This window comes from Mycobacterium sp. DHQP2018-32-09 (assembly GCF_058148405.1).
In genome coordinates, this window is sequence record NZ_JBYVYK010000007.1 from 1 (window position 1) to 55,253 (window position 55,253).

56 protein-coding genes and 1 pseudogene (1 of these 57 running past the window's edge) are annotated in these 55,253 nt (G+C 70.9%); 36 read left to right on the forward strand and 21 right to left on the reverse strand.

The genetic code is table 11. The features are described 5' to 3' along the window. The 4 genes from AC30CM_RS05125 to AC30CM_RS05140 form a co-directional block, all read left to right on the forward strand. Positions 1–1,014: 4-alpha-glucanotransferase (locus tag AC30CM_RS05125; protein ID WP_490115750.1), on the forward strand; the 1,014-nt coding region annotated here is incomplete at its 5' end. Positions 1,015–1,047: 33 nt separating this feature from the next. Next, a complete protein-coding gene (locus AC30CM_RS05130) occupies positions 1,048–1,497 on the forward strand; it encodes an ATP-binding protein (protein WP_490115751.1) in 450 nt (149 codons plus the stop codon). 40 nt (positions 1,498–1,537) lie between these two features. Further along, positions 1,538–2,161: a flavin reductase family protein gene (locus tag AC30CM_RS05135; RefSeq protein ID WP_490115752.1), complete on the forward strand. Its 624-nt coding sequence runs from the start codon at positions 1,538–1,540 to the stop codon at positions 2,159–2,161. After that, positions 2,158–2,682, forward strand: a complete 525-nt coding sequence (locus AC30CM_RS05140) for a hypothetical protein (RefSeq protein ID WP_490115753.1) — start codon at positions 2,158–2,160, stop codon at positions 2,680–2,682. The genes AC30CM_RS05135 and AC30CM_RS05140 overlap by 4 nt, the downstream gene beginning before the upstream one ends. Positions 2,683–2,688: 6 nt before the next feature. Here the strand turns inward: AC30CM_RS05140 and AC30CM_RS05145 are convergent, their stop codons facing one another. After that, entirely contained in the window at positions 2,689–3,105 is a 417-nt protein-coding gene (locus tag AC30CM_RS05145; protein ID WP_490115754.1) for a pyridoxamine 5'-phosphate oxidase family protein, read from the reverse strand. After that, on the reverse strand, positions 3,102–3,938 hold the full coding sequence (locus AC30CM_RS05150; RefSeq protein ID WP_490115755.1) for an NAD(P)H-binding protein: 837 nt from the start codon (positions 3,936–3,938) through the stop codon (positions 3,102–3,104). The genes AC30CM_RS05145 and AC30CM_RS05150 overlap by 4 nt, the downstream gene beginning before the upstream one ends. A gap of 81 nt (positions 3,939–4,019) precedes the next feature. Between AC30CM_RS05150 and AC30CM_RS05155 the strand changes: the two genes are divergently transcribed. The 6 genes from AC30CM_RS05155 (at position 4,020) to AC30CM_RS05180 (ending at position 10,186) form a co-directional block, all read left to right on the forward strand. Continuing rightward, positions 4,020–4,961: an AraC family transcriptional regulator gene (locus tag AC30CM_RS05155; protein ID WP_490115756.1), complete on the forward strand. Its 942-nt coding sequence runs from the start codon at positions 4,020–4,022 to the stop codon at positions 4,959–4,961. Positions 4,962–5,119: 158 nt separating this feature from the next. After that, positions 5,120–6,589, forward strand: a complete 1,470-nt coding sequence (locus AC30CM_RS05160) for an APC family permease (RefSeq protein WP_490115757.1) — start codon at positions 5,120–5,122, stop codon at positions 6,587–6,589. After that, the gene (locus AC30CM_RS05165) at positions 6,576–7,592 is read left to right on the forward strand and encodes a carbohydrate kinase family protein (RefSeq protein WP_490115758.1); all 1,017 of its coding nucleotides are present in this window, start codon (positions 6,576–6,578) and stop codon (positions 7,590–7,592) included. The genes AC30CM_RS05160 and AC30CM_RS05165 overlap by 14 nt, the downstream gene beginning before the upstream one ends. Next, positions 7,589–8,854 (forward strand): aminotransferase class III-fold pyridoxal phosphate-dependent enzyme, encoded by a 1,266-nt coding sequence (locus tag AC30CM_RS05170; RefSeq protein WP_490115759.1) that lies wholly within the window; start codon positions 7,589–7,591, stop codon positions 8,852–8,854. Before AC30CM_RS05165 ends, AC30CM_RS05170 begins: the two co-directional genes overlap by 4 nt. Beyond that, positions 8,851–9,489: a class II aldolase/adducin family protein gene (locus tag AC30CM_RS05175; RefSeq protein ID WP_490115760.1), complete on the forward strand. Its 639-nt coding sequence runs from the start codon at positions 8,851–8,853 to the stop codon at positions 9,487–9,489. The genes AC30CM_RS05170 and AC30CM_RS05175 overlap by 4 nt, the downstream gene beginning before the upstream one ends. 4 nt (positions 9,490–9,493) lie before the next feature. After that, positions 9,494–10,186 (forward strand): TetR/AcrR family transcriptional regulator, encoded by a 693-nt coding sequence (locus AC30CM_RS05180; RefSeq protein ID WP_490115761.1) that lies wholly within the window; start codon positions 9,494–9,496, stop codon positions 10,184–10,186. Here the strand turns inward: AC30CM_RS05180 and AC30CM_RS05185 are convergent. Next, complete coding sequence (locus AC30CM_RS05185; RefSeq protein WP_490115762.1) at positions 10,086–10,637, reverse strand: TetR/AcrR family transcriptional regulator; 552 nt, start codon at positions 10,635–10,637, stop codon at positions 10,086–10,088. The two genes, AC30CM_RS05180 and AC30CM_RS05185, sit on opposite strands and share 101 nt — an antisense overlap. An 89-nt stretch (positions 10,638–10,726) precedes the next feature. Between AC30CM_RS05185 and AC30CM_RS05190 the strand changes: the two genes are divergently transcribed. Beyond that, entirely contained in the window at positions 10,727–11,608 is an 882-nt protein-coding gene (locus AC30CM_RS05190) for an SDR family NAD(P)-dependent oxidoreductase (RefSeq protein WP_490115763.1), read from the forward strand. A gap of 27 nt (positions 11,609–11,635) precedes the next feature. Next, the gene (locus tag AC30CM_RS05195) at positions 11,636–12,508 is read left to right on the forward strand and encodes an alpha/beta fold hydrolase (protein WP_490115764.1); all 873 of its coding nucleotides are present in this window, start codon (positions 11,636–11,638) and stop codon (positions 12,506–12,508) included. A 5-nt stretch (positions 12,509–12,513) separates the two neighbouring features. On the opposite strand, the gene AC30CM_RS05200 is transcribed toward AC30CM_RS05195, so the two are convergent. Together AC30CM_RS05200 and AC30CM_RS05205 are read right to left on the reverse strand one after the other, a co-directional pair. After that, positions 12,514–13,281: an SDR family oxidoreductase gene (locus AC30CM_RS05200; protein WP_490115765.1), complete on the reverse strand. Its 768-nt coding sequence runs from the start codon at positions 13,279–13,281 to the stop codon at positions 12,514–12,516. Between the two features lie 96 nt (positions 13,282–13,377). Further along, a complete protein-coding gene (locus AC30CM_RS05205) occupies positions 13,378–14,250 on the reverse strand; it encodes an SDR family NAD(P)-dependent oxidoreductase (RefSeq protein WP_490115766.1) in 873 nt (290 codons plus the stop codon). A 51-nt stretch (positions 14,251–14,301) separates the two neighbouring features. Here AC30CM_RS05205 and AC30CM_RS05210 point away from each other — a divergent pair, with 51 nt between their 5' ends. The 7 genes from AC30CM_RS05210 (at position 14,302) to AC30CM_RS05240 (ending at position 22,239) form a co-directional block, all read left to right on the forward strand. After that, entirely contained in the window at positions 14,302–14,958 is a 657-nt protein-coding gene (locus AC30CM_RS05210) for a TetR/AcrR family transcriptional regulator (protein WP_490115767.1), read from the forward strand. 216 nt (positions 14,959–15,174) lie between these two features. Beyond that, entirely contained in the window at positions 15,175–16,479 is a 1,305-nt protein-coding gene (locus AC30CM_RS05215) for a S1C family serine protease (protein WP_490115768.1), read from the forward strand. A gap of 175 nt (positions 16,480–16,654) precedes the next feature. Beyond that, on the forward strand, positions 16,655–17,992 hold the full coding sequence (locus AC30CM_RS05220) for an alpha-glucosidase/alpha-galactosidase (protein ID WP_490115769.1): 1,338 nt from the start codon (positions 16,655–16,657) through the stop codon (positions 17,990–17,992). A gap of 15 nt (positions 17,993–18,007) precedes the next feature. Then, on the forward strand, positions 18,008–19,288 hold the full coding sequence (locus AC30CM_RS05225; protein ID WP_490115770.1) for an ABC transporter substrate-binding protein: 1,281 nt from the start codon (positions 18,008–18,010) through the stop codon (positions 19,286–19,288). An 8-nt stretch (positions 19,289–19,296) separates the two neighbouring features. Further along, positions 19,297–20,172, forward strand: a complete 876-nt coding sequence (locus AC30CM_RS05230) for a carbohydrate ABC transporter permease (protein ID WP_490115771.1) — start codon at positions 19,297–19,299, stop codon at positions 20,170–20,172. Next, positions 20,169–21,098 (forward strand): carbohydrate ABC transporter permease, encoded by a 930-nt coding sequence (locus tag AC30CM_RS05235; protein ID WP_490115772.1) that lies wholly within the window; start codon positions 20,169–20,171, stop codon positions 21,096–21,098. The genes AC30CM_RS05230 and AC30CM_RS05235 overlap by 4 nt, the downstream gene beginning before the upstream one ends. 4 nt (positions 21,099–21,102) lie before the next feature. Next, a complete protein-coding gene (locus AC30CM_RS05240; protein ID WP_490115773.1) occupies positions 21,103–22,239 on the forward strand; it encodes an ABC transporter ATP-binding protein in 1,137 nt (378 codons plus the stop codon). On the opposite strand, the gene AC30CM_RS05245 is transcribed toward AC30CM_RS05240, so the two are convergent. Then, positions 22,181–23,071, reverse strand: a complete 891-nt coding sequence (locus tag AC30CM_RS05245; RefSeq protein ID WP_490115774.1) for a DUF732 domain-containing protein — start codon at positions 23,069–23,071, stop codon at positions 22,181–22,183. The two genes, AC30CM_RS05240 and AC30CM_RS05245, sit on opposite strands and share 59 nt — an antisense overlap. A 100-nt stretch (positions 23,072–23,171) precedes the next feature. Here AC30CM_RS05245 and AC30CM_RS05250 point away from each other — a divergent pair, with 100 nt between their 5' ends. Both AC30CM_RS05250 and AC30CM_RS05255 read left to right on the forward strand, forming a co-directional pair. After that, positions 23,172–23,744: a COG4315 family predicted lipoprotein gene (locus AC30CM_RS05250; protein ID WP_490115775.1), complete on the forward strand. Its 573-nt coding sequence runs from the start codon at positions 23,172–23,174 to the stop codon at positions 23,742–23,744. Between the two features lie 70 nt (positions 23,745–23,814). Continuing rightward, positions 23,815–24,114, forward strand: coding sequence for a DUF732 domain-containing protein (locus tag AC30CM_RS05255; protein ID WP_490115776.1), 300 nt, complete (start codon positions 23,815–23,817; stop codon positions 24,112–24,114). 4 nt (positions 24,115–24,118) lie between these two features. Here AC30CM_RS05255 and AC30CM_RS05260 read toward each other — a convergent pair whose 3' ends face one another. The 5 genes from AC30CM_RS05260 to AC30CM_RS05280 all read right to left on the reverse strand — a co-directional run bounded on the left by AC30CM_RS05260 (position 24,119) and on the right by AC30CM_RS05280 (position 31,096). After that, a complete protein-coding gene (locus AC30CM_RS05260) occupies positions 24,119–24,481 on the reverse strand; it encodes an STAS domain-containing protein (protein WP_490115777.1) in 363 nt (120 codons plus the stop codon). Positions 24,482–24,489: 8 nt separating this feature from the next. Continuing rightward, complete coding sequence (locus AC30CM_RS05265; protein WP_490115778.1) at positions 24,490–25,575, reverse strand: cobalamin B12-binding domain-containing protein; 1,086 nt, start codon at positions 25,573–25,575, stop codon at positions 24,490–24,492. Then, positions 25,572–27,218 (reverse strand): PP2C family protein-serine/threonine phosphatase, encoded by a 1,647-nt coding sequence (locus AC30CM_RS05270; RefSeq protein ID WP_490115871.1) that lies wholly within the window; start codon positions 27,216–27,218, stop codon positions 25,572–25,574. The genes AC30CM_RS05265 and AC30CM_RS05270 overlap by 4 nt, the downstream gene beginning before the upstream one ends. A gap of 179 nt (positions 27,219–27,397) precedes the next feature. After that, positions 27,398–29,578 (reverse strand): MDR family MFS transporter, encoded by a 2,181-nt coding sequence (locus AC30CM_RS05275; protein WP_490115779.1) that lies wholly within the window; start codon positions 29,576–29,578, stop codon positions 27,398–27,400. A 51-nt stretch (positions 29,579–29,629) separates the two neighbouring features. Beyond that, on the reverse strand, positions 29,630–31,096 hold the full coding sequence (locus tag AC30CM_RS05280) for a GGDEF domain-containing protein (protein WP_490115780.1): 1,467 nt from the start codon (positions 31,094–31,096) through the stop codon (positions 29,630–29,632). Between the two features lie 219 nt (positions 31,097–31,315). On the opposite strand from AC30CM_RS05280, the gene AC30CM_RS05285 reads away from it, so the two are divergent. The 4 genes from AC30CM_RS05285 to AC30CM_RS05300 all read left to right on the forward strand — a co-directional run bounded on the left by AC30CM_RS05285 (position 31,316) and on the right by AC30CM_RS05300 (position 34,946). Beyond that, positions 31,316–32,461: a cellulase family glycosylhydrolase gene (locus AC30CM_RS05285; RefSeq protein ID WP_490115781.1), complete on the forward strand. Its 1,146-nt coding sequence runs from the start codon at positions 31,316–31,318 to the stop codon at positions 32,459–32,461. Between the two features lie 51 nt (positions 32,462–32,512). Further along, positions 32,513–32,728: a DUF3072 domain-containing protein gene (locus AC30CM_RS05290; RefSeq protein WP_490115782.1), complete on the forward strand. Its 216-nt coding sequence runs from the start codon at positions 32,513–32,515 to the stop codon at positions 32,726–32,728. A 152-nt stretch (positions 32,729–32,880) separates the two neighbouring features. Beyond that, on the forward strand, positions 32,881–34,512 hold the full coding sequence (locus AC30CM_RS05295) for a metallophosphoesterase (RefSeq protein WP_490115872.1): 1,632 nt from the start codon (positions 32,881–32,883) through the stop codon (positions 34,510–34,512). 74 nt (positions 34,513–34,586) lie between these two features. After that, positions 34,587–34,946: a VOC family protein gene (locus tag AC30CM_RS05300; protein WP_490115783.1), complete on the forward strand. Its 360-nt coding sequence runs from the start codon at positions 34,587–34,589 to the stop codon at positions 34,944–34,946. 8 nt (positions 34,947–34,954) lie between these two features. Here AC30CM_RS05300 and AC30CM_RS05305 read toward each other — a convergent pair whose 3' ends face one another. Further along, entirely contained in the window at positions 34,955–35,752 is a 798-nt protein-coding gene (locus AC30CM_RS05305) for a DUF6498-containing protein (RefSeq protein WP_490115784.1), read from the reverse strand. 100 nt (positions 35,753–35,852) lie between these two features. Between AC30CM_RS05305 and AC30CM_RS05310 the strand changes: the two genes are divergently transcribed. Together AC30CM_RS05310 and AC30CM_RS05315 are read left to right on the forward strand one after the other, a co-directional pair. Further along, on the forward strand, positions 35,853–36,131 hold the full coding sequence (locus tag AC30CM_RS05310) for a hypothetical protein (protein WP_490115785.1): 279 nt from the start codon (positions 35,853–35,855) through the stop codon (positions 36,129–36,131). Positions 36,132–36,497: 366 nt separating this feature from the next. Next, complete coding sequence (locus AC30CM_RS05315; protein ID WP_490115873.1) at positions 36,498–37,634, forward strand: glycoside hydrolase 5 family protein; 1,137 nt, start codon at positions 36,498–36,500, stop codon at positions 37,632–37,634. 4 nt (positions 37,635–37,638) lie between these two features. Here AC30CM_RS05315 and AC30CM_RS05320 read toward each other — a convergent pair whose 3' ends face one another. After that, positions 37,639–38,379 (reverse strand): cutinase family protein, encoded by a 741-nt coding sequence (locus AC30CM_RS05320; RefSeq protein WP_490115874.1) that lies wholly within the window; start codon positions 38,377–38,379, stop codon positions 37,639–37,641. A gap of 323 nt (positions 38,380–38,702) precedes the next feature. Between AC30CM_RS05320 and AC30CM_RS05325 the strand changes: the two are divergent. After that, positions 38,703–40,005, forward strand: a pseudogene (locus AC30CM_RS05325) (aspartate aminotransferase family protein). 4 nt (positions 40,006–40,009) lie between these two features. Here AC30CM_RS05325 and AC30CM_RS05330 read toward each other — a convergent pair. After that, the gene (locus tag AC30CM_RS05330) at positions 40,010–42,553 is read right to left on the reverse strand and encodes a DEAD/DEAH box helicase (RefSeq protein ID WP_490115786.1); all 2,544 of its coding nucleotides are present in this window, start codon (positions 42,551–42,553) and stop codon (positions 40,010–40,012) included. 107 nt (positions 42,554–42,660) lie between these two features. On the opposite strand from AC30CM_RS05330, the gene AC30CM_RS05335 reads away from it, so the two are divergent. Further along, positions 42,661–42,816: a hypothetical protein gene (locus AC30CM_RS05335; RefSeq protein WP_490115787.1), complete on the forward strand. Its 156-nt coding sequence runs from the start codon at positions 42,661–42,663 to the stop codon at positions 42,814–42,816. Here the strand turns inward: AC30CM_RS05335 and AC30CM_RS05340 are convergent. Beyond that, on the reverse strand, positions 42,806–43,747 hold the full coding sequence (locus tag AC30CM_RS05340) for an NAD(P)/FAD-dependent oxidoreductase (protein ID WP_490115788.1): 942 nt from the start codon (positions 43,745–43,747) through the stop codon (positions 42,806–42,808). The two genes, AC30CM_RS05335 and AC30CM_RS05340, sit on opposite strands and share 11 nt — an antisense overlap. A 112-nt stretch (positions 43,748–43,859) precedes the next feature. Between AC30CM_RS05340 and AC30CM_RS05345 the strand changes: the two genes are divergently transcribed. Together AC30CM_RS05345 and AC30CM_RS05350 are read left to right on the forward strand one after the other, a co-directional pair. After that, positions 43,860–44,579 carry an NUDIX hydrolase gene (locus tag AC30CM_RS05345; RefSeq protein ID WP_490115789.1) on the forward strand — a complete coding sequence of 240 codons (720 nt, stop codon included), beginning with the start codon at positions 43,860–43,862 and terminating at the stop codon, positions 44,577–44,579. A 46-nt stretch (positions 44,580–44,625) separates the two neighbouring features. Continuing rightward, the gene (locus AC30CM_RS05350) at positions 44,626–45,486 is read left to right on the forward strand and encodes a cutinase family protein (RefSeq protein ID WP_490115790.1); all 861 of its coding nucleotides are present in this window, start codon (positions 44,626–44,628) and stop codon (positions 45,484–45,486) included. A gap of 62 nt (positions 45,487–45,548) precedes the next feature. Here AC30CM_RS05350 and AC30CM_RS05355 read toward each other — a convergent pair whose 3' ends face one another. Beyond that, positions 45,549–45,971: a PPOX class F420-dependent oxidoreductase gene (locus AC30CM_RS05355; protein WP_490115791.1), complete on the reverse strand. Its 423-nt coding sequence runs from the start codon at positions 45,969–45,971 to the stop codon at positions 45,549–45,551. Between the two features lie 99 nt (positions 45,972–46,070). Here AC30CM_RS05355 and AC30CM_RS05360 point away from each other — a divergent pair, with 99 nt between their 5' ends. Then, the gene (locus tag AC30CM_RS05360) at positions 46,071–46,757 is read left to right on the forward strand and encodes a GAF and ANTAR domain-containing protein (protein ID WP_490115792.1); all 687 of its coding nucleotides are present in this window, start codon (positions 46,071–46,073) and stop codon (positions 46,755–46,757) included. 9 nt (positions 46,758–46,766) lie between these two features. Here the strand turns inward: AC30CM_RS05360 and AC30CM_RS05365 are convergent, their stop codons facing one another. Next, positions 46,767–47,393, reverse strand: coding sequence for a TetR/AcrR family transcriptional regulator (locus tag AC30CM_RS05365; RefSeq protein WP_490115793.1), 627 nt, complete (start codon positions 47,391–47,393; stop codon positions 46,767–46,769). Next, entirely contained in the window at positions 47,386–48,366 is a 981-nt protein-coding gene (locus AC30CM_RS05370) for an alpha/beta hydrolase family protein (RefSeq protein ID WP_490115794.1), read from the reverse strand. The genes AC30CM_RS05365 and AC30CM_RS05370 overlap by 8 nt, the downstream gene beginning before the upstream one ends. Positions 48,367–48,425: 59 nt before the next feature. Between AC30CM_RS05370 and AC30CM_RS05375 the strand changes: the two genes are divergently transcribed. From AC30CM_RS05375 to AC30CM_RS05385, 3 genes are read left to right on the forward strand one after another with little or no spacing between them, the layout of a single operon-like run. After that, positions 48,426–49,349: an AEC family transporter gene (locus tag AC30CM_RS05375; RefSeq protein ID WP_490115795.1), complete on the forward strand. Its 924-nt coding sequence runs from the start codon at positions 48,426–48,428 to the stop codon at positions 49,347–49,349. A gap of 43 nt (positions 49,350–49,392) precedes the next feature. Further along, entirely contained in the window at positions 49,393–50,097 is a 705-nt protein-coding gene (locus tag AC30CM_RS05380; RefSeq protein WP_490115796.1) for a cutinase family protein, read from the forward strand. A 32-nt stretch (positions 50,098–50,129) separates the two neighbouring features. Beyond that, positions 50,130–50,882: an alpha/beta hydrolase family protein gene (locus AC30CM_RS05385; RefSeq protein WP_490115797.1), complete on the forward strand. Its 753-nt coding sequence runs from the start codon at positions 50,130–50,132 to the stop codon at positions 50,880–50,882. 4 nt (positions 50,883–50,886) lie between these two features. Here the strand turns inward: AC30CM_RS05385 and AC30CM_RS05390 are convergent, their stop codons facing one another. The 3 genes from AC30CM_RS05390 to AC30CM_RS05400 are packed head-to-tail and all read right to left on the reverse strand — an operon-like array spanning position 50,887 to position 54,217. Next, positions 50,887–52,263, reverse strand: coding sequence for a glycosyltransferase (locus AC30CM_RS05390; RefSeq protein ID WP_490115798.1), 1,377 nt, complete (start codon positions 52,261–52,263; stop codon positions 50,887–50,889). Then, the gene (locus AC30CM_RS05395) at positions 52,260–53,282 is read right to left on the reverse strand and encodes a glycosyltransferase (protein ID WP_490115799.1); all 1,023 of its coding nucleotides are present in this window, start codon (positions 53,280–53,282) and stop codon (positions 52,260–52,262) included. The genes AC30CM_RS05390 and AC30CM_RS05395 overlap by 4 nt, the downstream gene beginning before the upstream one ends. Continuing rightward, on the reverse strand, positions 53,279–54,217 hold the full coding sequence (locus AC30CM_RS05400; RefSeq protein WP_490115800.1) for a WcbI family polysaccharide biosynthesis putative acetyltransferase: 939 nt from the start codon (positions 54,215–54,217) through the stop codon (positions 53,279–53,281). The genes AC30CM_RS05395 and AC30CM_RS05400 overlap by 4 nt, the downstream gene beginning before the upstream one ends. 103 nt (positions 54,218–54,320) lie before the next feature. Between AC30CM_RS05400 and AC30CM_RS05405 the strand changes: the two genes are divergently transcribed. Then, on the forward strand, positions 54,321–55,253 hold the 5' portion of the coding sequence (locus AC30CM_RS05405; protein ID WP_490115801.1) for a glycosyltransferase family protein. Its footprint extends 123 nt past the window's final position; only the first 933 of its 1,056 coding nucleotides appear in the window; it begins with the start codon at positions 54,321–54,323; the stop codon falls past the right edge of the window.

The following is a 55,253-nucleotide window of genomic DNA, read 5'->3' on the forward strand; positions in this document are numbered from 1 at the left end:
CGCGACGCGGGCATGGCGCTGGGGGTGCTGCACGACCTCGCGGTGGGCGTCGACGCCGAGGGCGCCGACGCGTGGGCGCTGGCCGACGTGCTGGCCACCGGCGTGAGCGTCGGTGCCCCACCTGACAACTTCACGCCCCGCGGCCAGGACTGGGGCCTGCCGCCGTGGCGGCCCGACCGCTTGGCGCAGACGGGGTACGCCGCCCTGCGCGACATGCTGCGCGCGGTGCTCGACCACGCCGACGGGCTGCGCATCGACCACGTGGCCGGGCTGTGGCGGCTGTGGTGGATCCCGCCGGGCGACGGCCCGGACCGCGGGACCTACGTGCACTACGACGCCGAGACGATGCTGGCGGTGCTGGCCCTGGAAGCGCACCGCGCCGGGGCCATCGTGGTGGGCGAGGACCTGGGCACCGTGGAACCCGAGGTGACGACCGCGCTGGCCGACAACGAGATGCTGGGGTGCGCGGTCGGCTGGTTCACCAGGGACGAGTCGGCGCCCGGCGAGCCGCTGCTGCCGCCTCAGCGGTGGCCGTCCCGGGCCGCGGCGAGCCTGTCGACGCACGACCTGCCCACCGCGGGCGGGTTCCTGCGCGGGGAGCACGTGCGGGCCCGGGCCGAGTTGGGGTTGCTCGACGACGTCGCCGGCGAGCAGGCGAACGCCGACCGGGAGCGTGCGGAGTGGGTGGCCCTGCTGCGCGCCGAGGGGCTGTTGGACGACACCGACGGCACCGACGACAACGACGGCGCCGACGCCGAGGTCGACGACGCTCGGATCATCGTCGCGATGCACCGGCTGCTGGCGGTCACGCCGAGCCGACTGAAGTTGGTGTCGCCCTACGACGTGACCGGGGAACTGCGGCAGCCGAACCTGCCGGGCACCGTGGACGAGTACCCCAACTGGCGCCTTCCGTTGGCGCTCACGCTGGAGGAGTTGCGGGCCGACCCGCGGGTGGCCGAGATCACGGCGCTGTACCGGGAGGGTGGCGAATTCACGCGATCGCCACGGGGATGACTAGTTATGGCCGCGGATGGGAAGACCACCCCCATGCCTCTCACGCTGCAGAAGCCAGTGGCCCCCGCACCGGGTGCCCTCACGGGCACGTCGCGTGCGGACGCGTCCGGGGCCGCCGCCCTCACCGGCATGGTCCGAGGCTGGATGGGCGACGTGGTGCACGTCGACGCCGAGCGGGGTGCGGACATCGAACTGGCGACCTACGAAGCCCTGTCCAACTGCGCCGAGCATGCCTACCGCGACGGCGGCACGAACGCGACGATGCAGGTTCACGCCACCTATGACGTGCGCCGCGACACCGTGCGCGTCTGCGTGACCGACCACGGCCGCTGGGTGGATCCCGCGACGCAGCCCGACGACCTGGCGCGCGGGCGCGGCGTACGGCTGATGCACGCCGTCGCCGACGACGTCAGCATCATGGGGTCGACGTCGGGAACCACCGTGGCCATGAGCTTCTCGGACTGCGTCCGCCGGTCGGCGTAGCCTTCTCTCGACGCCACGGGGGCGACGGGAAGAGGTAACGATGGCCGGTGACGACGCCCACTTCTATCGCCCACGAGAGGGCACGGGGCTGCCGCACGACCCGTTCAACGCCATCGTGGGGCCGCGGCCCATCGGGTGGATCTCCAGCCATGACGCCGACGGCGCCCGCAACCTGGCGCCCTACAGCTTCTTCAACGGCTTCAACTACCACCCGCCGATCATCGGTTTCGCCTCCGTGGGGTGGAAGGACACCGTCGCCAACATCGCGGCCACCGGCAACTTCGTGTGGAACCTGGCCACGCGCGATCTCGCCGAGCGCATGAACGCGACGTCGGCCTCCCTGCCCGCGGACCAGGACGAGTTCGACCGCGGCGGCCTGACGGCCGTGCCCGCCACCGTCGTCACCGCCGCGCGGGTGCTCGAGAGCCCGGTGAACTTCGAATGCCGACTGACCCAGCTCGTCCGGCTGCAGGACGCCGACGGTTCGGAGATCGACACGTGGATGGTGTTCGGGGAGGTGGTGGCCGTGCACATCGACCGTCGCTGGTTGGTCGACGGGGTGTACGACACCGCGGGGCCCCGGCCGATCCTGCGCGGCGGGGGACCGGCGAACTACTCGGAGATCGCGCCCGACGGCGTGTTCCAGATGGAGCGGCCGGCATGAGGGCGCGGACTCTGGCCGTGGGTGCGGCACTGTCGATGGCCACGGGCCTGGCGGCCGCCGCCGTGCCTGCGGCGGCAGAGCCCGCGACCTTGGCGCTGCCGGGCTGTTACGGCGTGGGCTCGCCGCCGGTGGAGCGGCCCGGCGACATCGTCTTCCAGACGTGCGCCGACGGCGGCAAGGAGCTGACCAACCTGGTGTGGAGCGCGTGGGGCCCCGGAGGCGCCGACGGCACGGGCACCTACGGCTACCGCGTGTGCGAACCCAACTGCGCCGCCGGACGTACCGTCACGGTGCCGGTGGTGGTGCACGCCGACGAGCCCGAACCGGCGGCGCCCGGCTCGAAGTGTCCGGCAGGGACGTCGTTCTACGCCAACCTGGTGCTGGCGTACCCCGACGGCCCGCCGGGCCGCGACGGCGGACCCACGAACACGCGGTTCCGCGGCATGCCGGCCACGCTGTACAGCACAGTGGGCGGCGACGGCTCGAACACCTGGCTGGGCAACGTGTTCTGCGCCGGGTAGATCCGCTCACATCGCGTAGCGCCGCACCGACTCGGGGTGGATGACCACGCGGACGTAGGGCTGCGCCAGCAGCGCGTCGCGGTCGGCTCGTCGTGCCGGGTCGCTCAGATCCCAGTAGCGGGCGGCCAGGCGTTCGGCGAGCGCTGCGGCGCCGTCGGGTTCGACGGTGACGGGGCCGGTCACCGCCACCCAGCGTTCGCGTTCCCCGATGGGGGCGGCGACGACGAGCGAGGCGCGCGGATCGCTGTGCAGCCGTCGCATCTTGGGACTGTCGGGCGGCGTGAACAGCGCCAGGGTGTCCTGCGCGGTGAGTTCGAACCACACCGGTCGAGGTTGCGGCGGGCGCGGCCCGTCGGCCGCGGTGAAGAAACCGTGCAGGGGACGCTCGAGCAACTCGCGATCCCGAGGGGTCAGTCCGGTCATCGCCGCCACGCTCCCCGGGCTGCCGCCCGCACCACGTAGTCCTCGAACGGCGTCGGCGGTCTGCCCAACACGGTCTGGACGCCGTCGGCCGGTGCGGCGATCAGGCCGTCGCGCATCAGGGCGAACATGTCGGCCACGTGGCGTGCGTCGTCCGCGGATACGCCGCCTGCGACCAGTGCCGCAACGTAGTCGTCGCTGCCGATCTCCTCGTAGGTGAGGCGACGGTCGGCTGCACGACCGATCAACTCGGTGGCCTCGGCGAAGCTGAGGGCGCGGGGGCCGCTCAACTCGTAGACGCGCCCCGCGTGCCCGTCGGGGCGCAGCAGCGTCTCGGCGGCCACGTCGGCGACGTCCTCGACGTCGATGAACGGCTCGCCGACGGGTCCCGCGGGCAGTGCGAGCGTACCGGCCGTCAACGGCGCCTGAAACAGGTCCTCGTCGAAGTTCTGGTCGAAGTTGTTGGGCCGCAATATCGTCCACTCCATGTCGGAGTTGCGGACGGCGTCCTCGGCGTCGCGCATGTCCAGCCCGAACGTGGAGTCGCCGTAATCGTCGGCGCCCCGGCCGGACAGCAGCACCACCCGGCGCGCGCCGGCGGCGTGCGCGCGGACCACGAAGTCGTGCATCGGACCGGGCTGCGGTGGCGCCACGGCGTACACGGCGACGGCTCCGGTGAGGGCGGCGTCCCAACCCGTCGGGTCGGACCAGTCGAAGGGGACGGCGCTGGACCGCGATGCCGCGCGCACGGGGACGCCGCGAACTCGGAGGCGAGCCGCGACACGGCGGCCGGTCTTGCCGGATGCCGCGAGGACGAGGATGGGGTCGGTGGTCATGTCGTCCAGTCAAGCGGCAACGATCGGACGATTCCATGGGTAATGCGCCGCAATCCCTGTCCAATCGTCTACGGTCGGGGCGTGGTAGACGTGTTCGGTGACCTCTTCCGCGGCGTGCGGGCGCACGGCTCGCTGTTCGGCAGTTCGACGCTGACGCCGCCGTGGGCGCTGCACTTCGTCGACGGCGCGCCGTTGACGTTGTGCACCGTGCTCGACGGCGAGGGGTGGATCGTGCCGGAGCACGGCGAACCCGCCCGACTGCGCGACCGGGACACGGTGGTGGTGCGCGGCCCGTCGACGTTCACGTTCGTCGACCGGCTGGACACCCCGGCGGCGCCGGTGGCGTGCGGGGAGCACTGCGCCGTACCGGAATCGGGCGGGACGCGGCACCGGCGCGGGTGGCTCGACGTCGGCGGCGACGGCGCGGCGACCCTCATCGTCGGCGCGTATCCCGTCAGCGGCGCCATCAGCGCTCGGCTGCTGGACGCGCTGCCGGTGGTGTTGCGCGTCGACGCAGGCGGCACGGGTGACCCGGTGCTCGACCACGTGGCCGCCGAGCTGGCCCACGACGTGCCCGGGCAACAGGTGGTGCTCGACCGGCTGCTCGACTGGATGCTGGTGTGCACCATCCGCGAGTGGTTCGACCGGCCGGGTGGGGCGCCGCCGGCCTGGTGGTCGGCGCTGCGCGATCCGGTCGTCGGCGACGCCCTGCAGCTGGTACACGCGGAGCCGGCGACGGCGTGGACGGTGACGACGCTGGCGTCGCGGGCGGGGGTGTCGCGATCGACGCTGGCCAAGCGCTTCTCCGAACTCGTCGGCGAGCCACCTCTGACCTACCTGACCAACTGGCGCATGACGGTGGCGGCGGATCTGCTGATCGACGACCCGTCGGCCACCATCGCCGACGTCGCCGCGGCGGTGGGCTATGCCGAGCCGTTCGGGTTCAGCGCGGCGTTCAAGCGCGTGCGCGGGATGAACCCCAGCGAGTTCCGGCGCGCCGCAGGGCAGGTTAGGGGGAGGTAACGCCGCGTTACGGCCGGGAAAGGATCGCGCGGCCGCCTTGTTTTAGGTCGGACGTCCGACTACTGTCCCAAGGCAGTGCGATCCGGATCACAGTCGAACGGTTCGCCCGGCTGCGCCATCACACCCGCCTTCCTGCGAGAAACCCCGGGAGACAAGCGATGTCAAGACCAACACCGAATGCGGCCACCGGAGTGACCGCGCCGCCCCACGACGCGTCGCCCGCCACCGGGTACAAGGCCAACCTCGGCACCGGCCGGGTGGCGCTGCTGGTCATCGCCTGCGCCGCGCCGCTGGGATCGGTCATCGGCAACACGCCCATCGGCTTCACCCTGGGCAACGGGGCGGGCCTGCCGGTGGTCTTCCTGGTCGCCGGCCTGGTCCTGGGCTGCTTCGCCGCGGGATACGTCGCCATCAACCGTGCGGTTCCCGGCGGTGGCGGCTTCGCGCGCTACGTCCGCGCCGGCTTCGGCCCGGGCGCCGGATTGGGCGCAGCGTATGCCACCACGCTGGCCTACGGTGCGGGCACCATCGGGATCACCGCTGCAGCAGGCTATTTCGCCGACGTGATCGCCCAAGCGCACGGCCTCGACCTCCCGTGGTGGGTGTACTCCGTGGTGGCCATGGTCATCGTGGGTCTACTCGGCAGGCACGCCGCCGACCTCAGTGCCACCGTGCTGCTGGTGATGATCGTGGCGGAGTTCGCCATGCTCGTCGTGCTCGACGTCCTGATCCTGGCGCGCTCGGGTCTCTCGGCGTTGCCGCTGGACGTCTTCTCGACCGACCAGGTGTTCTCGGGCAGCATCGGGCCCGCGCTGATGATCGCCTTCACGTCGTTCATCGGCATCGAATCCGCCGTCATCTACGCCAACGAGGCGCGCAATCCCGGCACGACCGTCCCCCGGGCGATCTACCTCTGCGTGGGTGCGATCTCGGTGTTCTACTTCCTCACCATCTGGCTGATCATCGGCTCCGTCGGCGTCGACCAGATCGTGCCGCGCACGGAGGTCGCCCAGGGTGACCTGCTCTTCGTGCTCTCGGGCGACTACGGCGGCGGCTGGCTGACGGCGCTCATGCAGATCTTCTTCCTCACCAGCGTGCTGGCCTCGCTGGTGGCCCTGCACAACGCCACCACCCGCTACCTCCAGACGATGGGCACGCAGGGCACCATGCCGAAGTTCCTCGGGACGCTGCATCGCCGCTACCAGGGACCCGCGCGGGCCAGCGAGGCACTGACCCTGCTCACCGCCGTCCTGGTGGCAGCCTTCGCGATCCTGGGTGCCGACCCCTACCTCGGCATCTACACCAGCCTCGGCGGGTTGTTCACCGTGGGCATCGTCGCGATGCAGGGCGCGGTCGCGGTGACCGTCGTGGTGTTCTTCCGCAAGCGCCACGACGGCCGCCTGTGGAAGACGTTGGTGGCACCGGCGATCGGCGCCCTCGGGCTCCTGACGGCGACCGGCCTGATCATCGCCAACTACTCCGTGCTCACCGGCACCGAGGACACGCTGCCGAACCTGCTGCCGTGGCTGATCCCACTCGCCTTCGTCGTGGGGTTCGCCGTCTACCGGAGTCGCCGCGACGTGGTGGTCGACTTCGACCCCGTGCCCGAACCCAGTGAGCGAGCCTGACGTGCTGGGCCGCGTAGCGGTGATCGGACCGCACATCGTCGACGTCCTGGGGCGCCCGGTGACCGAGATCCCGGCCGGGCAGGGCAGTGCCGTCCTCGACGAGATCCGCGTGACGGTCGCGGGTACCGGAGGCGGAGCGGCCGTCGACCTGGCCAAACTCGGTTGCGAGGTCACCTCGTGCGGTGCCGTCGGCGACGACGTGCTGGGTCAGCTGCTGCTCACGCAACTGCGGTCACAGGGCGTGGACACCTCGGGGCTGGTGGTACGCCCCGGCGGCATCACGTCGGCGACCATCCTGCCGATCCGCCCCAACGGGGAGCGGCCCGCGTTGCACGTGCCGGGCGCGACACCGTCCATGACCCCCGAGGAATTGGACGCCGAGACACTGCTGGCGGCCGACGCGGTGCTGCTCGGCGGTCCGGAGACCATGCCGAACCTGTTGTCGCCCAGCGGGATCGCCATGCTGGCCGACGTCCACGCAGCGGGTACGCCCATCTTCGTCGACCTGCTCTACCCCACTCACCCCGACCTGCTCGCGACGCTGAAACCGTTGCTGCCGTTGGTCTCCTGGTTCCTGCCCAACGACGAGCAGCTGTGCGGTCTGGCCGGGCGCGGCGACGTCGAGGAGAGCGCCCGCCTGCTGCTGTCGCACGGCGTCGGCGCGGTGGCGGCGACGGTCGGCGCCCAGGGTGCTCTGCTGGTGCGTCCCGACGCCGACACGGTGGCGATCCCCGCGCTGACCACCACGGTCGTCGACACCACCGGGTGTGGGGACTCGTTCAACGCGGGCATGATCACGGGGCTGCTGCTGGGCTGCGACCCTGAGGACGCCGCGCTGCTCGGCTGCGCCTGCGGTGCCCTGGTGGCCTCCGGTCTGGGGTCGGACGCGGGCATCGTCGACCTTCGCGGCGTACTGGACACGGTGGCCCACGGTCACCCCGACGCCGCCGCCCGCATCCGTGCCCGCGTCACCGCCAACGCCACATCGAGGAGATCATCGTGACCACCACCCACACCAGCGTCGGCAACGCCACCGATCGGCGGCAGCGCCGCATCGACACCGAACTGCGGGATCGCGCCCGTGCCGTCGTACCGGGCGGCATGTACGGGCATCTCGACATGGGTGCGCTGCCCGGCATTCCGCAGTACGTCGCGCGCGCTCGCGGTGCGCGGCTGTGGGACGTGGACGGCAACGAGTACGTGGACCTGATGTGCAGTTGGGGGCCGGTGATCCTGGGCCACGGCGACCCGGTGGTCGAAGAGGCCGCCGAGCGACAGCGGCGCGACGGTGACTGCCTGAACGGACCCGCACCGGTCATGGTCGAGCTGGCCGAGGCCATGGTCGAGGCGATCGAGCACGCCGACTGGGTGATGTTCGCCAAGAACGGAACCGACGCCACCACCATGTGCTGCACCATCGCGCGTGCCGAGACCGGACGCGCGCTGATCCTCGTCGCCGAGGGCGCCTACCACGGCGCCGCGCCCTGGTGCACGCCGTTCCCCGCAGGCGTCACCGCGGCCGACCGCGCGAACCTGCTGTACTACCGCTACAACGACGTCGCCTCGATCCGCGCCGCCGTCGGCGAGCGGGGCGACGACGTCGCCGCCGTGATCGTCAGCCCGTTCCGGCACGACGCCGGATTGAACCAGGAGTTGGTGGATCCCGTCTTCGCGCGCGAGGTCCGGGCGTACTGCGACGAGATCGGTGCCGCACTGATCCTCGACGACGTCCGCGCCGGATTCCGGTTGCACCACGGTGGTAGTTGGGAACCGCTTGGCGTGCAACCGGATCTGACCCCGTGGAGTAAGGCAATCGCCAACGGTCATCCGCTGGCCGCCGTCACGGGCACCGATCGCTTCCGGGACGCGGCGAGCAGCGTGTTCGTCACCGGATCGTTCTGGATGGGGGCGGTGGCCATGGCCGCAGGTCTCGCCACGCTGACCGAGCTGGCCCGCCGCGACGCCGTCACCACGATGCGCGACGTGGGCGAGCAGCTGCGCACCGGCATCCTGGACAGCGCGGGTCGGTGGGGTTTCGACGTGCACTACACCGGACCCGCCCAGATGCCGAACCTGCTGTTCGCCAACGACACCCACCACGAACTGGCCGTCGCGTTCAGCGCGGAGGCGCAGGCGCGCGGTGTCTACGTGCACCCCAAGCACAACTGGTTCGTCTCGGCGGCGATGACGGCCGACGACCTGGACATGGCGCTGACGGGACTGGACGGTGCCTTCGCCGCGCTGCGGGCCCGCGCCCCACGATGAGCGCCGACCTCGACGCCGCGAGGATGGACGTCGCGGCGCGCTGTCGCGAATTGGCAAGCCAGGGACTGGCTTTGGCGGGAGCCGGGAACGTCAGCGTGCGTCGTGGCGACCACGTCCTGATCACCCGTTCGGGACTGCGGTTCGAGCGTGCCGAACCCGACGACGTCACGGTCGTGACGTCGACGGGCGAGGTGGTCGCCGGAGCGCGGCCGTCGTCGGAGACGGGCCTGCACCTGGGCATCTACGCGCGCAGCGCCGCTCAAGCGGTGGTGCACACCCACGGTCGCAGCTCGGTCGCCGTCGGACTGGTCTGCGACCGAATGCCGTTGGTGCACTACAACCTGGTGCGGCTGGGCGGCAGCGTGCCGACGGTGCCGTACGCCGTGTTCGGTTCCGCCGAACTCGCGGCGACGGTGGGCGACGCCGTCGGCGCGGGCTACGGCACGGTGCTGATGCGCAATCACGGCGCGGTGAGCAGTGCCGGGTCGCTGGCCGAGGCCGTCGAACACACGGGCCTGCTGGAGTGGGCGTGCGACGTCTACCTGGCGGCACACGGGCTGGGCTCCCCGGCACTGCTCACCGAGGACGACCTGGCGGCGGTCGTGGAACAGGGCAGTCGGCTGTCGTACGGTTGACGACATGCCGAAGATCGTCGACCACGACGAGCGTCGCGAGGAGATCCTGCGCGCCGCGATCCGGGTCATCGACAACGTCGGTCTGGAGCACACGACCACCCGCGCCATCGCGCAGGAGTCCGGCTACTCCAATGGTGTTCTGAGCCATTACTTTCAGGACAAGGACGACATCCTGCGCTCGATCCTGGTCACCACGCACCGGGAGTTCATGACGCGCGTCGAGGACAGCATGCGCGGCAAGGACGCGTTCGGCCGACTGTGGGCGATGCTGATGCAGAATCTCCCGCTCGACGACGAACGTCGCGTCGAGACGCTGATGGAGATCACCTTCTGGCCGCGCGCGCTGTCGAACCCGGACCTGCGGGAGTTCCAGCGCGAGGCCGCCGACGAGCTGCTGGCCCAGCTGCGCGCCCTCGTCACCGACGTGCGCGTGGCAGGTGGACTCGACAGCGATCTCGGCGACGACGAGATCGCCGAGTTGCTGATCGCCGTCATCGACGGGTTGTCGGTCCATGCCGAGTTGTTCCCGACGCGACTGCCCAGCGGGCGGCAGGAGGCGTTGATGCGCGCACACCTGACCGCGCTGGGGTTCCTCGTCAACGGGCGCCGGTCGCGAAACCCCGCAACACCGTCGCCAGATGCCGCTGCCACAGCTGCCGGCCGGAGCGTGCGGGGTCGACGGCCTCGGACTGGATGACGCCCCGCAGCGCCCACACCGCGGCCGCCACGTCGTCGGGTGTCACCGCCTCGTCGACGGCGCCGGCACGCTGACCGCGCCGCAGCACCTCGACGGACAGGTCGCGTAGTTCGTCGACCAGGCCGCGGGGCGCGAGGTCGCCCCACATCGGCGCCGACAGCCCGGACTTGCGGGCCAGTTCCACGCCGACGGTCCCCAGGAACACCGCCAAGCCCTCGGCGGGGGGCGCCTCCTGGGCTCGGCGGGCGACGTCGAGGAGGTGCTGGAAGAACCCGGCCAGTACCTCGCGGACGAGGGCGTCCTTGTTGGCGAACCGGCGGTACAGGGTGGCGGGACCGACACCGGCGGCGCGGGCGACGTCCTCGAGCGTGGCGGCCGGGCCTCGGCGGGCGAAGACGTCCTCGGCGGCGGCGAGCAACCGGTCGCGATTGGTCTCGGCGTCGCGCCGCATCCGAACTCCTTCGTGATGGCCGGGGAAGCGAAACCGGCGGTCGTGCGTTCACCCTAAATGAAAGCTCGACTATCAGATAGGACACGCTCATGAGCAAGACCTGGTTCGTCACGGGATCGTCGCGCGGGTTCGGCCGCGAACTCGTCCGCGCGGCGCTGGCCGCGGGCGACACGGTCGCGGCCACGGCGCGTCGCCCCGAACAGCTGGCCGACATCTCCGAGGAGTACGGCGACCGCGTCGCGACGTTCCCGCTCGACGTCACCGACCCGGCGGCCGTGGCGACCGCGGTGGCGGCGGCCCGCGAGCGCTTCGGCCGTCTGGACGTGGTGGTGAACAACGCCGGGTACGCCAACGTCGCACCCATCGAGACCGGGTCCGACGAGGACTTCCGCGCCCAGTTCGAGACCAACTTCTGGGGTGTGTACCACGTGTCCAAGGCCGTCATCCCCGTGCTGCGCGCGCAGGGCGGCGGGCTGGTGCTGCAGTTCTCGTCGATGGGAGGTCGCGTGGGCGGCTCGGCAGGCATCGCGTCCTATCAGGCCGCGAAGTTCGCGATCGACGGCTTCTCGCGGGTGCTGCAGAAGGAGACCGCACCGTTCGGCATCCAGGTGGTGGTCATCGAGCCCAGCGGGTTCGCCACCGACTGGGCCGGCGCCTCGATGAGGGTCGCCGACGTCCCATCCCACTACGCCGAGACGGTCGGCGCCATGTCCGCCATCCGAGCCTCGGACGCCGTGTCCGCGGGTGACCCGGCGCGCGCGGCCGAGATCTTGGTGCGGTTGTCGCGACACGCCGACCTGCCCTATCACCTGCCGCTGGGAGTCAATGCGGTCGACGGCTCAATGGCACACGACGAGGCGCTGCTGCGGCAGGATCGCCGGTGGGCGGAGGTGGGGCGATCCGCGGACTTCGGTCAGCCCTATCCCGTCGACTTCCCGCCGAACGACGCGCAGGATGTTACCGATCGGTAGACTCTGCGTCGGAACGGAGGCGTTCGCATGCAACAGCGCTACATGGAGATCCACGGCGAGCGGCTGGCCTACTACGACGAAGGCCCGGCCGGCGGCCATCCCGCGGAGGCCATCCTGCTCATCCACGGGATGGCGGGCAGCGCCCACACGTGGCGCGAGATCATTCCCCGGTTGAGCAGGTCCTATCGCGTCATCGCACCGGATCTGCTGGGACACGGGCAGTCCGCGAAACCGCGCACCGACTACTCCCTGGGGGCGTTCGCGGTGGGGCTGCGCGACCTGCTCGACGAACTGGGCGTCGACGCCGCGACCATCGTCGGACAGTCCCTCGGCGGGGGCATCGCGATGCAGTTCCTCTACCAGCATCCCGACTACTGCCGCCGACTCGTGCTGATCAGCAGCGGCGGACTCGGCCAAGACGTGGGGCTGATCCTACGGCTGCTGTCGGCGCCGGGCGCGGAGCTGATCATGCCGTTGATCGCGCCAGAATTCGTGGTCCGCGCCGGCGACTCGGTGAAGTCGTGGCTCACGTCGCTGGGTCTGCGTTCTCCGCGGGGCGCCGAGATCTGGAGCGCGTACTCCTCGTTCAAGGACGCCAGCACCCGGGTGTCGTTCCTGCGGACGCTGCGCTCGGTCGTGGACTACCGCGGGCAGTCGGTGAGCGCGCTCAACCGGCTGAGCACCCGCGCCGATCTACCCACGCTGGCCATCTGGGGCGAGGACGACGCGATCATCCCGGTCGACCACGCCTATGCCGCGCTCGAGGCCCGGCCGGACTGCCGACTGGAGGTGCTGCCCGGCGTGGGCCACTTCGCCCAGGTGGAGGCACCCAACAAGGTCGTGGACCTGATCGAGGAATTCATCGAGCAGACGAGTGTGGTTGCCGCGCAACGCGGTTAGCGGCCTCAAGCGCTGAGCAGGTGGTCCCCGCCGGTGTAGACGACGCTGGCCGGGTGCGCGGTGGTCGCGGCGTGCACGATGGCCGCGGTGAACGCGGCGCGGTGCACGCGATCGCGGTGGGCGGCCTTACCCTCGCCACCCTCGCCACCCTCGCCGCCCTCGGCGATGCCCTCGACGTTGCGCGGCTGGACCAGCCCGCTGACGGTCGCGCCATCGACCAGGTCCGCCGACACCACGGAGAAGTGGATGCCCGCCCGGTCGAAGGCCGGACGCATGGCGTAGAGCGCGGTCTCCCCGGCACGTTGGCTCGCGGCGGCCGCCGTGTAGCCCTTCGGGACGGCCTTGTGGGGGAAGAAGTGCGCCTGGTGGTTGGTCGCGTAGACGATGCGTGCGCCGGCAGGCATCAGCGGCAGGGCCAGCGCCGCGAGGCGCCGGTTGGCGTCGCGGTTCAGGCGCATCGCCAACCCGAGGTCGCTGCCCGCCCCCACCCGGCTGGAGGCCGTCAGCACCAGCGCGTCGAGGCGACCGAACCGTGCGGCGATGGCCTCGGCCATCGCCGCGGCGTCGGACTCGGCGGCATTGTCGGCGGGCATGATCGTCGCGGCGCCGCCGGCGTCGCGGATGGCGGCGGCCACCCCGCTGGCGCGTTCGGCGTCGCCGCGGTGGTTGACGATCACGTGGGTGTCCGCGCCGGCCAACTGCCGTGCCACCTCGGCGCCGATGCCCTTCGAGGCACCGGTGACCAGGACGATTCGTGCGGGCTCGCGGGTCATGGGGACTCCTTCGACGGTCGGGCAGCTCCTACCGTACACGCCTTTTTAAGAAAAATAAGGACTACATAAGGTCACGGTAAGGCGGAGAATCGGGGGTCACGGCCGGGGTGTCTCCCTGGGCAGGTGCGCGCGCAGCGCGGCGTCCAAGACGCGATCCAGGAGCCGGTCGGGCAGCAAGCGCGCCACCGAGAGCAGGGCGGCTTCCCTTCCGACGGGGTACCGCGTGCGCGGCTTGCGGACGGTGACCGCTTTGGCGATGACGGCCGCCGCGGCGTCGGCGGGCAGGCCGGACCTGGTCGACGCTTCGGCCTGCGCGTTCACGGCCTGCACCAGCCCGCCATAGCGACGACGCTGCGCCGGGGTCATCGCCGCGAGCTGATCGTGGGCGCCGGCGATGGCCCTGCCCAGCATCTCCGTGCGCACGGCACCGGGTTCGATCACGACCACCTGGACCCCATGGCGGGCCACCTCGCGTCGCAGGGAGTCGCTCACGGCTTCGAGCGCGAACTTCGACGCCGCGTACGGACCGTAGGTGGCCATCGCGATCCGGCCTCCCACCGAACTGACGTTGACCACCCGCCCCCGGCCGTCGATCAGCGACGGCAGCAGGGCCTGAATGACGGCAACGTGGCCGAAGAGGTTGACGTCGAACATCTCTCGCCAGCGAGCCATGTCGAAGACCTCGATCGGAACGTTGGCCTGTACCGCGGCGTTGTTCACGACCGCTCGCAGGGTCCGGCCCAGCGGATCCTCCCGCACCCTCGAGGCGAGCGCGTCGACGTGTTCGGGATCGGTGATGTCGAGGATCACGGGCTCGACGTTCGTCCGTCGGATCACGTCGGCGTCGCCGTTTCGTCGGACCCCGGCGAGCACGTGGAACCCACGTCGCGCCATCTCTCGGGCGGTGGCGGCGCCCAGTCCGGTGGAGGCGCCGGTGACGACGACCAGTTGTTCAGTTGACAACGTCATCTGAATGACCGTACGCCTTCAGGTGACAGTGTCAACTAGAGTGGTCGGGACATGAGTCGCCAGGAATCGGCTGCCGCCACGCGCCGCGCCTTGATCGATCAGGCTGCCCAACTGCTGGACGGCGGGGGACTCGACGCCGTCACGCTGCGTGAAGTCGGTGCTCGCGCGGGTGTGAGCCGGGGTGCGCCCTACCGACACTTCACCGACAAGGAGGGCCTGCTCACCGCGGTGGCCGCGGACGGCTGGATGCGCCTCGGCGATCGACTGCGGGAGCTGTCCGCCGACGCCGAGCTTGCCGCCCTCGACACGCTGCGAGCGGCGTTGACGCAGATCATCACCGTGGGCCGGCGACAGCCGCACCTGTACCGGCTGATGTTCCGCCCGCCAGAGGGCGATCCGGCCACCGTGTTCTTGGCCGCACAACGCACGTGCGATGAGTTCCTCGGCATCGTCACCGGAATCCTGGGCACTGGCACGGGCACTGGCACTGGCACTGGCACTGGCACTGGCACTGGCACTGGCACTGGCACTGGCATGCCCGACGACGCCGAACGCTATGCCGCGATGCTCCTGACGGGTGTACACGGTGCCGTGGGCCTCGACATGAGTGGCCTGCTGCATACCGACAAGTGGCAGACCACCGCCGAAGAACTCACCGAGAGCCTGCTCACCCTCATCGACGAGACCGTCCGCCGCGGTCGTGGGTGATCGAGGTCGACACTCGATTCCCTCGCGAGAGGCGTTGCGGCGCACGTCGAACGACAGCCGGCCCTCGCGTTCCGCTGCGGGTGGCGGTCCTGGTCGGCGTGGACAGGGTCTGCGGCACCCGAGCAGAGGCGCTCACGGCGACTCCACGACACCTTCTCGGCCTACCCTGATCGTGCTCTCAGTGCGGTCTCAGCAGCGTGGCGCACCTTGGAAACCATGACGACACCTCCGGGCTACCGCCCCGTGCCACCGGCCCCGCAGGCCTGGTCCCAGTCCCACACCCCGCCGCCCCCGTACGCCGCGCCGCAGCATGCCGGACACCCCGCCGGACACCCTGCCGGACAGCATGCCGGACACCCTGCCGCGCCGCACCACGGCGTGCCGTCCTCGCGTCGCGGACGTCGCGGCGCACTGGTCGTCGGGGCTGCAGCGCTGGCAGTGGTGAGCGGTGGCATCGGCGCGGGGGCGGCCGTGATGGTCGGCGACGCGCACCACGCCCCGGCCGTCACCCACTCGACGAGTCAGCCTGCGGCGTCGCAGCCCGTCGCCGCCCGGCCCGTCGGTTCGGTCGAGGAGGTCGCCGCCAAGGTGCTGCCCAGCGTGGTGCAGCTGTCGGTGATGGAGGGCGATCACGGCGGCGAGGGATCCGGGATCGTGCTGAGCCCGGACGGCCTGATCCTCACCAACAACCACGTGGTGGCCGACGCCGCCCAGGCCGGCGGCGGCGCGACGGCCAAGGTGACCTTCGCCGACGGTCGGTCGACGCCGTTCACGGTCGTGGGCACCGATCCCATGGGCGACCTCGCGGTGGTGCGCGCGCAGGGCGTGTCCAACCTGACGCCCATCACCATCGGCTCGTCCAAGGACGTCAAGGTCGGTGAACAGGTGGTGGCGATCGGGTCGCCGCTCGGGCTGCAGGGCACGGTCACCTCGGGCATCATCAGCGCGCTGAACCGGCCAGTCGCCGCGGGTGACGGCCCGGGCAGCGACGTCTCGGTGATCGAGGCCATGCAGACCGACGCCGCCATCAATCCCGGCAACTCGGGTGGCGCCCTCGTCAACATGAAGGGCGAACTCGTCGGCGTCAACTCGGCCATCGCCAGCATGGGAGGCGGCGCGAGTTCCGGTGGCGGACAGCCCGGTTCGATCGGTCTCGGCTTCGCCATCCCGTCCGACCAGGCCAAGCGGATCGCCGACGAGCTGGTGTCCACGGGTAGCGCCAGCCACGGCTCGCTCGGGGTGCAGCTGAGCACGGACCAGAGCGCCGACACCGCCCAGGGTGCTGCCCTGGCCGACGTCACCGCGGGCGGCCCCGCCGCGCAGGCGGGCGTGCCCAGCGGCGTCGTGGTCACCAAGGTCGACGACCAGGTGATCGACGGACCCGAAGCCCTGGTGGCGGCCATCCGTTCGCGGGCGCCGGGCGACACCGTCGCGCTGACCTACAGCGACGGTTCGGGAGACACGCGCACCTCGCAGGTCACCCTCGGCAAGGCCGAGCCGGTCACCGCGCGACAGCAGTGATCGACCGCGGCACCGGAGCCTCGAAGACGACTCGCAGAATGAGTTGCTCGCCAACCGGTTAGCGCGCGCACGACACCCCTGAGCGGCGGGACTCCAGCAGTCCCGCCGCTCAGTTTTCTTGAGCGTTTCGTCGGTTTTCGATGCGGATGCTGAGCGACGTTCGCATGATCGACCAATGCCGCACGCGTCCGCCCCCGACCGCACGCCCACGATCGTCATCATCGGTGCGGGCAGCGCCGTGTTCACCCGCGAACTCCTCGGCGACATCCTCACCTTCGACGAACTACGCGACGTGCGGATCGTGCTGCACGACATCGACGACGAGCGCCTCGCCACCGCCGAGGCCATCGCCCACGCGACGGCGCGAGAGGCGGGCGCCACGCCTCGGGTGTCGACGAGCCTGGACCGGCGGCGGGCCCTCGACGGCGCCGACTTCGTCATCAACGTGATCCAGGTCGGCATGCACGACGCGACGGTGCGCGACTTCGAGATCCCCGAACGCCTCGGACTGCACCAGACCATCGGCGACACCATCGGGATCGGCGGCGTGTTCCGCGGACTGCGCACCTTCGGCGTACTCGACGGCATCGCCCGCGACATGCTGGAGATCTGCCCCGACGCCTGGCTGCTGAACTACACCAACCCGATGGCGATGAACGTCACCTACCTGCACCGCGTGGCGCCCAGCCTCAAGGTGCTCGGCCTGTGCCATTCGGTGTACTGGACCATGCGCGGCCTGTGCGAACTCGTCGACGTCCCCTTCGAGGACGTGTCGTACTGGTCTGCCGGGGTCAACCACCAGGCGTGGGTACTGCGGTGGGAGCGCGCCGGCCAGGATCTCTATCCGCTTCTCGACGAACGCATCTCGGCAGACCCCGAGCTGCGCCGCCGCGTGCGGGTGGACATGTACCGCCGACTGGGCTTCTACCCGACGGAGACCAGCGAACACTCCAGCGAGTACGTGCCGTGGTACCTGCGGGCCGCGTCCGAGGTCGACCGCTTGCGGCTGAACATCGGCGAATACGTGTCGATCAGCGAGGACAACCTGGCCGAGTACCGCGCCGTGCGCGATCAGCTGGCCGCGGGCCAGGCGCTGCCCATCGACACCGACTCCTGCGAGTACGCCCCGCAGGTGATCCACTCGCTGGTCACCGGCACCGTGCGCGTCATCGCCGCCAACGTGGTGAACACCGGACTCATCACCAACCTCCCCGACGGACTCGCCGTGGAGGTGCCGACGGTGCTCGATTCCCTTGGCGCACATCCGGTACGGGTCGGCGACCTGCCTGCGCAGTGCGCTGCGCTCAACCGCAACTTCCTGGGTCCGGTCGACCTCGCCGTGCGGGCCGCCGTCGACGGCGACCCCCGGCTGGTGCGCGCCGCGGCGATGGTCGACCCCAACACCGCGGCGACGCTCACCGTCGACGAGATCTGGGAACTGTGCGACCAACTGACCGTCGCGCACGGCGACCTGCTGCCAGAGGCACTGCGCACCAAGCTCCAGCCGTCCTAACGAAGGGGTATCACCATGAAACGATCACGGGCCTGGATCGCGTTGTTGGCGATCGCGGCGTTCGTCCTGTCGGCCTGCGGGGGCGGCGGATCGTCGTCGTCGGGTCCCGTCGAGATCGCGGTGTGGCACGGCTACCAGGACACCGAGGGCGAGGTGTTCAAGAGCCTGGTGGCGCAGTACAACTCGGAGCATCCGGACGTCAAGATCAGCGAGCTGTACTCCAGCAACGACCTGGTGCTGCAGAAGGTGCTGACGGCGGTGCGGGGCGGCAGCGCGCCCGACGTCGCTTACATGTTCGGCTCGTGGTCGCCCAACATCGCGCAGATCCCCCAGGTCGTGGACATGGCGGGTGAGGTGTCGGGCCAGGACTGGAACTGGGACGACTTCTATCAGGCCGAGCGCGATGCCGCCACGGTGGGCGACAAGGTGGTGGGGGTACCCGCGCTCGTCGACAACCTGGCCATCGTCTACAACCGCACGCTGTTCGCCGAGGCCGGCGTCGCGCCGCCGACGCCCGAGTGGACGTGGGACGACTTCCGCGCCGCGGCCGCCAAGCTGACCAATCCTGCCAAGGGGCAGTACGGCTGGCTGATCCCCGCCGACGGCAGCGAGGACACCGTGTGGCACTACGTGCCGATGCTATGGGAGGCCGGAGGTGACCTGCTCACGTCCGACGACACCAAGGCGGCGTTCAACTCCGAGGCCGGCGTGCGGGCGCTGGAGACGCTGCAGCAGATGGCCGTCACCGACAAGTCGCTGTACCTGGACACCACCAACGAGAACGGGCCCAAGCTGATGAACAGCGGCAAGGTGGCGATGCTCGTCACCGGCCCGTGGGACCTGAGCCAGCTGTCCGACATCGACTACGGCGTGCAGGTGATGCCGACCTACGCCGGTTCCTCGGGCGGTCATCAGACCATCTCCGGACCCGACAACTGGGTGGTCTTCGACAACGGTGACCAGAAGAAGCGCGCCGCAATCGACTTCGTCAAATGGCTCACCGCGCCCGAACAGGTCAAGGCGTTCTCGCTGGGGACCGGTGACCTGCCGACGCGCACGTCGGTGGGTCGGGATCCGGCCGTGCTGAAGGCGCTCGACGAGAAGGTGCCCGGGTCGGCGACGTTCGTCGAGAACCTGAACAACGTCGAGAAGGTGCGACCCACCGTCGAGCAGTATCCCGACGTGTCAGAGGCGTTGGGCCAGGCCATCGTTGCCGTCATGCTCGGCAAGGAGCAGCCCGCCGCTGCGCTCGACGCCGCTGCGCAGGCGGCCGACGCCGCCCTGGCCGGCAAGTAGGGGTGACCGTGTTGCGTCGCAGCGAGCACGTCGCCGGGTGGGCGCTGGCGAGCCCGGCCGTGGTGCTCATCGGCATCTTCGGATTGCTGCCGGTGCTGATGTCGTTGCAACTGTCGTTCCAGCACTCGGACCTGCTGACGCCGCGGACGCCGTGGGTGGGCCTGGAGAACTACCGCAAGCTGGCCGACGACCCGGTGTTCCTGGAAGCCGTCAAGCACACCATCGTGTTCACCGCACTGTTCGTGCCGGGCACCATGCTGGTGGGCCTGCTGGTGGCGTCGGCCATGAACCGGCCGCTGCGGTTCATCTCGTTCTATCGCACCGCCGCGTACGTGACCATGGCGGTGTCCACGATCTCGCAGGGCATCATCTTCCTGTGGCTCACCGATCGGGACTACGGCCTGGTGAATGCCGCGCTCAACGCGGTGGGCATCGAGTCGCAACCGTTCCTGGCCTCACCGTCGCAGGCGCTGTACGTCATCGTGGCCATCACCATCTGGGGATGGACGGGCTTCGCGGTGATCGTGTACCTTGCTGCGCTGCAGGGCGTTCCGCCAGAACTGCACGAGGCGGCCGCCATCGACGGCGCCGGACCGTTCACCCGGTTTCGCACCATCACCGTGCCGCTGCTGGCCCCGGCGAACCTGTTCCTGGTGGTGTGGTTGACCATCAACGCGCTGCAGCTGTTCGACGAGGTGTACGCGACCACCCGGGGTGGGCCGCTACGCGCCACCACCGTCATCGTCTACTACCTGTGGGACCGGGCGTTCGTGCACTTCGACGCGGGCTATGCCGCGGCCATGGCCTACGCCCTGTTCGTCGTCATCCTGATCGTCACGGCGGTGCAGTTCCGCCTCGGCAGGAAGTACTCGCACCTCTCATGACCCACCTCACCACCCACCTCGACGACGGGCCCACGGTCGCGGCGGCGAACGCCGACGGCCAACCGCCGCAACGACGGCCGCGCCGTCGACGGCGGTTGCCGTTCAGTCCCTGGCACCTGGTGCTCATCCCGCTGTCGTTCGTCCTGCTGGTCCCACTGCTGTGGATGCTCGTCACGTCACTGCAGACCGAGGGCGAGGCAAACCGGTTCCCGCCCAAGCTGTTGCCCGAGACGCCCCGGTTCGAGAACTACGCCGAAGCGTGGGCGGCCGCACCGTTCGGGCACTTCTTCGCCAACAGCGCGATGGTGACCCTGGTGGTGTTGGTGAGCAACCTGCTGGTGTGCAGCCTCGCCGGCTACGCCTTCGCCCGCATCCGGTTCCTGGGGCGCGGCGTGCTGTTCGTGACGCTGATGGCCACGCTCATGGTGCCGTTCCAAGTCACCATGATCCCGGTCTTCCTGATCGTGAAGTGGTTCGGCGACAACGTGTGGGAAGGGCTGGGCATCAACCACATCGGTGCGCTGATGCTGCCCAACCTCGCCACCGCGTTCGGCATCTTCTTCCTGCGACAGTTCTTCCTGACCGTCCCCGTCGAGTTGGAGGAGGCCGCCCGCGTCGACGGCACCTCGCGGCTGGGCGTGCTGTTCAAGATCGTCCTGCCGCTGTCGCTGCCCGCGCTGTCGACGCTGGCCGCACTCACGGTACTGACGTCCTGGAACGACTTCCTGTGGCCGCTCATCGTCATCACCGCCCAGGACCAGATGACGGTTCCGTTGGGGCTGAGCTACTTCCAGGGCGCCCACCGCGTGAAGTGGCCGCTGTTGATGGCGGCCAACGTCATGAGCCTGCTGCCGATGCTGCTCGTCTTCCTGGGCGCCCAGAAGTATTTCGTGCAGTCGGTGGCCAGCACCGGATTGAAGGGATGACACGGTGGCACGAGTAGAGTTCGACGAGGTGACGCGGCGCCATCCCGGCGGGGTGACGGCACTCAAGGGGTTGAACCTCACCATCGCCGACGGCGAGTTCCTGATCCTGGTAGGCCCATCGGGCTGCGGCAAGAGCACGGCGCTGCGTCTGCTCGCCGGACTCGACGAGCCGACCTCGGGAACGATCCGCATCGGTGGCGCCGTGGTCAACGGTGTCTCCCCGGGCGACCGCGACATCGCGATGGTGTTCCAGAACTACGCGCTGTACCCGCACATGTCGGTCTACCGCAACCTGGCCTACGGCCTTCGGCAGCGCCGCACCCCGCGGGCCGAAGCCGATCAGCGGGTCCGCGCGACCGCCGAACTCCTGCAGATCACCGAACTGCTGGACCGCAAGCCCGGGCAACTCTCCGGCGGGCAACGGCAGCGCGTGGCCATGGGACGCGCCCTGGTGCGGCGACCGCAGGCCTTCCTGCTCGACGAGCCGCTGTCCAACCTCGACGCCAAGTTGCGCAACCAGGTGCGCGGCGACCTCAAGCGGTTGCACCGCGAGCTGCCCGTCACGTCGATCTACGTCACCCACGACCAGGTCGAGGCAATGACACTGGGGGACCGGCTGTGCGTGATGTCCCAAGGCGAGGTACAGCAGATCGGCAGCGTCGACGACGTCTACGCCCGGCCCGCCAACACGTTCGTGGCGGCGTTCATGGGCAGTCCACCGATGAACCTGATGCCGGGCGTGGTGCGCGACGGCGTGCTGTCGATCGGCGGTGCCGCCGTGCACGCACTCGAGATCGGCGACGGCCCGGTCACCGTGGGCGGCAGGCCCGAGCACCTGCGTCTGGACTCCGCGCAGGCCGACGGGACGATCCCGGCCCGGGTCGACTTCGTCGAACCGCTCGGCAGCCACGCCCTGGTGACCACCGTCGTCGACGGCACCGACACCCGCGTCATCGTGCAGGCGCCCGCCGCAACGGATCTCGACGCCGGCACGCGGGTCGGCCTGACGCTGCCACCCGAACACACGTACCTCTTCGACGCCGACGGCGGTGCGGCCCTACCGGTCGGCGCCGGCTCCCTGGTCAGCTCCCGAGGTGCACCCGCACCCCACCCTGCCGGAGCTGTGCGAAGCCGTAGCTGAAGTCACCACGACGTCCGATGGACACCACGTAACGCTCCTGGCCCTCGGTGACGGGGAAGGAGAACGCGAACGTGCAGTGGGCCGCGTCGCCGGTGCCGGGGCCCAACGTCGTGGATGCCAGCACCTCTCCCGTGCCGCTCTTGACCGTGACCGGCGTCGCCGGACCCACGTCGGAGTAGCCGTTCTCGCCGTGACAGGAGTGGCCGTCCGCGGCGATGACGTCGACGCCCTGACTGTCGTCCACCACGAACTCGCCTGACACGGTGGCGGTTTCGAGAACGCGGAAGCCGTCGGTGAACGTCGGGCAGAAGGCCTTGACGGCCACTTCGTCGGCCGGCACGCCCTGCTGTGGTTCACCGTCCTCGAGTCGGCGGCACACCTGGTGACCGTGGGCGACGGCGTTGGCGTCGGAGCTGAACTGGTCGGTCAGGCCGGCATCGCGCAGTGCGGCCAGATAACCCGCCTCCGGCGGGATCGCAGGCGGGCCGTGCTGATCACGCAGCAGCGCCCACGCGATGCCCGCGGCGAGTACCAGCACCATGCAGGCCAGGCCGCTGCCGAACCACGTCGACCGGATGCCCGTGCGCGAGCTGGACACCCGGACGTAGCGCGGCAGCATGGCACCACCGGTCGCGTCGTCGAACTGGCGGCGGCCGTTGCGCACCCGGTTGGTCGGGCGATCGGTGACGTAGTAGCGACCCTCGAAGCGCGCGGTGGGATCCGGACGCCACCCGGTGGCCGCGGCGGCGTGCGCGGCGCACCGCAGGCAGTCACCACTCCTGTCGACGCGACCCCCGCAGTACCGGCACGCCATGTCCCCTCGCCCCGTCATCCGTGCGCGGGCACCCCACCCGCGCGTCGACCCGTTCCATCATCACACCGGGGTCGTCGACGCTGCGCGGATCCACGTGACTGTGGCAGGCTGATCGACCATGTCGGAGATCGAGGGCGGCCAGATCACCCGCCTGCTGCCGATACTGCTCGCGGCAGGCGTGACGCTGGGCGGATGTGCCGCGCTCGACAACGACGCATCCACCGCACCCACCGTCGGCGGCACCAAGACGACGGTGGCCACGCCGCGCACGACGGCCACCGCGCCACCGCCCACCCCGTTGCCCACGGCTACCGAGGTGCCCCCGATCGGCGACGTCTCGCTGGAGCTGAAGAGCCGCGGGGACGTGGGCGAGATCATCGTCGACGGCACCGGCCGGACGCTCTACGTGTTCTCCCGCGACCAGCAGAACACGCCGACGTGCTACGACGCCTGCGCGCTGACGTGGCAGCCGCTGCTGGCCAAGGGTTCGCCCGTCAGCGGGCACGGACTGGACGCGGCGGCGGGCAAGACCGTCGAGCGCCGCGGCGGCGGCAAGCAGGTCACCTACAGGGGGCAACCGCTCTACACCTACGCGGGTGATCCCGACGACCGGTCGGCGAACGGCCAGGGCCTCGACCTCTTCGGCGGGCAGTGGCACGTGCTCGCCTCCGACGGCAGACCGCTGGCCTGACGCCGACCGCGCGGCACTCCCCGGGCGTGCGATGATCTTTACGCAAGCGTCCATTAATCGGGAGGAAGCGGTGAAGACTGCACACGCTACGCGGGCGGCCGTGGTCGCGTTGACGGCAGCAGCAGCTGCCGGCCTCTCACCGGCCGGTCCCGCCGCCGCCGACACCGCCGGCTACCTCCGGGAACTCGGTCCGCGATACGCCTTTTTGACCAGCGACCAACTGCTGCGCGCCGGCCAGGTGGTGTGTGCGGCCAGCGGCCGCGGCATCCCGTCGTCGGACACCGTCGCGACGCTGCAGCGTGACTTCGGCATCACCGTGCCCGCGGCCGCCGACATCATCGCCACCGCGAACACGGAACTGGGCTGCTGACCGCCTAACCCGTGTCCTCGCTCGACGCCGAGTTGGGGCCGGCCCCGTGGTGTGCGAGGGCGCCGGTGTTGTCGGTGAGGTGATCGAGGATCCCGGTGATCTCGAGGATCCGATCCAGATGCGCGGGTCGCTGGTCGAGGTGCAGGTGCACCCCCGCCAACGACGCCTGCCGGCGTACCTGCAGCAGGCCGGACAGGCCCGCGGAATCGCAGAACGACAAATCGGCGAAGTCGAGGCGGAGTTCCCGCAGGCGCGGGGCGCCCGAGAGCACGTGCGTTGCCGTGCGCACGAACTCGTCGGTGTTGAGGTGATCCAGATCCCCGGCGACGCGAAGGGTCGCCGAGCGGGGCGTCGTGTCCATCGTCATAGTCAGTTTCATGCGCGCTGTTCGGTCTTGGTGTCGTGGGCGGATAGGGCGGTACGTGCGGACTGCACGATGCGCTGGGTGCGTGGGAAGTCCCTGAGGAGGTCGCCCAGTACGTCCAGCGCGGAGTGAAGCGAGGTGGCCGGAACGCCGCGGGCGGCGAGGATCTCGGCGGTCCAGGTGACGAAGCCGGTGAACAGTTCGTCGTCGTCGGTGTAGAGCGCGGTGCCCAGGAAGTCGACGATGTGCGCGACGTCCTCGACGGTGTGCTGGCGCTGCAGGTCGTCGTAGTCCCGCATGGCCGGGTAGCGGTCCTCCAGCGCCGCCACGGTGTCGCGCACCAACTGCACCGCGTTCCCGCCGACCATCGTGTACTCCTGGTCGGCGAGGTGCGGCAGGTCGTCGATCGGTTGGTGCGTGGCCACGGTGTCCGGCCGCGTGAAGCCCCGCCCCAGCCAGTCGGCGGCGCTGCGGGCATCGGGGGCCCAGCCGTCGGCGCCGAGCAGTCGGGCGTACCGGCCGTCCACGCCGAACGCGGCACCGCCGGCCAACACGGCGACGCCGGCGGCCTGGCAGGCGGTGATGGCGGCGTGCGCGGTGGGCAGGTGGGTCGGGATGGAACACGACAGCGCGACGGCGTCGGGGCCGTGCTGATGCAGGTGCGCGATGAGGTGCGGGGTGGGGACCTGCGCCCCCAGGAAGTCGACGTCCCAGCCCCGCAGGCGCAGCACCTCGGCGAGCAGGCGGGCGGGCAGGGCGTGCCACTCGCCGTCGACGCAGGCCACCGTCACGCGGCCGGCCGTCGGCGCGGGCCTGCCGTCCGGGTGATGGGCCAGAGCGGCGATGACCCGGTCGTTGATGGCGGTCGCCGCATGCTCCTGGGCAACCGTGATGCGGTTGGCGGCCCACTCCGTGCCCACCCGACGCTGGGTCGGCGCGATGACCTCGAGCAGCACGTCCTCGGAGGTCATGCCCGCGTCGAGCGCCCCGAACGCGGCGGCGACCGCGGCGTACTCGTCGCGCTCCACCACCGCCTCCCAGAGACGTTCGCGCGCCACGGCGGTCCGCGGTTCGGTGTCCACGACCTGGTTGGTCACCCGGTGTACCTACCCGGCGTCCGACCGTCCACGGCGCTCAGCAGGCGACGCCGCGGTGCGGTGATCGCCACCACGGCCATGTCGTCGTGGGCGCGTCGGCCCACCCACTGCGAGGCCAGCATCATGACGCGTTCCACGACGGCCTCGGCCGGCATGCCTGCGCATTCGGTCAGCGCGGTCTGCAACCGCGGCTCCCCGAACATTCCGTCGCCGAGTGGGCCGCCGCGCGCCTCGGTGATGCCGTCGGTGTACAGCAGGCACGTCTCGCCCGCGGCGAGCGACGTCTCGAACGTCGTCGACCGCACCTCGGGCAGCACGCCCACCAACTGGCCGCGCGTATCGGCCTCCTCGACGGTGCCGTCGTTGCGCACGATCAACGGCGGCATGTGTCCGGCACTGGTGAGCCGCAGGTCGACGCGGCCGTCGCGGCTGATCACCGATGCCAGCACCAGCGTCGTGAACCGGGTGTGATGCGACGACAGCAGCGCGCTGTTCAGCAGGGTGAGCACGCCGGAGTGATCCTCGGCCAGGGGCGCCAGTGCCTGCAGCGTGTTGCGGATCTTGCCGGTGAGCACCGCCGCTTCGAGGCCCTTGTTGCACACGTCGCCCAGCACGATGAGCGTCTCGTCGTCCGGCGTCGCGGCGGGGTGCACGTCGTAGAAGTCGCCACCGATGAGTTCGTGATCCTCGGAGGCGCGGTAGCCGCCGGCGAGTTCGAAGCCGTGCACGCGGTGCAGCTGCGGGGGGAGCAGTTCGGCCATCAGCGTGCGCGTGATCGACCCCTGCTCGGCGTAGAGGCGGGCGGCCGACAGCGCGGCGCCGGCGCGTGCGGCGAACAGGCGGGCGAACAACTCCTCACCCTCGCTGAACGCCATGTGCGGCGTACGACGGAGCAGCACGAGCGCGCCCGCGGGCACCCCGTGGCCGGGCAGCGGGGTGATGGCGACCGAGCCCACGGTGCCGGCGACGTCCGCCGGCACCAGCCACTCCGGCAGCGTGTCCGGATCGATCCACCGCGACGGGACCGGCGGGAACCCGCGCAGGGCCTCGGCCAGACCGGCGACGGTCGACGGATCCACCTCGATGGTGCCGTGCTCGACGTCGCCGTCGGGTCCGCTGCACACCACGGGGAGCGTGCCGCCGCGGCCGGGCGCCACCACGATGGCCGCGTCCGCCAGATGCCGGGCCGCCATCCGCACGATGGCCTCCATGCAGCGGTCGACGTTGAGCGACGCCATCAGCACCGCCGACGCCTCGTCGAGGAACGTGGCACGCTCGCGCTCGCGGATCAACGCGTCCTGTGCGTCCCGCAGCAGTACGTCGGTGTCCTCGATGAGCCACCACGCCACGTCGCCGCTGGGCAACGCGGTGGGGCGAGCGTCGACGTCGTGGTCGGCGACGGCCCCGGAGGCCGTCGCGAACTCCGCATCGGGCGCCACGCAGCGGTCGTGAGCACCGGCCAGCCACGGTGGAACCGACTCGTGCAGTGTGGTCCCCGGAGCGGCATCGGGCAGCATCGATCTGGCCGACGTGCTCGACGCGCGGATGACACCACTGCGGTCGACGACGAGCACGGGGTGTGGAACCGTGGTCCAAGCGGCGCCGACGCGGTCGTCGACGACGACGGGTGCGTCCTCGCGCATCTCTGCCTCCTCGGACGGAACGTCCACGCGATCCGTCATCTGGTAGGCGTGCCCGCACTTCTCTTTACAGGTCAGCCCGGCGATCGCCTCGGACGGCGACGCCAATCGCTTCAGTCTATTACCCATTGCCGCGAATGGCCACGCGCCCCGGCAAAGGCTCCCGGCGACGCCGCGCCCGTTCAGCGCCTGCGGGGCGGGGTGGGCGCCGGCGGCCGTCTCGCCGGATGCGGGTGGTGGAACGGCCGGGTGGGCGATTCGGCCAACCCGCCGGCCAGCGGTCCGCGCATGCGCATGGTGGGTGCGGTCTCGACCGGAGCGGGCGGCGGCCCGAGCTTGGGGCGTACCACCTCCTGGTCGCGGTCCATCAGGATGCCACGGGCGATGCGCTCCAATGCGCCCTGCACCTGGAGGCGGTCCAGCTGACCGTCGAATTCTCCTGAGCTGGAAAGGGATTCGGTGATCCACCCGGCGATCACGTCGCGAGCCGCGCTGACCTCGAGCGCGCCGGAGGGCGTCAGGACGAACCGATCGCCGACGCGCTGGGCGAAGCCGTTGGCGACCACGCGGGCGAACGCAGGCTCGAGGATCTGACGGGGGATGCGCCGTTGATCGGCGACCGTGTCGATGCTCGCCGCACCCGCGAGCTGCGCGTGGTTGTAGATCTGGATGAGCGTCCACAGACTCGCACCGTCGAGCCGGCCCCGGCGGGCCCGCACCAGCGCATCGAGGTCGATGCCTCCGCTCCGGGCCAGCAACCGGCCGACCGCGATCTCCAGCAGCTTCTCCGGCGACTCGGTGGTGGGCATCCCGAACGCCTCGCCCATGTCGGTGCTACCGCTGGCCGCGGTGTCGCGGAGGGGCACCTGCTTGAGGAACAGGGCCAAGACGAAGCCCACGACGGCGACCGGTGCGGCGAACAGGAATACCTGGCTCAGGGCGTCGGCGTACGCGCCGACGATGGGTGCCGCAACCTGTGCGGGCAGCCGATGCAGCGCCTGCGGCGACGTCGCCGCCTCCGGCGGAGCGCCGCTGGCCAGCATGGCGGCGGGCAGCCGGTCGTCGAGGAAGTTGGAGAACAGCGAGCCGAAGATCGCCGCACCGAACGAGCTGCCGATGGTGCGGAAGAACGTCACCCCCGACGTGGCCACCCCCAGGTCCGAGAAGTCCACGGTGTTCTGCACCACCAGGACGAGCACCTGCATGCTGAGGCCGATGCCTGCGCCCAGTACCAGCAGGTAGAGCGACTGGAGCAGCGTCGACGTGCCCGGCTCCAGCTGAGCCAGCAGCACGAAGCCCACCGCCATGATCGCGGTACCGGCGATGGGGAAGATCTTGTACCTGCCGGTGCGGCCGACGATGACACCGCTGCTGAGCGAGGTGGCGAGCAGACCCGCCACCATGGGCAGCGTCCGCAATCCCGACTCGGTGGCGGAGACGCCGTCGACGAATTGCATGAACGTCGGCAAGAAGGTCAGGGCGCCCAGCATCGCGAACCCGACGACGAACGACAGCACGCAGCAGACTGCGAACACGGGGTTGGAGAACAGCCGGATGGGCAGGATGGGTTCGGCGGCGCGACGTTCGACGGCGACGAATGCGGCCAGCGCCGCCACCGATGCCACGAACAGGCCGATGATCATCGGCGAGGCCCACGCGTACGTGGTACCGCCCCAGCTGGTCGCGAGTGTCAGACCGGCGGCCCCGGCACCGATCAGCACGATGCCCGCGTAGTCCAGGACCGGCCGCGCGGTGCGCCCCAGTTCGGGGATCGCCACCGCCGCGATGCCGACGACCACGACCGCGATCGGCACGTTGATCCAGAACGCCCAGCGCCAACTGGCGTGATCGGTGAACAACCCGCCCAGCAGCGGCCCCACCACCGTCGTCACGCCGAACACCGCGCCCAGCGCGCCCTGGTAGCGCCCGCGTTCCCGCAGCGGGATCACCTCGCCGATGACGGCGACCGCGGTCACCGTGATCGCGCCGCCGCCGAGGCCCTGCAGCGCGCGCGCCGCCACCAGCATCTCCATGCTGTGGGCGAGACCGCACAGCACCGATCCGAGCAGGAACAGGATGATCGCCGCCTGGAAGACGCGCTTGCGGCCGAAGATGTCACCGAGCTTGCCCACGATCGCGGTGACGATCGTCGAGGCCAGCAGATAGCTGGTCACCACCCATGCCTGATGGCCGGCCCCACCGAGGTCGGCCACGACCGTCGGCAGCGCCGTCGCGACGATGGTCTGGTCCAGCGCAGCCAACAGCATGCCGAGGACCACGGCCAGGAAGACGAGGTTGCGCTGCCGCAGCGACATCTGCTCGACGGGCGACGGTCGCTCCGCCTGGGCGACGGGGGTGGTCATGGGCCTCCTCGGAAACGGACAACCCGTCTGGGATACCCGATTCGCCGCGGGCTACTCCAGCCGTGTCCGGCAGTAGTGCGCGAGCACCCGCACGTACGGCTCCAGGAGGGCCAGCTCCGTCGGGGGCCGGGCCGTACGGATGCGCGCGACGTGCCGCCGCGACCCGGTCCGGACCTGGACGACCAGCGTGGACCCGTCGTCGTCGACCTCAACGAGGTGCTCCGCCGTGGGCGGGGGTGCGCCGTCGGTGGGCGATCCGTCGGTGGGCAGGTCGTCCACCGACCAGTGCGTGGCGGCGGTGACGCGCGCGAGTGCGCCGGCCAGGATCGTCAGCGCGGCCCCGGCGTCGGCGGGGCCGCGCTCGTCGATGGCGGCCACGACGTCGGGTACCAGGTGGTCGAGTCCCCGCCTGCCGTAGCGGTCGTCGGTGCGCACCGGCGCCACCCCGAGCAGCGGCGCGCTGGTGCGCTTGGCCATCATCAGGGCGGCGTCGGCGGCGGCGAGTTGGTCGCGCCACGTCCCGGACCCCGACCACGGTGACGCCCCCCAGCCCAGCGTGAGGTCGGGACGCGGACCGGACCGCAGCAACCCCGCGACGTCGGCGATGTAGCGCTCGGCGTCCGCCATCGCCGATCGGGGCAGCACGACGCAGAACTCGTCGCCGCCGAGGCGGGCGACCATGGCGCCGTCGACGGTCGCCGCGACGGCGTGCAGTGCATCGGAGACCGAGCACAGCACGGCGTCGCCCGCGGGATGCCCGGCGCTGTCGTTGATCAGCTTGAACCCGTCGACGTCGCAGATCAGCATCACCGGAGCGGCGGTGGCCCACGCGATGGCGTCGAAGTACGCCTCCATGGCGCGGCGGTTCGCGGCGCCGGTCAGCGGATCCTGATGGGCGTGCCGCCACGCCGTGCTGAACAGCTCGGTGCGGCCCAGGGCGACGGCGGTCTGCGCGGCGACCGCCTGCAGCAGTTGGACGTCGTCGGCGCCGAAGCGGCGCGGGCCCACGCTCGTCGCCCACAGCTCGCCCCACATGGCGTCGCCGTGCATGATCGCCACCGCCACCTCGGCGTCCTTGCCGAGCCTGCGCAGCAGCGACACCGAGGCCGGATGTGCGTCGGGATCGTCGACGGCCGACGCGTACGGCAGGCCGTGCTGCAGCAGCCGGCAGACGTGCCGATCGCCGGTGATCGGATAGGTCTCGTCCAGCGGCCAGCGCTGTTCGCCGGGACCGAGGTCGCCGACGTTGATCAACGTTCGCAGGACGTCCTCGCCCCGCTCCCAGCGGCTGATCGACAGGGACGCGGCGCGCAGGCTGATGCAGGCCTCGTCGGCGATGACCTCGAGTGCCTCGTCGAAGTAGTTGGCACAGGACACCGCATGGGAGATCCGCAGCAGGCTGCGCAGGATCGGAAGGTCGTCGAACGGCTCCGTGTCCGGCGCCGTTCCGCCCGCCGCAGGCGGCGGCGGATACCCCTCCGCGGGCCGGGTCCGGCCCCGAAGCGTTCCCTCGGTCAAGCCCCCCACCTCATACGTCGTGATGCGTCTCCCCGGGTCGAGATCTTACGCGGTCGGGGCGGTGCTCGATGATCGGATCAATCGATGTGGGCGACAGCGGCTTTGGCGCCGTGCCCGGCGCCGCGTCCGGGCGGTGACCCGATAACGATTGGGCTCCCGATCGGTCACGACGCGCCTGCCACGAGGCGGCGCACCCCGTGGCCTACCTACGTTCGGAAGGTGCGTCGCCGAACCGCCCTCCAACTGCCTCTGCTCCTGGCCGCAGGGGCGGCGCTGGCCCCTGCCCCGACGGCTCCGGCGGCCCCGGCGGCACCCGCGCGCTGGACCGCCGACCAGGCCAACGCGTGGTATCGGGCGCAGGGCTGGTTGGTCGGTGCGAACTACGTGCCCGCGACCGCGAGCAACCAGATCGAGATGTTCCAGGCGGGCACCTACGACCCCCGGCGCATCGACGGTGAACTCCAGCTGGCGCGCCAGGTCGGGTTCAACACCATGCGGGTGTTCCTGCACGACCAGCTGTGGGCGCAGGATCGGGCGGGCTTCCTGCGGCGACTGGCGCAGTTCGTCGGCATCGCGGCCAGCCGCGGGATCAAGCCGATGTTCGTGTTCTTCGATTCGTGCTGGGACCCCCACCCGAAGCTGGGACCGCAGCGCGCGCCCACGCCAGGCGTGCACAACTCGGGCTGGGTGCAGAGTCCCGGCGCCGACCACGTCGACGATCCGAACTACCTGCCGGTGCTGCGCGACTACGTCACCGGCGTCATCGGCGCGTTCCGCACCGACCCCAGGGTCTTGGGCTGGGATCTGTGGAACGAGCCGGACAACCCGGCCAAGCAGTACCGCAGCACCGAGCGTGCGGACAAGCTGACGGTGGTGGGCAAACTGTTGCCGCAGGTGTTCGAGTGGGCCCGAGCGGTGAACCCGGCGCAACCGCTGACGAGCGGTGTCTGGCAGGGGTCCTGGAAGAACCCCGCCGATCGCAGTGCCATCGCGGCCACGCAGCTCGACAACTCCGACGTGATCACCTTCCACAGCTACGCCAAGCCCGACGACTTCGAGGAGCGGATCGACGAGCTGGCCCCGCTCGGCCGCCCCATCATCTGCACCGAGTACCTGGCGCGCGGGCAGGGCAGCACGATCGAGGGGATCCTGCCGATCGCCAAACGGCGCGGCGTCGGGGTCTACAACTGGGGCTTCGTCGCCGGCCGCACGCAGACCTACCTGCCCTGGGATTCCTGGGATCACCCGTACAAGGGGGCGCCGGACCCGTGGTTCCACGACCTGCTGCGTCCGGACGGCAGGGCCTATCGACCGGCCGAGATCCAGACCATCCAGACGCTCACCGGAAGCGGCGGCGCAGCCTGAGGTTTCGAACGTCTGTTCGCCCGGGTATGGGTGTCGGTGGAGGTGATCGCGATGACTGACCGCGACGACGTCGACCAGGCGCCGAACGAGAATCCCGAGAAGGACCCATCGGATTGGGTGACCGGGGACGAACCGATGACGGGTCCCCAGCGCAGCTATCTGCACACGCTGGCGCAGGAGGCCGGTAGGGAGGTGCCCGACGAGCTGACGAAGGCCGAGGCATCCACCCTGATCGACGAGCTGCAGGACACCACCGGGCGGGGCTGAGCCAAGGGTTCACCGGGTGGTCGGCGGCAGTTGGGCGTGCCACCCGGCGCCGCCGACGGTCGTGGAGCACCATCGTCGTCGTGGGCACTCGACGTAGGACCGCACCCGACGACGTTCCCGGCACCGGCATTCCCGCCCAGTTGGCCGGGTACATGACGATGGCCGAACGGTACGACTGGCACCGGCAGTACGTGCGGCGCCACCGGGTGTCGCGGCGGACGTTCCTCACCGCCTCGGCAGCGCTGGCCGCCATCGCCGGCGTCGGCACGTCCCCGTTCGGTCGTCGCGCGTACGCCGCCGACGCGCCGCTGGAGGTCGCCAACCGGCGCGTCGGGTTCGGGCCGGACGCAGCACGTCAGCTCCGGATGTCGGCGCAGCTGTCCCGGAATCCCGGCGCGGCCAAGGTGTTCCTGGACCACGGGCCCACGCCGGCGCTGGGCGCCACCGTGGAGGCCGAGGTGCGCAACCTGGTCACGCAGCTCCCCGACACCGGCGGGGGCGTGCTGGGGGCCGAACAGTTCTACGTGCACGCCCCCGTCGACGGGTTGGCCGGCCGTACTCCGCACTTCTATCGGTGGCGCACCGCCGACGGCTACACCACGGAGGTGACCTCGGCGGCCACGGCCATGCCCAGCACGCGCGCGGACCTGAGGCCGTTCCGGTTCACGATGCTCGGCGATCAGGGCACCGACGAAACACCTTCTCAGCCGCCGGGTTTGAGACCCGGTGACTACGACGACGCGTACTACGAGCCCGGCGACGACCCCGGCGTGCGACACGCGTCCAACGTGCTGAACCAGATCGTCGCCTCGCGGCCGGACTTCCACGTCCTGGCCGGTGACATCGCCTACGCGGACACCTCGGGGGCGGGCAAGCCGGGGACGTTCGTGCCGGGAAGGTCCCAGGCGCCCAGGGGTTTCGACCGCTTCAACCCCTACGTGTGGGACGTGTATTTCAATGCGATCGAACGTAGCGCGGCAGGCACACCCTGGATGTTCGCCACCGGGAACCACGACATGGAGGCCGCGTACCCGGTGCACGGCTACGGTGGCCACCTTGCGCGCCTGGACTTTCCCGGAAATGGGCCGAAGAACTGCCCTTCGGTGTACTCGTTCACCTACGGCAACGTCGCGGTGCTGTCGCTGGACGCCAACGACGTCAGCTACGAGATCACCGCCAACACCGGGTATTCCGCGGGTGCGCAGAACGATTGGGTGCAGCGCACGCTGGCGGCCCACCGGGCGGATCCGAACGTGGACTTCATCGTCTGCTTCTTCCACCACTGTGCGTACTCGACCACGGACGCACACGCCAGCGACGGGGGCGTGCGCGCGGCGTGGGCCGACCTGTTCGACCGCCATCGCGTGGACCTGGTACTGCAAGGCCACAATCACGTGTTCGAGCGCACCGACCCGGTGCGCGGCGGCAGTCCGACGCGAATCGCCGCCGACAACGACGTGGTGTACCCCGAGACCGACGGCACCGTCTACTACACGGTGGGCTCGGGTGGCCGGCCGCGGTACGGCTTCCAGCCGGGTGAGCTGCAGAGCTACCGCGGCCACCAGATCGAGGACACCTACGTCCCGAACAGTTACGTCTGGGACGCCCACGGAGACAAGCAACCCGAGGGCGTGGCCTGGTCGCGCGTACGGTTCCGCGACTATGCGTTCCTCCGCGTCGACGTCCGCCCCGGCCGGCTGATGAGCGAGATGGACGTGGTCGCCGTCGACGAGTACGGCACCGAGATCGACAAGCTCACCTACCGTCGCCAGGTGGGGGCGTGACTCGCGGACCTGGTGTAGCCGCGCGCCACGCGGGTAGTCCTGCCGGCGACCGATTCGACAGGCTGGAGGACGACATGGCAAGTGGTGTGGCAACGGTATGGGTGCCGGTCGACGACATGGCCCGCGCGGTGAAGTTCTACGGCGAGGTATTGGGGATCCCCGTCAAGAACGAGGGCGAGGACTGGACCGAATTGAACGCCGGCGGGGTCACCATCGGGCTCAACGCTCGGGAGGGCACCCACCGCGGCGGCAGCACCGGTGGCGCGGTGCTGACCTTCCACCCCGACGGGGATCTGTTCGACGAGGTGGTGCGGCTGACCGACGCCGGGGTGGAGTTCGCCGGGGACGTGGCCCAGCACCCGTGGGGCAAGATCGCCACGTTCAAGGACACCGAGGGCAACGACCTGCAGTTGTTCGAGGGCCCGAGCGAATAGTCGGCGGCTCAGCTGGGCCAGGGCTGCTCGTTGCGCTCGCGGCGCGCGAGTTCTGCGGCGCGGTCCCTGGCCCAGAAGTCCTCGAAACGCTGTCCCGGACGAGCGCCGGGCACACGATCGAGCAACGTGCTCAACCATCTTGGAGGCGTGGCCGGGTCGTATTGCGGGACGACGGTTCCCAGCGCGAACAGCGAGCGCAGGACGACGAAGGTTCCGAAGAACGCTGCCGATGCCTCGGTCAGCGCGATGCCGACGAAGCCGACGAGGATCGTCACGTGCACGACGATCACCCGCCCCACGCCACGCGTGGCCATCTCCTCGACCGCACCGAACGTCCACCGGCGCAGGCTCGTCAGGTCGAGGAGGAAGTCCACGACCAGAAACGCCAGCACGGCGGCGCATCCCGCGCCAACGCCGCGCCAGTCGACGGTGGCGAGATCGGCAACGCGGTTCTGCCGCAGTAGCACCAGCACCGCGCCGAGGAAGACGGCGTGGGCGGCAGAGAAGCTCAGGGCGACGAGCAAGAAGCCCGAGACGAACGTAGTTCGCCGGGAGCGATCCTCTCGCGCGCGGTAGTCGAAGTGGCCGCGACGGGGATTCCACCGGCGGTGCAGCATCGCGCGCCCGGCGACCAGCAGGCACCCCGCGACGGTCTCGAACCAGTAGACGACCAGGGTGGTGGCGCCCGACCAGTCGCCGACGAACCAGCCGACCAGGGGAACGGCGACGACGCCGAGTGCGGCCGTCACGTGCCACGGCCGAGAGGCCGTCGGGCGGTCTCCGCCCTTGGTCGCGTCGTCGGTCATCGCACCACCTCTGCGGGCATTGTGGCACCACCGGCACGCGCCGTGCGCCGAAGTGGTTAGATCGTCTTATCTGATCGGCCATGCAGAGGAGTGCGAGCGCATGAGGAACCGTCGACCGCAGAGGTTGTGGAGATCTGCCGTTGCCACCTTCGCCATCGCGGGCGGGTTGGCCACGGGCGTGCTGAGCGCCGCCGCGGCGCACGCCGAGCCCGCGCCGCCGCCGTGGCCCCCGGGCTACCCGGCCGGTGACCCGCCGCCCCCCAACGCGCCGAAGAAGCCGCCGCAGCCCCGGTGGGCTCCGAACACGCCGGTCGTCTGGGAGCAGCTCGGCTATCGCTGGGGCATGTGGATCAACGGTTCCTTCCTGCCGCTGTACTGAGGTTTCAGCCGGCCATCCGTCTCCCGCGGAGGCGGCTTGACGTGTCCGAAAGTTTCGGTGGCACAGGCGTACTCGGCAACCGGCACGGAGTCGCCGGGCGACGCGCGGCGTGACCTGCGCGACTAGTGGTCACCGAACGCAGTGGCTACACTCGGACGCGCCGTAGGGCAGGGGCGCGTCTCAGGACGACGACGCGCCGCAGTAGACGTCGTGGGTCGGTTCTGCGCAGGGACGTGTCATCGTCGCGCGCCGATGTGGGGCGACGTCGGCGATGGTCCGCGGTGTGCATTCAGCAGCCGAGCCGCAGAGGATCGACACTTGCCACGCATCCCCACGCAGACCACCGCCTCCGAGATCAAGACCGGCCTGCACCGCCGCACCGCTTTGAAGCTACCGGTGCTCCTCACCGCGGCCGCGGGCCTGTCGACCATGCCGGTGGCATCGGCGAAGTCCACTCGGTGGTCGGAGGATCGCGCCGCCCGCTGGTATCGCGAACACGGCTGGGTGGTCGGGGCGAACTTCATCCCCTCCAACGCCGTCAACCAGTTCGAGATGTTCCAGCCGGACACCTACGACCCCAAGCGCATCGACACCGAGCTGCGCATGGCGCGCCGCGTCGGGCTCAACGCGGTGCGCGTATTCCTCCACGACCAGCTGTGGCTGCAGGACCGGGCGGGCTTCCACCGGCGGCTGGCCCAGTTCGTCGCCATCGCCGCGCGGCATCGCATCAAGCCGTTGTTCGTCTTCTTCGACTCGTGCTGGGACCCGCACCCCAAGCTGGGGCGCCAGGCCGCGCCACGCGCCGGGATCCACAACTCGCGGTGGGTGCAGAGTCCCGGTGCCGAGCGCCTCGACGATCGTTACTACCGGCAGGTCATGCAGGACTACGTCACCGCGGTGATGACCCAATTCCGGTACGACGAACGGGTGTTGGGCTGGGACCTGTGGAACGAACCGGACAACCCGGCGCCTCAGTACCGCGCCGTCGAACGCTCCGACAAGATCGACCTGGTGGCCACGCTGCTGCCCCAGGTGTTCCGGTGGGCCCGCTCGATCAACGCCATCCAGCCCCTCACCAGCGGGGTGTGGGACGGGCCGTGGGGAGATCCGGCGACCCGCAGCGAGATGGTGCGCATCCAACTCGACAACTCCGACGTGGTGACGTTCCACAGTTACGCCAACCCCGCCGAGTTCGAGAGCCGGCTCGCCGAGCTGGCCCCGCAACGCAGGCCCATGATGTGCACCGAATACCTGGCACGCACCCTGGACAGCACCGTGGCCGGCATCCTGCCAGTGGCGAAGCGGCGCAACGTGGGAGCGTTCAGCTGGGGCTTCGTGGCCGGCAAGACGCAAACGTACCTGCCGTGGGACTCCTGGGAGCGGCCCTACCTCGACCCGCCCCAGGAGTGGTTCCACGACCTGCTCCTCCCCGACGGGCAGCCCTACCGGGTCGACGAGGCGCAGACGATCCGTCGCCTCACCGGGCCGCCGGTGCCGAAGTGACCGGCTACCCGGCGGCCTGCGCCATGGGCTGCGGTGCGGGAGCCGGCTTGGGAGCAGTGCCGCCGGCGGGGAGCTTGCCGACGACGTAGTCGGCCGCCTGATCGGTGAGTCCGCGGGCGATGTAGGAGCCGTGGGCACCGTTGTCACCGCCGGTGGGCGAGCACACCGGATCCTCGGGGATGCACACGTCGGTGGTCTTGGCCGCGTAGCGCGAGCCGACCGTGATCGGGGGTGCGCCGGTGTAGATCATCTGCAGGAACCCGCTGGACGGCTTGCCGAACAGCGCGACGGCGGCGACGTGATCGGACACCTCCGGCGGCATGGGTCCCGTGATGCCCGCGGGTGGGGTCCACCCGTCGGGCACCTTGTCGGCGGTGATGTAGGCCGCGACCGCCGCGCCCTGCGAGTAGCCACCCAGCACCACCTTGGTGTTCGGACATTGCGCGGCCGTGGCGCGCACCTCGTTGCTGGCGTCGATGACACCGTCGGCTGCGGTCGCGAAGTCCAGCGAGGCGGGGTAGTTCACGGCGTAGACGTCGACCGACTTCTCGGGTGCGCGCGCCCGCAACGCGTCGACGAACGCCTGGCCCGTGGCGCCCACGCCCGCGGGTTCGAACGTGCCGCGGGCGAACACCACCCGGACGTCCGGGCAGGGCGCCGCGGCCGGAGCCGGCGGGCCGGGGGGTGGCGCGGGTTCCGCTCCCGCCGCGGGTGAGCCGACGAGCGCCGCCCCCGCCACCGTCATCGCCACTGGTGCTACCGCCAACCAACGTGCCAACGTCATCTTCTCGACCCAATCCATCTCAACGTTGCGTATCCGGCATCTCCTCGGGCGTCGTTGCCCCGAAGGACGGTCAGCGGTTACCCGGGTCGGCCACCGCCAAACCGCAATTGCTTAGATCGTATCGGTATTTTTCCGGGCGCGGCGGCGCGGTCGATGTCCCACCAGCTCAGCACGGTGATCGGGTGCGCATCCGAGGGTCGGGCGGCAGTGTCGCGCCGACGTCGCGCCGACGGCCGTGCAGGTGTCCCGGGCCGTTATGGTGGCCCGTGGTGAAGGAGGTCGCGATGGACGGGCGGCAATTCTGGGACGACGCGACCGCACACGTGGTGCGGTACGGGGCGGCGTTCGTGCCGAGGATCATCGAGCGGGCCCGGGGGTGCTACGTCTACGACGACGCGGGTGCGGCGATCCTGGACTTCACCTCGGGTCAGATGAGTGCGGTGCTGGGACACGCGCACCCCGACGTGGTGGCCACGGTGTCGGAGGCGATCGCCACGCTCGACCACACCTACAGCGGCATGCTGACGCCCCCGGTGGTCGAGGTGTCGCGGATGCTCGCCGAGACCTTGCCCGCCGAGCTGTCCAAGGTGTTGCTGCTCACCACGGGCGCGGAGTCCAACGAGGCGGCCATCAAGATGGCCAAGCTCTACACCGGCAAGTTCGAGATCGTCTCGTTCGACCGGTCCTGGCACGGCATGACGTCGGGTGCGGCGTCGGCGACGTTCAGCGCGGGTCGCCGCGGCCACGGTCCGCCCATGCCGGGCAACCTGGTGCTGCCCACGCCGAACGCCTACCGCTCGCCGTTCCGCCGTCCCGACGGCAGTCACGACTGGGAGGCCGAACTGGAGTACGGCTTCGCCGGCGTCGACGCGCAGTCGTGCGGCAGCCTGGCGGCGTGCCTCGTCGAGCCCATCCTGTCCTCGGGAGGCATCGGTCGAGCTGCCCGTCGGATACCTGCGCCGGCTGCGCGAGCTGTGCACCGAACGCGGCATGCTGTTGATCCTCGACGAGGCGCAGACCGGGCTGGGACGGACCGGCTCGATGTATGCCTTCGAGCGCGACGGCGTGACGCCCGACCTGCTGACCCTCTCCAAGACGTTGGGAGCGGGCCTGCCCGTGGCCGCCGTGGTGACCAGCGAGGAGATCGAATCCCGCTGTCACGAACGGGGTTTCCTGTTCTTCACCACTCACGTGTCCGATCCGCTGGCTGCCGCGGTGGCGCGCACGGTGCTCACCGTGGTGCAGCGCGACGGCCTGGTGGCCCGGGCCGCCGCCCTTGGGGGACGGCTCACCGCGCGGCTCGAGGACCTGCGCGCGCGGTACGACCAGGTGGGTGACGTACGCGGGCGAGGTCTGCTGCAGGGGTTGGAACTGGTGACGGACGAGGAACGCAAGACGCCCGCCGACGAACTCGGCGCCGCGGTCACCGCGGAGTGCCTGCGGCGCGGGCTGCACGTGAACATCGTGCAATTGCCCGGCATGGGCGGCATCTTCCGCATCGCGCCGCCGCTGACGATCACCGATGCCGAACTCGACGCCGGCCTCGACATCCTCGACGACGCGCTGCAGGCGGTCCTGAAACGCTAGCCGGTCAGTCCATGCGGCCTGCGTCGACGACGCGCAGCACCGGGGCGCCCTCCTCGTCGGAGGCCTCGAGGTCCACCTCGACGTCGATGCCCCAGTCGCGGTCGCCCGCGGGGTCGTCGAACACCTGCCGCACGCGCCACGTCGTGGGACCCCGGTCGAACAGCAGCAGCGCCGGGCCGCGGGCGTCGGGACCCGTGCCCACGTCGTCGTGCTCGTCGAAGTAGGCCTGCCCCACGGCTTCCCAGCGCGCACCGTCCCATCCGGCGCTGCGGTCCAACTCGCCCAGTTCGTCCCAGCGGCGCCTGGCGAACGCCTCGACCCGACGGAACAGCGCGTTGCGGACCATCGCGGTGAAGGCCCGCTCGTTGCCGGTCAACGGCCGCGGCCGCGTGGGCACCGCCACGGGCACGTCGGCGGGCTGGTCGGGGCTGGTCAGCTGCTCCCACTCGTCGAGCAGACTCGAATCCACCTGGCGCACCAGCTCACCCAACCACTCCACGACGTCGACGACCTCGTCGGTGCGGGCCTGCGCCGGCACCCCGGACCGCAGCGCCTTGTAGGCGTCGGACAGGTAGCGCAGGACCGCCCCCTCGGTGCGCGTCAGTCCGTACGCGCTGACGTACTCGCGAAACGTCAGGCCCCGCTCCCACATCTCGCGTACCACCGACTTGGGGGAGGGGCGTCCGTCGGCGGCCCACGGGTTGGTCTGGCAGTACACCTCGAACGCGTGCTCCAGCAGGTCCCGCAGCGGCTGAGGATGGGTGATCTCGTCGAGCAGCTCGATGCGTTCGTCGTACTCGATGCCGTCGGCCTTCATCTGCGCGACGGCCTCGCCCCTGGCCTTCGACAGCTGCGCGGCCAGGATCTGGCGTGGGTCTTCCAGCGTGGCCTCGATCACCGACACCACGTCCAGGGCGAACGTCTCCGATTCCGGGTCCAGGGTCTCCACGACCGCGAGCGCGAACGTCGACAGCGGCTGGTTCAGCGCGAAATTCGGTGGGAGGTCGACGGTGAGCCGGTAGGTCGAGGCCTGCGCCGTGGTCCCGTCGGCAGCCACCCGTTCCAGCACGCCGGCCTGCAGCAGTGACCGCGCGATGCCGACCGCCTCGCGGATGTGGCGCAGCTGACGCTTACGGGGTTCGTGGTTGTCCGTGAGGAGGCGGCGCATGGCCAGGCAGGGGTCGCCCGGCCGGTCGACGACGTCGAGGATCATCGCCGTGGTGACGCGCATGTTGCTGGTCAAGGGCTCCGGCGGCGCGGCGACGAGCCGGGTCATGGTTGCCTCGTTCCACGGGACCATGCCTTCCGGAGCCTTGCGGCGCACCAACTTTCGCCGCTTCTTCGGGTCGTCGGCCACCTTGGCGAACTGCTTGAGGTTCTCCACTTCGTGGTCGGGGGCCTGCACCACCACCGTGCCGGCCGTGTCGTATCCCGCCCGGCCGGCGCGCCCGGCGATCTGGTGGAACTCGCGGGCGTTGAGCAGCCGGGTGCGGGTGCCGTCGTACTTCGACAGCGCCGAGAACACCACGGTGCGGATGGGGACGTTGATGCCGACGCCGAGGGTGTCGGTGCCGCAGATGACCTTCAACAACCCGGCTTGGGCGAGTTGCTCCACCAACCGCCGATACTTTGGCAGCATGCCCGCGTGGTGCACCCCGATGCCATGGCGGACCAGCCGCGACAGCGCAGTGCCGAACGCCGTCGAGAACCGGAAGGCGCCGATGGCGTCGCGGATCTCGGCCTTCTGCTCCTTGCTCGCCACGTTGACGCTCATCAACGCCTGGGCGCGCTCGAGCGCGGACGCCTGGGTGAAGTGCACGACGTAGATCGGCGCCTGCGACGTGTCCAGGAGATCGGAGATGGTCTCGTGCATCGGCGTGGTGGCGTAGGAGTAGAACAGCGGCACGGGACGCTCCGCGCCCGCCACCAGCGCGGTGGGCCGGCCCGTGCGCCGCGTCAGGTCCTCGCGGAGGAACGTGACGTCGCCGAGAGTGGCCGACATCAACAGGAATTGGGCGCGGGGCAGCTCCAGCAGCGGCACCTGCCACGCCCAGCCGCGGTCGGGGTCGCCGTAGAAGTGGAACTCGTCCATGACCACCAACCCGGCGTCGGCCTCGGCGCCCTCGCGCAACGCGACGTTGGCGAGGATCTCGGCCGTGCACGCGATGATCGGGGCGTCGGCGTTCACCGACGCGTCGCCGGTGAGCATGCCGACGTTGACGGCGCCGAAGACGTCGCACAGGGCGAAGAACTTCTCGCTGACGAGCGCCTTGATGGGTGCGGTGTAGTAGCTACGACGGCCCGCGGCCAGCGCGGCGTACTGCGCTCCCGTCGCCACCAGGGACTTGCCGGATCCGGTGGGTGTCGCCAGGACCACGTTGGCCCCGCTGACCACCTCGATCAGCGCTTCCTCCTGGGCCGGGTAGAGCGCGGTGCCGCGGTCCTGCGCCCAGTCGGCGAACGCGGCGAACAGGCCGTCGGGGTCGTCGCCCTGGGATCGCAGTGCGGAGAGGTCGGCGGGGTCGGCGAGCAGGGGGCGGGCGGTCATGTCGTCCCCCAGCCTGGCATGACTTTGCAGATTCTGGGCATTCGGGGAAGGGAACGTCGCGAACGCCGACGGGGAACACCATCGGAGAACACCGCAGGAGGCCGCCCGTGGCGAGACGCAACGAGTACACCGGCGACACGTGCGCGTGTGGCCGCCCGATGTACGTCCGGGTGGTCCAGGTGGGCACCAACCCGGAATCGCGGCGCGGCCCGTCGTGCTGGTACGACGACTGCCCGGAACACGCCAGGCGGGTCAGCCGCTGAGAGTCCGGGCCAGCGCCGCGCCCAACCGCGCGCCCGACGCCCACGCCGACTCGACGCGCGGTGCACCCTCTGGACACCAGGCGTCGCCGCACAGTCCCAGCGGCCGGCCGTCCCGCGACACCAGCGCGAACGGGGCCTCCCCGTGCGTGCCCGTGGGTTTGGCGAAGGTCCAGCGGTGGGCGTACGTCCAGTCCGGCTCGGGCAGGTCGAGGAGTCGACGCACGCAGTCCAGGACCGGCGCCACGACCCGCTCCGGGTCGTCCAGGTGTTCGCGGGCCAGGTCCGGGGAGGCGTGCGCGACGAGCACGGGTGCGCGGTCGCCGCGCCGCGAGCCGTCGTCGGCGACGAAGCTGACGTCGGGTTCGTCGTTGACGAACGCCGCGGCGTCGACGTCCCAGTGGCGGGCCGGCCACCCGGCGGCGACCGCGATCACCGGCGCGTAGTCGACCCACCGGGCGGCATCCGGCGCCAGCCGCGCGGCCTGCGGATCCGGCATCGCGAGCACCACGGCGTCGTGATCGAGATCGGCGAGCGCCGTGACCTCCGTCTCCAACGTCGGCACGCCGGTCCGGGTGTCGGGCAGGACGTCGCGGACCAGCGCGCGCAACCCGTTCGGCGCCGCATACCGCAGCGGACCGGTGGTGGTGGAACGTCCGTCCGCGGAGAACACGTCGAAGGTGTCCGTCCACGGCCGGGCCAGGCCGGCCTGGACCCAGCGGGACACGACGGCGGAGAACTCGGGGTCGCCGACGGTGAAGTAGGCGGCGCCGAGGTCGACGCGACGGTCGTGCACGGTCGGCGACGCCATGCGACCGCCGGGTGCGCGGCCGCGCTCGTAGACCGTCACGTCGACGCCGTGATCGAGGAGCGCCCGCGCACAGGCCGCACCCGACATCCCGGCGCCCACCACTGCCACGCGTGCCGACGACATGGTTGCCAACCTAGTCGCGCCGGCCGTGCGCCGACCACGACGCCACGACGCCACATGCCACGACGCCACGCCCTGACCGATGCCGCCGGTGGGGCTGCCTATCGTCGAGCGCGTGACCATCGCCTACGACGACGCGCTGCGCGAGCGCATCCGGACGCACCTGGCTCGACACGACCGCCGCGCCGTCGCGGATCCGACCAGGCGGCACGCCGCGGTCGCGGTGGTGCTGGTGGACTCCGAGGTGGGTGAGGACCGGGTGGACCCGGCCGACGTCGACGACTGGATCGGCGGGCGCGACCTGCCGGACGAGGGTCTCGACGGCCGGATGGTCGACGTCTCGGGCGGTGCGGCGTTCTTCCTGTGCCGGCGTGCCTCGCGGCTGTCGACGCATGCCGCGCAGTGGGCGCTGCCCGGCGGCCGGCTGGATCCCGGCGAGACCGCCGTCGCCGCCGCGCTGCGCGAGACCGACGAGGAGCTGGGGTTGCGGCTGCCCGAGACGCAGGTCCTCGGGCTGCTCGACGACTACGCCACGCGGTCCGGTTACGTCATCACGCCGGTGGTGGTGTGGGGCGGCGGCCGGCTGGACCCGCGCCCGGCACCCGACGAGGTGGTGGCGGCCTACCGGGTGGGCCTGCACCAGCTGCGGCGACCCGATTCACCGCGGTACGTGACCATCGCGGAGAGCCCGCGCCCCGTCGTGCAGATCCCCCTGGGCAACGACCTCATCCACGCGCCGACGGGTGCGGTGCTGCTGCAACTGCGCTGGCTGGGACTGGAGGGCCGCAGCGACCGCGTCGACGGTTTGGAGCAACCGGTGTTCGCCTGGAAGTGAACCGGCGCGCTGTAACGCGCGGTTCCGGCACGTCGATGAACCAGCTGTGATTCGTCGTCTCGGGGTGGCCGTGCTGGCCGCAGGCATCGCATGGGCCGGTCTGGCCACCGCCACGGCGCAGGCGGCGCCTGCCGCGTGCGGCGACTACCACTGGATCGGCGCGGCCGGCTCGGGCCAGCGCGACGGTGCCGGGGTCTACAACTACGGCGGCATGGGCAGCGTGATGTACGCCTCGTACCAGCAGCTGGCGTCGGAGCTGGCCGTCGACGGCAAGACCATCACCGCGGAGTCCGTGCAGTACCCCGCCGCACCCGTGCCCGCCGACGGCAGCATCAGCGGATGGCTGACGTTCCTCGGCAGCGTCAAGGACGGCACGGCGGCCACGGCGAAGCAGTTGGAGGCGTTCACCGCCCAGTGCCCGAACACCAAGGTGGTGCTGGCCGGCTACTCCCAGGGCGCCATGGTGATCCACCGCAACCTCTACGACCTGGCCGACGATCCGCACGTGGCCGCGGCGCTGCTGGTCGCCGACGGGGACCGGTTGCCCGTCGACAACACCATCCCGATGGGCACGACGGCCGGGTTGCCCGGCAAGGGGATGGGCGTGGCCCAGGACCACTCCATCCTGGCGTCGACCAACACGTCCCCGCTGCCGCCCTCGATCGGCGCGCGCACCATCAGCGTCTGCGACGTCGGGGATCCGGTGTGCGACTTCGATCCCGACTCCGACGTCGACGTGATGTCGCCGGCCGTCGTGGCCATCCACACCGCGTACGCCCCCGCCACCAGTGGTCCCCATGCCTGGGGCGCACCGCTGTACCAGCTGGTCGCCGCCAGCGGGCCGACGGTGTCCGGTGCGGCCGTGCCCGGCTCGGCCGATCTGCAGCTGAGCGCCCAGCACGGCTGAGGCGCGCGCACGGGTGTCGTGACGTCCGCGGGGCTGCCGCAGCCCCCCGGGTCGGGTGACGCTCAGTCGGCCAGGTCGAAGGCCTTGTTGACCTTCGTCGGCCTGATCGACACCAGCAGCTCACCGGGGACCCCGTTGCGCCGCCCGAACTCGTCGGCCCGATCGGCGCCCATGTATCGGCCGCCGATGCGGGCCGCGAACTCGCGCACCGCCGCGAGGTCCTCGCTCAGTTCGGCGACGCCCTGCACCTGGACGAACGAGTACGGCGGGTGCGGGTCGTCGACGGTCAGCACCACCCGGGGATCGCGGCGCAGCGCCTTGCCCTTCGCCGTCGACGAGCCGGTGTTGAAGATCAGGCGGTCGCCGTCGACCACGAACCACACGGGCGCCACCAGCGGACGCCCGTCGGACGCGAGGTAGCCGAGCATCCCGGTGCGGGTACCGGCGGACAGGAAGTCGACGACGTCTGGTGTGAGTTCGGTCATGGTGTCACGGTAGGTCGCCCGGCCGTGTGCCCGCCCGTGTGCCGTGCCGGGAACGGCGCGCAGGTTTGCGGTGACGTCGCGCGGGGCAGGAATACCGTCATGGATGTGCCCCGCCCCTACGAGGTGACGACGCGCATGGCGGAGCTGGCCCGGGCGATGGCGGCGCCGCGTGGCCGCGACGAGATCTTCTCCGACGTGACGGCCGCGGCCGTCGACCTGATCGACGGCATCGACACCGCGGGCATCCTGTTGATCACCGGCGAGGGCAGCTACGAGTCGCATGCCTGCACCAGCCCGCTGCCCTGCGAACTCGACGTGCTGCAGGAGACGTTCCAGGAGGGCCCCTGCCTGGAGGCCGCGCTCGACGACCTGGTGGTCACCACCGAGGACTTTCGCGACGAGCCCCGGTGGCCCGCCTACTCGGCGGAGGTCGCGAAACTCGGGGTGCTCAGCGGAATGTCGTTCCGGCTGTACACCACCGATCGCACGGCCGGGGCGCTCAACCTGTTCGGCTTCGAGCCGCGGGCCTGGGACGCCGAGGCCATCACCACCGGCGCCGTCCTGGCCGCGCACGCGGTGGCCGCGATCCTGGCCGGCCAGCGCCGCGACGACCTGCGTTCGGAGCTGGCCACCCGTGACCGCGTGGGGCAGGCCAAGGGCATCATCATGGAGCGCTACCGGGTGGGCGACCTCCGGGCGTTCGAGATGCTGCGCGCCCTGGCCCAGGAGGAGGGCACGACGCTGACCGTCATCGCGCAGCGCGTCATCGACTCGCGCGACGATTGATCCGCCGGCTCAGGCGGACGCCACCGGACCGCCCAGCCGGCCGTTGGTCGCCTCCTGCACGGCACGTTCCATCAACGCCAGTACCTCGTCGGCGGTCATCGTGCGCCGGTCCACCACGATCGCGATGGCCACCTCCTCGTCGACCACCCGGAACGCTCCGGTGACGGCCGCCGCGCACAGTCGCACGGTCAGGTCGCCGTCGGGCAAGCCCAGCCGCGACGCGATCACCGGGATCAGTCCGCGCTCCATCTCGTCGTGCACCATCAGATAGGACGTCCGGACCGCGGGATCGGTCAGCGACAGCGTGGCGATGCGCAGCGCCATGCGCTCGTCCTCGATGTCGCGCGGGCTCAGCGGATGGCTCACGTCGTCGGCGGCGAGGTGTTCGGCCAACGACAACTCGGGCGGCCATCGCCGGGCGGTGGCCAGGAAGCGCTGCGCCGACTTCGACAGCACGGGCTCGACGCAGCTCTCCTTGCTCCGGAAGTACCGCCAGATGGTTCGCGTCGAAAGGCCTGCGGCCGAGGCGATGTCGTCGCCGCTGGTGCCCGCGACGCCGCGTTCCCAGAACAACGCGCACGCCTGGCGCGACACCGCGAGACGCGCCTCCTCGTTGCGGCCCCGCCCGTCAGCCACGATAGTCGGCCGCCAGTTGCCGAACCGACCGGTGCGAGGCGTCGGTGATGACGTCGAGGATGTGGCGATACGCCCGAGACCGGGCGTCGACGATCGACACGTGATCCTCGCCCTTGGCGATGATCAACGCCCCGATGCCACCGCGGCGGTCCACCGCGGAGATGTAGCGCTGCGACTGCGACAGGGGCACCACCGTGTCGCGATCGCCGTGGATGGCGATGACCGGCATGGTCGGATCGATGTTCTGGATCGGGTCCACCGACCGGTAGCGCTGGGGTACCTGGGTGGGGGTGCCGCCCAGGACGGTGACGATGCGATCGTTGCCGTGGGTGGCCGCGTACGTCATGTCCAACGGCCCGGCCAGCGCCACCACCCGGGTGGGTCGGAACTTCGGCTCGCTCCCGATTTCGTTGGGCCGCAGCGTGTTCCGCGTACTTGCCCAGGCGGCCAGCTGAGCCCCCGCGCTGTGCCCCACCACCAGTTCGTCGTCGACGGTGATCTGCGGGAAGCGCTCGTCGACCTGGACCACGTAGTCCAGGGCGTCGGCGACGTCGGTGAACGTGGTGGGCCAGCCCCCGCCGGAGCCCACCCTCCGGTACTCGACGTTGTACACCGCCATCCCGCGGCGCGCGAGGTCCATGGCGTAGGAGCGCATGGTGCCCGCACCCCACTGCGCCTTCCACGAGCCGCCGTGGATCAGCACGACGAGCGGGATGCTGTCGCGGCGCTGCGGTCCCGCGGGCAGATAGAAGTCAGCCCAGTTCTGCAGCGGATCGGCGGGTCCGCGGGTCGCGTACTCCAGGCGGTGCACCGTGATGTCGGCATTGACCACGACCGGATCGGCGGGTGCGGACGGCGGTTGCTCGGCCGGGGCGCCGCCGTCGCCGCACGCGGTGAGCAGCATCGCGGCACAGGCCAGCGCCCAGACCATCGTCCAGACCCTGGCCGCGTACCAGCGGGGACGCACGAGCATGCGTGCACGATAACCGCCCGGCGGCGCGGCAGCGGTGATGACCGTGAAGGATTGGCCAGGTGTTGGCCGTCTTCGAAGCGTTTGCCGTGATCGGTGTCGTGATCGGCGTCGGAGCGATCGTCGGGCGCACGGGCGTGCTCGGGGAGAACGCCCGCATGGTGCTCAACCGAGTGGCCTTCCACGTCGGGGTTCCGGCGCTGCTGCTGCTGAGTCTGTCGGAGGCCACCCTCGGGCAGATCTTCTCCCTGCCGCTGCTGGTGACCGGCATCTGCGCGGTGGGATCGTTCGCCCTGGGCTTCGCGGTGATCGCAGGCATCCGGCGCAAGCCGCGCGGGGATGCCACCATCGCCGCCTGGACGGCGTCGTACGCGAACGCGGGCAACCTCGGCATCCCCCTGAGCGCGTACGTGTTCGGCAGCACCACCGAGGTGTCCGCGATCATCCTGTTCCAGGTCCTGGTGCTGGCCCCGATGGGCATGGCGATCTTGAACTCGGTCACCGAGCCGCGACGCTCCTCGGGACGCCAGCTGTGGACGCTGGTGACCAACCCCATCATCTCCGCCAGCGCCATCGGCCTGGTCCTGGCCGGCCTGCACGTCGACCTACCGCAGCCGGTCGAGGATCCCCTGCGACTCCTCGCCGACCTGGCGATCCCGACCGTGCTGTTGGCCTTCGGCATCTCGCTGAGCAGCCCCACCGAGCGGCCGCCGCGTGCGGATCGCGTCGACGTGGCCCTGGTGCTGGCGCTCAAGGTGCTCGTCATGCCCGCGGCGGCCTACGCCATCGCGCGGTGGGGCTTTGCGGCCAGCCCCGCGCAGATCCTGCTCGTCACGGTGCTGTCGGCATTGCCGTCGGCGCAGAACATCAACACCTACGCCGCCGTCTACCGGCGCAACGAGGGCCTGGCACGCGACGTCACGCTGGCCTCGACCGTGCTGTCGGTACCGGTGATCGCCGCGATCGTCGGCGTGCTCGGTAGTTAGCCGAGCGGGGTTTGGCCGCGGGTCGCCGGGGTATGGAAGCGCCATGGTCTCTCTGACGCACCCGATCCGGGCACTCGCCGCCGCCGCGCTGCTGGGCTGGACGGGGGTGCTCGCCGTCACGGCACCCACTGCCGCCGCCGCGCCCTGTCCCGACGTGCAGGTGGTGTTCGCCCGCGGCACTGCCGAGGCGCCCGGCGTCGGCGGCGTCGGGCAGTCGTTCGTCGACGCGGTGCGCGCGCAGGCACCGGGCCGCAGCGTCGACGTGTACGCCGTGAACTACCCGGCCAGCAGCAACTTCGACGACCGGGAAGCGTTCGCCCGCACGGTGATCGACGGCATCGACGACGCCGCGACGCACGTGGAGACCATGGCGGCCAACTGCCCCAACACCCGCCTGGTCCTCGGCGGGTACTCGCAGGGCGCGGTGGTGTCCGGTTTCGTGACGTCGTCCACGGTGCCCGCGGGCGTGCCCGCCGACATGGTGCCCAAGCCGCTGCCCCCCGCGGTCGCCGACAAGGTCGCCGCGGTCGTGCTGTTCGGCAAGCCGTCTCCGGACTTCCTGTCCCAGTACGGCGCCCCGGCGGTGACCATCGGTCCGGCGTTCGCGAGCAAGACGCTCGAACTCTGCGCGCCCGGTGACACCATCTGCGAGAACGTCCCCGGTGGCGGCCCCACCGTGGCGCACGCGCTCTATCCCGTCAACGGCATGGTGGCCGACGGCGCCGCCTACGCGGTCGGTCGCCTCTGACCCGCGCCGGCGGCCGATGACAAGATGTCGGCATGTCCGAGCGCGTGAGGTTCGCGAGTACCACGGGTCCCGAACTGTGCGGCGTGATCGAGAAGCCGGTCGGGAGCGTCCGCGGGTGGGGCGTGTTCGCGCACGGCTTCACGCTCGGCAAGGACTGCCCGGCCGCCAGCCGGATGTGCAAGCAACTGGCAGCCGAGGGCATCGGGATGCTGCGCTTCGACAACCTCGGGCTCGGCGAATCCGATGGCGACTGGGGCGACGGCTCGTTCTCGCACAAGGTGGCCGACACGGCCCGCGCGGTCGAGTTCATGAACTCGACGGGACGTGAGGTGCGCGTTCTGGTGGGGCATTCCTTCGGCGGGGCGGCGGTCATCGCCGCCGCCCACGACTGCCCCACGGTGGCGGCCGTGGCCAGCGTCGGTGCGCCCTATGATCCCGGTCACGTCGAGCACACCTACGACGCGCTGCTGGAACGCATCGAGTCCGAGGGCGAGGCCCCGTTCCTCGTCGGGGGGAAGGCGCTGACGCTCAAGCGGCACTTCATCGAGGACGTGCGGGCGGCCGACCTGGCCGAGCGCATCCGAACCCTGCGGCGGGCGCTGCTGGTGATGCACTCGCCCACCGACAACACCGTCGGAATCGCCAACGCCAGCGACATCTTTCGCACGGCACGCCACCCCCGCAGCTTCGTGTCGCTGGAGGGTGCCGACCATCTGCTGACCGGCAAGAACCAGGCGGCGCGCGCCGCGCGCATCGTCAGCGCGTGGGCCGACCCCTACCTCTAGCTGGTCACCACGACAGGCCCGCGTCGGCGGGCACCACGGTGAGCCCGACGTCGTCCGCGGCCACTTCGACGTGGCTGCCGAAGGCCTCGGCGTCCGCACCGTCGACGAGGCGGACCTCGCCGGTGCCCCAGCGCCGCGCCCGATTGACCGCCCACGACGACCTGACGACCACCGTCGTGCCCGGTGGACCCGAGACCGTCACACTGGCCGTCGCAGGCGCCGCGCATCGCGCCAGCAGCGCGGCGAAGCCCGCGGGCGGCAGCACCACCCGCCCGGTGAGCGTCACCGTGGTGCGGCAGCGTCGCCGGACGTCGTCGGGTACCTCGCCCACCCGGATGCGGGGGTCGGCAGCGCCCAGCAGGGCCAGCAGCGCGCCGGCCTCGGGGCCGCGCAGCCACACCCCGACGTCGGCGGACAGCACCCCGGCCAGCGCGTGTACCAACGAGCCCAGACCGTGCCCGGTGGTGTCGAGCGTCACGGCGGTCTCGGGCACCTCGTAGCGCAGACCGTGGCGGCGGGCGTCCGGATCGCACACCAACCGTGCCACCGCCACCGCCTCGCGATTCTTCTGCGCGGCGCGTTCGGCGACGTCGCGCTCGCCCCAGTCCGGCCCGTCGTGCCACGCGACCGCGGTGCGCGCGTGGTGGAACACCGCGCCGCCGACGGCGGCCCGGTGGGCGAACTCCCAATCCTCGCCGCCGTACCCGACGAACGTCTCGTCGAAGCCGCCGACGTCGTCGAACAACGCCCGGCTGCAACACATCACGGAACTGATCACGTATCGGTAGGTGCGGTGGTCGACGTGGAGCAGGTCCTCGGTGCCGGCGTAGGCGTCCCGTAGCCACGCGGGCTCGGTGAGTTCGGGGGGCCGGCGCGCGCCTGCCCACCATCCGGGCAGCATCTGCGGGGTCCAGCTGCTCAGGTCGGCGTGCCTGCGGCGGCCGACCACCAGTGCGTCGGGCACCTGGGCCGCCAACCGGGAGATGCGCCGGACGTAGGACGGCTCGGGCACGGTGTCGGCGTCGAGGAAGCACAGCACCTCGGCGCGCGACTGCGCGACCCCGAGGTTGCGTGCGGCGGCGGCGCGGAAACCGCGGTCCGGCTGGCGCACCACGGTCACCGGCATGGTCACCGGCATGCCCACGCCCCGGTCGGATACGCGCGGGGGGTGTGCCGACCCGTCGTCGGCGACCACCACCTCCAGGAGGTCTCGCGGATGGTCCTGCAGTGCCAGCGCGGCCAGCGTCAGGTCGAGTTGGCGCTGCTGTTCGAAGTAGGGGATCACCACGGCGACGCGCGCAGCTCGCGCCGGCCGGTCCGCCACCAGGTCCCAGCGGTTGGCGGCAACCGCGGTGCGGCCGTCGGTGAGCGGGTAGGTCACGCGTGCCACCGCGCCAGCAGCCGGGCATAGGCGAGCGCCGCCTCGTCCGCCGTGGGGACGCACCGTGTTCCCGGCGGCAGCCACGTGGAGTCGGGGTCGGCCAGCGCGGCCGCGAGTGCCGTGCGCAGGCCGTCGGCGGTGTCCGGATACAGCAGCAGCGCATCCGGGTTCCGGTCGGCGAGTTCACGCGAGTATCTGGTCGCGGGCGCCAGCGGCCGGCGCCCCGCCGCCAACCACGAATTGAGCGAGCCCGACGCCGACACGTGCCGGTGGTGGGCCACCGGCACGGTCACGGCCCGCAGGCGTGCGGTGACGGCGTGATCCGGCACGTGCCCGGTGACCTCGATGGGCCGCCCGTCGCGCTGGGCGTGGGCGACGAGCGCGGCCACCACGTCGGCATGGCCGTCGGAGGCCTCGCCGATGACGGCGAGACCCACGTCCGACGGCAGGGCCGACATCGCGTGTAGTACCTCGGCATGCCCCTTGCCGGGGTAGACCCACCCGAAGATGCCGACGGTTGCCGGTGCCGCACCGACGGGCCGACGGCCCGCGTCGCCGGTGGCGTCGGTGGCGTCGATGGTGTCGATGGTGTCGATGGGCAGGGGTACCACGTGAACGGTTGCGACGTCGACGCCGATGTCTGCCAACAGGAGTCGTTCGTGCTCGCTGTTCACCGCGATGCCGTCGGCGGCCGTGCACACCTGGCGATAGGCGGCGGCCCTCGCCGCATGGTGCGTACCGTCGGAGGGTTGCGGGACGTCGTGCAGTGTGACGGTGGTGCGGGCCCCGCGGGCGCGGGCGTCGGCGGCGAGCCGGGCGAACGCGGCGGCTGCGGCGCCGGCCGTCGTGCCGAACAGGCGATCGGTGAACTGCACGTGCACCCCGGCGCCGGACGGCGGGCTCGGGTGGCGAGCCAGGTCGGTGTGGAAACCGTTGGCGTGCAACGCATCGTCCAGGGACCGACCGAACCGGACGACGCCGTGCGGCTCGGGACCCGCGACCACGTGGACCACGGTCATGGCAGCAGTCCCAGCAGCGTCATGGTGGCACCGTGACGTTCCACGGTGAGATCGATGAAGTCGGGATTGTCGGCATACCAGTGCAATTGGGTGGCGTGCACGTCGTCCGGCGCGATCGTGGCGGTCTCGGTGCGCCACCGGTGGCGCACCGCGTCGAGGGGTAGCCCGTAGGCGTCGAGCACGCGGCGTTCCAAGGGTGCGTAGATCGATCCCAGCAGGGTGGTGGTGAGCCGGCCGATGGGCGATGCGACGCCGAGGGCGTCGAGGATGCGGCTACCGAGCCCGTGGAGTACCGGGTTGCCCGGATGGTTGATGGTGTGGCAGGCGTCACTGCCTGCGGCCAGGAACGTGTCCGACACCGCGACGTCGGTGGCGCGGGCCTCACGGTGTGCGAGGGCGGCGCGACTTGCCTCGCCTGCCGCGCGGATCTGCGTCGCGGTCACCTCGACGTCCCACGGATCGGTGGGCGTTCGGCCGGCGCGCGCCGCCGCGACGGTGCGCAGGTCGTGGTAGGGCACCACGGGTGGGGTGACCGACCGGTCGGAGGGTCTGCGCACGATGGCCTGGAAGGGGTACAGGCCGCAGTATCGGATCACCGGCCAGCGCAGCAACCGTGCCGATTTTTGCAGTCGCTCGGTCAATTGTGCTGTCCCCAAGGGTAATTCGCGATAGTCGTCACGGATGGGTTGGCACAGCAGCACGTCCGCCCGGCGCAGCAGGGTGTCGAGGCGGGGCAGATCCTGGGCGGTCAGTTCGTGGACGGGTGGCATGCGCACCGTGCGGAACGGACGGTCGACGGTGGCCTGCAGTACCAGGCGCAGTGCCTCGGCCTGGCAGTTGCCCACGACCAGCCACAACGGCAGGTCCTCGGTGGGTTCTGCGTCGGGATGGCCGTAGAAGTGTCGGTAGTGCCACGTTCGGCCTGCGCTGGTCACTCTGCCGAGAGTAGATGTCGGCGCTTCGTGGTATACCTCTGGTACGAGCAAACCGTCCAGCGAGTGGCGATGCCATGCCCGTGTCATTCGACTGGAATCGAACGTGATCACGCTTGCCTCGGTGCCTGCTGGGCATCCCTATGTCGACGCCGTCGTCGACCCCACCGCCGTGCGGCTGCTGCCCGACCCGACGCCGGTCAATGCGCGCATGCCCGGCCAATGGTGGCCGCCGCGCTTCCTGGATGCGGACTACCTGCGCGGCCGGCTCGCGGACCTGGACGTGCTGCACGTGCACTTCGGCTACGACACGCAGTCACCTGCCGAACTCGACGCCGTCGTGGCGGTGCTGCGCTCCGGTGGCGTCCCCCTGGTGGTGACGGTGCACGATCTGCACAACCCGCACTTTCCCGACGACGCAGCGCATTCCGCGCGGCTGGACGTGCTGATACCCGCCGCGGACGCCGTCGTCACGCTGACCGAGGGCGCGGCGGGCGACGTGGCTGCGCGGTGGGGCCGGACCGCCACCGTGCTCGGCCATCCGCACGTGCTGCCGATCGACTGCGTGGGTGCGCCACGGCAGGAGCGCTCCGCGCCCGTCGTGGCGATCCACGCGAAATCGTTGCGCGCCAACATCGATCCGTGGCCGGTACTCGACACCCTGGTGAGCGTTCGGACCGCACCGTGGCGCCTCCGGCTGGACGTCGACGCAGGTGCCGCATCGTCACCCCGGCATGCCGAGGTCGCCGACGAGCGGTTGCGTGCCTACCGCGCGGCCGGTGTCGACGTCCGGGTGCATCCGCCGTTCGACGATCCCGGTCTCGTCGACTACCTGGCCGCCATCGACGTCATGGTGCTGCCCTACCGGTTCGGCACCCACTCCGGATGGGTCGAGGCGTGCCGGGACGCGGGTGTCGTGGCCGTGGTGCCGGACTGCGGGCACTTCGCAGAGCAGCACGACGACCTTCGATTCGGTTACGGTGCTGCGCGTTTCGACGCGGCGGAACTCCTGGGTCGGGTGGCGTCCGCGGTGGCACGC

What these genes read in the sequence shown, in the direction of transcription:
- AC30CM_RS05130 (WP_490115751.1), top strand. Translation starts at nt 1,048, where the DNA reads ATGCCTCTCACGCTGCAGAAGCCAGTGGCCCCCGCACCGGGTGCCCTC.
- AC30CM_RS05135 (WP_490115752.1), top strand. Translation starts at nt 1,538, where the DNA reads ATGGCCGGTGACGACGCCCACTTCTATCGCCCACGAGAGGGCACGGGG.
- AC30CM_RS05140 (WP_490115753.1), top strand. Translation starts at nt 2,158, where the DNA reads ATGAGGGCGCGGACTCTGGCCGTGGGTGCGGCACTGTCGATGGCCACG.
- AC30CM_RS05145 (WP_490115754.1), bottom strand. Translation starts at nt 3,105, where the DNA reads ATGACCGGACTGACCCCTCGGGATCGCGAGTTGCTCGAGCGTCCCCTG.
- AC30CM_RS05150 (WP_490115755.1), bottom strand. Translation starts at nt 3,938, where the DNA reads ATGACCACCGACCCCATCCTCGTCCTCGCGGCATCCGGCAAGACCGGC.
- AC30CM_RS05160 (WP_490115757.1), top strand. Translation starts at nt 5,120, where the DNA reads ATGTCAAGACCAACACCGAATGCGGCCACCGGAGTGACCGCGCCGCCC.
- AC30CM_RS05175 (WP_490115760.1), top strand. Translation starts at nt 8,851, where the DNA reads ATGAGCGCCGACCTCGACGCCGCGAGGATGGACGTCGCGGCGCGCTGT.
- AC30CM_RS05180 (WP_490115761.1), top strand. Translation starts at nt 9,494, where the DNA reads ATGCCGAAGATCGTCGACCACGACGAGCGTCGCGAGGAGATCCTGCGC.
- AC30CM_RS05185 (WP_490115762.1), bottom strand. Translation starts at nt 10,637, where the DNA reads ATGCGGCGCGACGCCGAGACCAATCGCGACCGGTTGCTCGCCGCCGCC.
- AC30CM_RS05190 (WP_490115763.1), top strand. Translation starts at nt 10,727, where the DNA reads ATGAGCAAGACCTGGTTCGTCACGGGATCGTCGCGCGGGTTCGGCCGC.
- AC30CM_RS05195 (WP_490115764.1), top strand. Translation starts at nt 11,636, where the DNA reads ATGCAACAGCGCTACATGGAGATCCACGGCGAGCGGCTGGCCTACTAC.
- AC30CM_RS05200 (WP_490115765.1), bottom strand. Translation starts at nt 13,281, where the DNA reads ATGACCCGCGAGCCCGCACGAATCGTCCTGGTCACCGGTGCCTCGAAG.
- AC30CM_RS05205 (WP_490115766.1), bottom strand. Translation starts at nt 14,250, where the DNA reads ATGACGTTGTCAACTGAACAACTGGTCGTCGTCACCGGCGCCTCCACC.
- AC30CM_RS05210 (WP_490115767.1), top strand. Translation starts at nt 14,302, where the DNA reads ATGAGTCGCCAGGAATCGGCTGCCGCCACGCGCCGCGCCTTGATCGAT.
- AC30CM_RS05215 (WP_490115768.1), top strand. Translation starts at nt 15,175, where the DNA reads ATGACGACACCTCCGGGCTACCGCCCCGTGCCACCGGCCCCGCAGGCC.
- AC30CM_RS05220 (WP_490115769.1), top strand. Translation starts at nt 16,655, where the DNA reads ATGCCGCACGCGTCCGCCCCCGACCGCACGCCCACGATCGTCATCATC.
- AC30CM_RS05225 (WP_490115770.1), top strand. Translation starts at nt 18,008, where the DNA reads ATGAAACGATCACGGGCCTGGATCGCGTTGTTGGCGATCGCGGCGTTC.
- AC30CM_RS05235 (WP_490115772.1), top strand. Translation starts at nt 20,169, where the DNA reads ATGACCCACCTCACCACCCACCTCGACGACGGGCCCACGGTCGCGGCG.
- AC30CM_RS05245 (WP_490115774.1), bottom strand. Translation starts at nt 23,071, where the DNA reads ATGACGGGGCGAGGGGACATGGCGTGCCGGTACTGCGGGGGTCGCGTC.
- AC30CM_RS05250 (WP_490115775.1), top strand. Translation starts at nt 23,172, where the DNA reads ATGTCGGAGATCGAGGGCGGCCAGATCACCCGCCTGCTGCCGATACTG.
- AC30CM_RS05260 (WP_490115777.1), bottom strand. Translation starts at nt 24,481, where the DNA reads ATGACGATGGACACGACGCCCCGCTCGGCGACCCTTCGCGTCGCCGGG.
- AC30CM_RS05270 (WP_490115871.1), bottom strand. Translation starts at nt 27,218, where the DNA reads ATGCGCGAGGACGCACCCGTCGTCGTCGACGACCGCGTCGGCGCCGCT.
- AC30CM_RS05275 (WP_490115779.1), bottom strand. Translation starts at nt 29,578, where the DNA reads ATGACCACCCCCGTCGCCCAGGCGGAGCGACCGTCGCCCGTCGAGCAG.
- AC30CM_RS05290 (WP_490115782.1), top strand. Translation starts at nt 32,513, where the DNA reads ATGACTGACCGCGACGACGTCGACCAGGCGCCGAACGAGAATCCCGAG.
- AC30CM_RS05295 (WP_490115872.1), top strand. Translation starts at nt 32,881, where the DNA reads ATGACGATGGCCGAACGGTACGACTGGCACCGGCAGTACGTGCGGCGC.
- AC30CM_RS05300 (WP_490115783.1), top strand. Translation starts at nt 34,587, where the DNA reads ATGGCAAGTGGTGTGGCAACGGTATGGGTGCCGGTCGACGACATGGCC.
- AC30CM_RS05305 (WP_490115784.1), bottom strand. Translation starts at nt 35,752, where the DNA reads ATGACCGACGACGCGACCAAGGGCGGAGACCGCCCGACGGCCTCTCGG.
- AC30CM_RS05310 (WP_490115785.1), top strand. Translation starts at nt 35,853, where the DNA reads ATGAGGAACCGTCGACCGCAGAGGTTGTGGAGATCTGCCGTTGCCACC.
- AC30CM_RS05320 (WP_490115874.1), bottom strand. Translation starts at nt 38,379, where the DNA reads ATGACGGTGGCGGGGGCGGCGCTCGTCGGCTCACCCGCGGCGGGAGCG.
- AC30CM_RS05330 (WP_490115786.1), bottom strand. Translation starts at nt 42,553, where the DNA reads ATGACCGCCCGCCCCCTGCTCGCCGACCCCGCCGACCTCTCCGCACTG.
- AC30CM_RS05340 (WP_490115788.1), bottom strand. Translation starts at nt 43,747, where the DNA reads ATGTCGTCGGCACGCGTGGCAGTGGTGGGCGCCGGGATGTCGGGTGCG.
- AC30CM_RS05355 (WP_490115791.1), bottom strand. Translation starts at nt 45,971, where the DNA reads ATGACCGAACTCACACCAGACGTCGTCGACTTCCTGTCCGCCGGTACC.
- AC30CM_RS05360 (WP_490115792.1), top strand. Translation starts at nt 46,071, where the DNA reads ATGGATGTGCCCCGCCCCTACGAGGTGACGACGCGCATGGCGGAGCTG.
- AC30CM_RS05370 (WP_490115794.1), bottom strand. Translation starts at nt 48,366, where the DNA reads ATGCTCGTGCGTCCCCGCTGGTACGCGGCCAGGGTCTGGACGATGGTC.
- AC30CM_RS05380 (WP_490115796.1), top strand. Translation starts at nt 49,393, where the DNA reads ATGGTCTCTCTGACGCACCCGATCCGGGCACTCGCCGCCGCCGCGCTG.
- AC30CM_RS05385 (WP_490115797.1), top strand. Translation starts at nt 50,130, where the DNA reads ATGTCCGAGCGCGTGAGGTTCGCGAGTACCACGGGTCCCGAACTGTGC.
- AC30CM_RS05395 (WP_490115799.1), bottom strand. Translation starts at nt 53,282, where the DNA reads ATGACCGTGGTCCACGTGGTCGCGGGTCCCGAGCCGCACGGCGTCGTC.